Consider the following 55,925-nt stretch of genomic DNA (forward strand, 5'->3'; position numbering starts at 1 on the left):
GGGCTTCGAGCGGCGGCGCGATGTCGAACATCTTCACCTCGTTGCGGAGGTGAAATACCCAGCGGACCCGGTAGATGTCGCCCTTCTCGGCGGCATTCTCAGGCAGCTTCTCCTGATACTATTGGGCGGCGCTAATGGGAGGCCAGGCCGCTCCCATGCCTGAGCCGATCAGCAATAAGAACGCGACCAGATTGAATATTTAATTGCGCCGTGGTCGCGCGGTGTAACTCTGCCGTCTGACCGAGAGTCTGATTAATCGTAGCAAGCGCATTTGCTTGATCGCGCAGTGCCGCTTCCGCTCGCAGCGACGTTTCCATCGCATCACTAAGCTCGGTCCTTGCTGCCGCCAGCTCAGCGTCGAGCCTTTCGGCTTCGCTCCAAAGCGGACCAAAATTCTTGAGGGCGTCTTCTGCCGCTAAGTTGGCGGTTACCGCGTCCGCCAGTTGCGCTTCAGACGCTACGCCTATCCTGCCGGATGGCATCAACGCAGCGCTTTCGCCGGCCTACGATATCGTCCCCTTCTTCTATTACGGCGACGACTCCATGGCATTGCAATTCGGCAAGACCGTCGATCCCGCCGTCGTAAACCTGCGCCGCTTCGAGCGGCTGGCGGGCCTCGTGGGACTCGACAATGAACTGGTCGTCCGCGAGGTGAAGCAGACGGTGCGGGAAATCTTCGACGTCTGGCCGGGCCTCCTGCCCGAGCTTCCGACGCCTCCGGATTTCGCCAAGAAGCTGATCGAACGATGGGATCGACTGACGCTCGTGAAGGAGACCAGGCCAGCTATGGTGCAAGGTCACTCGATAGACGAGGACGACCAGTCCGCTGCTGCGAAAACGCCCCGCTGACGGGGCTTTGGCCCATGATGAAAGACGACCTGCCGCCGCTCAAGACCGTCCTGCTCATCATAGCTCATTCAAGGGGTGAAAGCGCGCCGCAACGGATCAAACCGCGATCCGTGGTTTGCACGTGCGCTCACGATTCAAACGGTTTGCATCCGCCGATACGCTTACGCGAGCCAGAATTCCTTCTGCTACCTGGTAACCAAGGGAGCCTTGCAATTACTGAGAACGAACCGACGCGCGAAGCTTTTTGATTGCATCGATCGGATCAAATCCGATGGCCTCTGCAAGATCCAGAAATTCAATGACATCAATGCGCCGCTGGCCACTTTCGACCGTGGCCACAAAAGATTGATAACGCCGCAATCGTTTTGCGAGCTGGGCTTGCGTCAAACCCGATTTCTTCCGTTGCTCAATAAGCAGCGCGATCAGGGCCTTTTGCCGAGGAGATCGGAGCGTTCGTGGCATTTTTTCTGCCCCAGAGAACAAGGGGCAGACAAATAATCGGATTTACAGATTATCTAAAAAGCAGATATTGTACGGGTTGGAAGTCCTCTCAGGTTCCGTCCCATAGGGATCGTTTCAGAAGAGGTTTTTTAGGCGGGATGACAAGCAGTTTTCTGTTCAAGAATTGATGTCTTCAATTGCTCGGCGTTAAACCTTCGTTTGTTTCAAAGTGGCATCTAGTGGCTCGAACATTCTATCGGGAGAGAAAGCCATTGAGCGACCAATCCGATCTTGAAAAGAAAACCATCGAGGCGCTGGGGCAATATCGCAAAGCCCTCGCCACGGTTGAAAGGCAGGAACAAACGGAAGCTACCGCGCAGCGAGCGCTCACGCGGATGCTCCCCGATCTTGAACGCGCAATCCTCGAAGACTGTTCACCATCGGTCAAAGACAATCTGGTTCAAACCGGCCTGGCAGCGGTCTCACTATCGAACGAAGCGTGGGACGCCCTGAACAAGGCCACCACGACATTGGAGGTAGCCCGCCAAGCCCTGGTCGCCCTGGAGCAGCAACTTGGGTATATTCCAGGCGTATCGACCGTTGCGGCAAATTCCAGATCCATCCGGCATAGCCCAAATAGTGGTTGACCGATTTCAGGCCCAGACACGCGGTTGGTTACTTGCTGCGTTCGTCGCCTCGCGTATCACCCCGCTGTTCGATATTGACGCCCTGCTCCGTGCCGCGACGCCGGCTATCGGCAAGCTCCGAAAGCTCCTTCTTCAACACATGCCGGCGGGTTTCGATCGCGGGCATGTCCTTGATGAATTGACGGATCTGTCGCGCGAGCGCGTCATCGCGCGCCGTCCCAGAGCGCTGCAGCTCAGCCGCGTAGTCGAGATATCGCTGCCGGATCGCGTCCTGACGTGACCGGATTCGGGCGTCCCAAGGTCGTTCGGTCGTCTTGCCGCCCCTCACCTCGCGGAGAACCTCCTCCCGCGCTAGCCGATCGACCTCGGGCGCAATCTTTCGCTTGCGCAAGGCCAGCACCGCCCCGCGGTCGGCTTTTCGAATTCGTCCCCGGGTTCGTCGCGGTGTTGCCTCCGCCGCGATCCCACGAAGCCGAAGCTCTCCGGCAAACTGCTCGCGCCAGGCCTGAAGGTCTGCCTTACGTGGGTTTAGACGCCGGCCGTCATGGCCCAAAGACTGAACGGTCAGATGGACGTGGGGGTGTTTGTCGTCGAGGTGCTGGACGAAGACGTAGTCGTGATTGTACCCGAAGGTTTCGATCGCAAACGCCCGCGCCGAATCCTTGACCGCAACCGCGTCAGTTCCCGCCGGCATAGACAGGATGATGTTGATCGAAAGCGATCCGTCGCGGCGGCGCTTGTCATCGAGACCAGCATCGTCCTCCCAGCGTTGCTGCAGGTCCTTCAATCCGACTCTCCCCGTCATCGCCGCGCCCTGCTCTGTTTCGGCGTCAAGTTCGCCGTTCCGGGTAATGTAGGCGAGGTGCGATTTGAGATGCGCCACGCCCTTGGTGCGGCCGGTGATCTTGACCATCACCTCCGGCACTCGGCTCACGATGCGTTCGAGCTTTGCACGCATCGCCGGCGTGAGACGCCGGGGAACGGCAGGATCGGGCGTGTCCCATTCCGCGCGCCGGGGACGCCGATTGGGTGTTTCCCAGACATATGAGATCGGCGGCAATTCGACGAGCGGGTCAGCCTGCTGCGGCGAGCGACGCCGGGTCATCGCCGCGTCTCCCAATAATCGGCGTTGCCAGCGAGTGCGCCAAGCAATTGCGCGAGTGCCAAGTCGATCGCGGTTCTGGCATCGCGGATTGCGGAGAGATCAGGCTCAACCACCCTGCCCTGCAGCACGCTGGTATTCGCGGCGCGCGCGATCTGGTTGATGTTACCGCCGATCCGGTTGAGCTCGCGGACGATGGCGCGAAGCGCGGCAAGTTCTTCGAGAGAATGCTGCACCGGCGATCCCAATCGCGAGCGTACGAGGGCTACAATCCAGCCGGTTCGCGTCATACCGCGCTGGCGTGCGGTGTCCGCGAGCTGCCGCATCTCGCTTTCCCGAAATCGTACGGTGATTTTCTCCGGCCTGCCCACCGGTAACGGCGCAATCCGCGCCGGCGATGCATTCAGCACATCAGCGATGAGGCGACGCAACAAGGCGGACTTGCCGCCTTCGGAAGCCGCAACCGCCGACAAGCGCGCGGCTACCTCGTCGGGAATTCGAAGCGAGATCAGAGCCATCCACTCCAATCCCAATCGCGATGTAATACATCGCTGGCGCGAAGCCTATCCTGCACTAGAAAAAGAAAAAACGTACCCCTCGGTGTTGGTTTAAACCAATACGCTTTGTGTTCAGGGCTCGCCACGGCGAAGCGATGATCGACTAGCCCTGCCCTCTCTGCCAAATTCTGCCCGCGGCGCCCCTTTGACGAGGTAACCATCGCGAGCACGGATCCGTCGGCAGCAAAGGAAACGAAGGCACTAACTATCGTCGGTGATGTAGACCGCGACTTTCCAGCAGCCTGCGGCCTCACTACAGCGCTATGGGGAGCGCGTTCGGCCTTCGGCTGCTGCGCTAACGCGCCATCCTTCGGATGGGAAAGTCGCTCCGTCGCCGCACGCCGGTAGTCTGTCTCTGCGGCTGCGAAGGTGTCGAACGAGTTCATCTCGACAGGATCTCCTCGATCGTGAGCGCCGACGCTGGAACTTCTTCTGCGTGCTCCGCACCATCTACCAACACCACAGCGTGACGGGAGCCTTGCGTCGCGAGCCGATCAACAACAAGCTGTCCGATCCGGTTCTGATACCGAACCCTGATTGCCAGTGATGCTGCCGACTTCGATTGTGAAACGAGGCGAGTTTTTGGCAGTTGATTATCGGGTGCTGCCTCTCGGCCTTTGGCACCGATGCCTGGCAGAATTGCTTCCGGCAGGAGATCGCATCTTTCGGATCGAGGCGGTCCAGCAGGCGATTGGTCCTGGGCAGTGGCGCGATCGGCCGCGGCGCGTACGTCTCGGGCCAGTTGCCGAGCTTGCGCGTCGGTGAAGCTGTCCTGCGTCACACATCGCCGTTCGATCTCGTCCGGATGCGTGCGCCAGGCCTGGTAGAGTTCATAAAGAGCGCGGATCGAACTTCCCTCAAGTCTCGCTCGGAGGAATCCTGGCATGCCTTGAACCGACGCGTAGCGCGACACCCAGTCTCTTGGCTTGCCTAGCTTGCGCGATATATCCGCCTGGGTATCGCCGGCGCCCAACCGATCTGCGATGAACGCCGCGATCTCAGGCGCGCGCAAATCATCGCGCTGGATGTTCTCGATCATCTGCGCGTATCGATCCGGCAAACCTACTTCTTGAACGAATGCGGGCATTTCACGCAGCCCCGCGCGCTGCGCAGCACGGTACCGGCGCGCACCCATGACGATTACGTATCGTCCAACCTCATTGGAACGGCGAAGCATGATGGGTTGCAGCACGCCATGTTCGCCAATCGATTGTGAAAGCTCCTCCAGTTCCTGTTCGCTGAAGTTGCGGCGTGGCTGATCGGGGTCTTCGTCAATGCAGTCGACCGCGACTAAGAGCGGTCGCCCACTTGCTGCGTTAGGGTTTGCAGCAGCGTCGACGAGTTCCTTAAAGCTGAGATCGAGCGTCACTCGTCGTCTCCTGATCAAGCCGATCTGCGATCTTGGCGAGAACCGCGCGGATTTCTCGACCCGCTTCTTGCGCCGATCGGCGTTTCAAGCTCCAGACCGGCACGCGCTCAGCCACGGCTTCGGCATAGCCGTCCCTTGCAACAATCTGGCCTGGGAACACGTACTTGCCCGCTTCGCGCAATAACTGCTCCAAATGCGTTCGCTGGCGAGGCGACTTGGTATTGAAGTTCGAAGGCAGCAGGCCGAGAAATGTTGTGTCCTGGCGACCGTATCGTCGTTGAACACCGATCACGGTCTGCATCAGGCCTTTGACGCCTTTTACGGAATAATCTTCCAGGTAAATTGGCGCCAGCACATGAGAGGCGGCGACCAGGCAGGCGACGCTGCGAAGGCCAAGCGACGGCGGAGTGTCGATCACGCAGATATCGAACCGTTCGGCGGCATCGGCGAGATTCTGCTGCAGCGTCATGACGGCAGCAGCATTGCCGCGATCGATATCCGTCAGGGAGCTGTCGGCCGGCGCCAGCGTAATGCCGTTGTTTTCGCCAGCGACAAGCCGAGTCGCGGGCTTGAAGAGATCGGCCGCCGAGGTCGACCCTGTATGCTGCTTGAGCGTATCTGTCGCGTTGCCCTGCGCATCAACATCGATCATCAGAACCCGGCGGCCAGCTTCCGCCATGAACCAGGCCAGATGCACTGCAAGCGTCGTCTTGCCGACGCCGCCCTTTTGATTGTTGATGACGATCGTGTTCATCGGATGAAGCTTGATGAAACTATCTGCGCCCGTTTCATCGATTTTCCTCCTCCAGCGCGCCGCGCCTACCGGCACGAACTTGATGACCGGCCTCCTCATCCCGGGTGTTGGTTTGAACCAACACCCGCAATGGACCAGCGCGTGCCCCACACTCCCGAAAACCGGGCATAAAATCTCCTGCCAGAAGAGTTCAGGTAGGCCGAGCCAAAAGAAAGAAGGCGCCAAGTCGAAACCAGTTCACATCACTTGACAGGCGACAGTGGTGTTGACGGAAGACAACCGAAACCGGAAGCGCAGCGCGCCCCCTGCCCTGTTGGTTTGAACCAACATGTTCTGGGGCTTGCGCCAGGCTGCGATGTCCGTAACGGCCGGAGCGACTAAACCGAGCCGAAGCCGCGAACGCGGGCAGAGCGCGAGCGCCGCGAGGCACCCGGCCGAAAGAATTTTGGCAGAGAAGGGCGAGCGCAAGGAATCCCAGCGGAGGCCCCGCTTGCGGGTGGATCCGGCAAGCGAAAAATCTTCTCCAGCGGTCGACCGAGCCGTCGGCGGCCATAGGTATCCAGCCATGCGACCGGAAGCGACAGCTCGAGCCGAGGAAGACCTGTGATCATCGCTTTCACCCGGCTCGCGTGAGTCGGCAACATCGCCTGGAATGCGCCAAACAACCTCGCTTCGCCCGCTCAAGCCGGAACCTGCCACAGCCCCCATCATCACATCGCTCAAGCCCGCCGCTTTTCGTGAAGCCGAGAATTGATCTGCGACATCAGGATCGGCCCAAGAGAAAATTCCCCGACCTCCGCTTTCCGGGTCAGCCCGCGCAAGTAGCCGCCAGCTGATCTGATCGCGGTGCCACGCTGCAGGATGCATGCGACGACGACCGCCGCTTGCGTTTCGCCCAGGACAGTTTGCGCCTCCTCCCAGGCGCTCGGACTGATCCCCAGCATTGATCTCACAACGGCCGCGGTGGCCAGGAAATCACGCCAGTTCGAAATCCCGCCCTTCGCATAATCGACGATGTCCGGGCATGCACTCAGGACCATTCCCAACGGATACGAACCTTCCGCGACTCGCGATGGTTGAAGTTTTAGCTCAGCTCCCCCCGCCCTGCCTTTCTGGAGGCTAGGTTCAAGATCAATAGGGGCATCTGTATTTGAATTCTGTATGTGGCGCTCAGATTGGGACTCATTGGCGCTCGGATTCTTGGATTTAATATGCGTTTCCAGAATATTGAGTACGTCGTCGGCAAGTTGCGACAGCTCGTCAGCGATCGGCTCGAGCTGCTCCCGCGTGGCCGTCCTCGGAATCTGGGCTAGCATTGCCCTGAAGGCGGTGTGGACTTCCTGCCAGTCGATCGGCCCCTGCCCTCCCCTGCGCGTCGGGACGCCTTCCTCGATGCCGGTGGCAATCATCTTGGCGATATCGCGCCGGCAAAGCGTGATGCGTTCACGCACGAGCTTGAGCGCGCGCGCCTCTGCTTCGATGTCGGCCGCCAGGTGCTCGAACTCTTCTGAACGCACGACGAGCGGCGACAGATCGAAGCCAAAGGCAAGCTCGATGTCGCCGGCGCGGCCTTTCCGCGCGTAGCGCTTGCCGTTTGGACTATCGCGCCGAATAATCAACCCGGCGTCGACCAGGACGGCGAGGTGCCGGCGTAATGTCGAAGCGGGCATGCCGTGCGCGCGCAACGTTAGCTTGTCGTTGGACGGAAAGACGATCAGGTCGTCCTCCCCAGTCAGGGCCGTCTCCGGATGGAAGGTCAAAAGCGCGTTCAACACGGATAGCGAGCGCTCGGACACCCCCAGGCGCGGCCGCGCCGTACAGATGGCGTGGAAAATATTCCATTTATGCACGACCTTTTCGGGCGGTCGCGCCGAGGCCCCGATTTGGCTTGCCACATGGGCAAGCGTCAGCGATCGCCGCCCAAAGGGCGTCGTTGGGGAGTGTGACTGCATGTCTTTGCCTCATGCGGGCAAAGAAAATCTGCTCGCCAAAACGGCGCCGTCGCTAAAGACACTTGACTGCGATTCGCGAAAGTGATTCTCTGTCAGTCGCCAAACATGACGAGAGAAGGCTTTCGGACGGAGACGTTTCGGGGGCCTTTTCTTTTTCCGCTATGCTCCTACGGTTAGAGGACGGAAACGCGGGTACGCATCGCGCCGCCTGACCATGAGAGGTCTGGACGGCGCCATATCCAAAGCGGCGAGACGCGCGATGTCATTCATCGGTACGTCCCTCGCGAAAAGCGCGGTAGAGTTCTGGCAGCCGCGAAATCACAAAGTCTCCAAACGCCGGCGCGGCCTTTTCATCGAGCGCGAGCGTGACGCGATCTGCGCGACGTTCAATCTTCACAATTTTCTTGCCGTCGTCATCGGTCCAAGTCGTCGGCCGTGGAGCTTTGGGCTTGCGAGGCGCGAGCGCGACGAATGCGATCGCGAACCGTTCATCGGAAGTAGCACGCACGAAGCGATCACTAGCCACACTGTCAGCCAATGCCTTTTGGTCGTGGCGACCCACCATCCGCTCTGCCAGCTCCATCCAGCGCCGGCGGCCGGTCTTCGGCGCTGGCCCGATCGCATCGACCAAGCTCCGTGGCAGGGCCCGCGCGACGGTGATGAGGCGCGAGAGTTCTGTCTTGTCGACGCTGAGCGCCGCCATGATGATCTCACGCTTGAATCCACGATCCTCGAGTGCGGCAGCGTAAGTTGCCCGCTCAATGAAGGACAGATCCTCACGCTCGCCATTCTCTTTGCCTTGTGCCACCACCAGGTCTTCGTCGCTGAGGTCACGGACTACCGCCCGCGCGGGATGGCCAAGCTCGGCAAGCGCACGGACGCGACGATGGCCATAGGCGATCTGAAACCGTCCTGGACCGGTCGGATGCGGCCGGAGAAGGACTGGAACCAATTGTCCATTGGCGCGGATGGATTCGACGAGAGCGGGGTGCTTCTCGTCGACGCCCGTCAAGCGATCCGGAACGATCGAGGCGTCAATCAATCCTGTATCGATTTCAACGACGGCTTGACCGGTGGTGAGTTGTTCGGTCAGGGCCTTGGCGGCATCGCGCTCCGCGGACAGCATCTCGAGCGAGCGGCTCATGGCGCCGACTGCACCGCGCGATCCCAGTGTTGGTTGGGAAGGTCTCCGATTGTCGCTGGACTCACCTGACGGCTGTTCGTTGACCGCGGTCAACTTGTCGTCCAAGAGGTCAGCAAGCAGGTTTTTGCGACCCATTAGGTCCTCCCCCATGCGGCTTGGATGAGGCTTTGAATTTCGCCATTGACGCTGTCCAGCGATTCCATTGCGCGGTCGTAGGTAGCGCGTGTGAACTGATCGCGGCTGACCTCATAGAGTGTTTGCTTCGTGATGCCGGCGTCGGAGATCGCCGTGCTCTTGAGCATCATATTGGTGACCATGCGATCGCCGAACAGCGAGCGCATGAAGCCGACCATTTGGGCCTGCGGTCCATCACCGGGCTCGTAGCGCGTGACCAGATATCGCATCCAATCGTAATTCATGTTGCCGCCTGCCTTGGCGACGACGGCGAGGAGGTCGGATGTCATGATGAGGAATTGGCACATCGACATGACGTCGAGCATTTGCGGATGCACCGGGATCAGGATCGCGGTTGCCGCGCAGAGAGCGGAGAGCGTGAGAAATCCAAGTTGGGGCGGACAGTCGATCACGACGACGTCGTAACGGTCCTGGACAGTGGCGAGGGCACGGGCAACGCGGGCGAAGAACAGCGGATCACCCGACTGGCGCATAGCTAACGCTTTCGGGGTCTCGTGTTCGAATTCCATCAGTTCGATATTGCCGGGGACGATGTCGAGCCCCGAAAAGTAAGTCTGTCGAATGATCTCGTCCAGCTCACGACGCTCGCTGTCATAGCGGATGGCGCCGTAGAGGGTTCCGTTTTCCTCGACGTCAAACTCTGGCTGATAGCCGTGCAGCGCCGAGAGCGAGGCCTGTGGATCGAGATCGACCGCAAGCACCCGATAGCCCTGCAGCGTGAGATGTTGAGCGAGATGCGCGGCGGTGGTGGTCTTGCCTGATCCACCCTTGAAATTAACGACGCCGATGACTTGCAACTGTTCGCCCGCGACGCGATGCGGTCGGTATCGTCGCACGCCCTTGCCGGATTCGTCGAGATAAGCCCGAAGGCTCTGAATGTCTTCGAATGTGTACGACCGTCGACCCGATGGACTGGTATCAGGTTGGGGGCCCCTTCCCTCCAGCGACAATTGGCGGAGATAGCCGTCATTGATGCCGACGAGTTTAGCGACTTCGCCGGATGTGAACCGGCGTAGGTTCTTACGGGCTTTTGGCGGGAACAGCTTCATGCGATGGGCATGAAGCTTCGCGGAGAGTTCGCGCGCATCGGCCGCGATCGTTTCGTGGATCGTTGGGGGCGCGGCCGAAGGGATTGGCGCCATCGCGTGTTGGTCGTTTAGGGCCACGGCTTTCTCGCGTAGTTACGAATTTCGGATGCAGGGCGTGCGCAAAGCGTGGCTAGTACGCCCGATTCTGGGCGATCGCGCAACAATTAAAGGGTTAACGAGTCCTTAACGGTCCACTGGGCCCTCTCGGAAAAGTTGACCGCGGTCAACTCCACGGAGATCCCACCGAGCGCCACCACCTGCTTGTTCATCCGCTGACATAGATTCCAGCCCACGCGCGAAGGCTGATCACCCCCACCAGGAGAAAGTTGACCGCGGTCAACTCTCCTCGAATGGCCCGAATCGCGTCCCTAATCGACGTCCAGTCTACCCCTTTTTACCCCGCCGCTAGACTAGCCGAATTTACGTTCGGCCTCGGGCCGTGGCTGTTCAGACGCCGAGCCGTGCAGCTTGACCGAGTCGTCGATCTGCTTCGTTGTAATAACTGGCGGCCTGTTGCACGGATCGATGCTGGGATTGCTGCATAGCCTCCGGCAAGGAAACTCCGCGTTGCGCCGCCTCCGTCAGGTACCCGGATCTCAAGCCGTGGGCGGAAAATTCCCGCGCATCGAGGCCCGCCATGGCGCAGCGCCGCTTCACAATCAGGTTGATCGACTGCGGCGTCAGCGCCCTCTCCTCCACCGCCTCCCAGCGATCGATGGCGCGGAAGATCGGCCCCCGGCTGATGTCCGCCCGCTCCAGCCATTCGCGCAGCGCCTCGACCGGCGGCCCGACCAGCAGCACCCTTCCCGCCTCATCCGCTTGGCCGGTCTTGGTGCGGCCGAGCTGAATGGCCACGCACGGCAACGTCTCGGATTTTGGGTCCTGCGGATTAAACGGGACCTGCGGTTCGTGGCTGAGCTGCTCGACCCGCAGCCGCGCCACCTCGCTGCGCCGGCGTCCGCCGGAGGCGAAGGCGAGCAGCAGGATGGCAAGATCGCGGGCATCGGCCAGCCGGTCGGACCGGCAGGTAGCGAGCAGACGGTCCAGGACGTCGCGGGTGAACGCCCGCTTGCTCTTGCGCTGCCGCGGGCGCGTGCTGGCGCGAACCGCGAGCCGTAGCGCGGCGCGCAGACTGGGCGAGGCAAACGGACCCTCCTGCCCTTTCCAGCGATGCAAGGTGCCCCAGCTTGCGAGGCGCCGCTTCACCGTCGACGGCGCATGCGGGCCGGCGCTCCGCAGCATCGCGGCATTCCGCAGCAGCGCCGCCACATCGGACGGCATGCCGTGCTGGGGATCGGTCTCGCGCTTCGCCGGGTCCCACAGATGGTGCGCGACGAATTTCAACGCGAGGCTTTCCGAGGCCGGCCAGGGCAACGCCGCGCCGGTCGCGGCCTGGGCCCAGGCTTCGAGGTAGGCAAGGTCCGACGCCAGCGCCCGCAGCGAATTCTCGCCCATGCCTTCCTGAGCGAGATGTTTGAGCGTCGCGACGTCGTCGTCGGTCAGCAGCTCGGCGAGCCGGTCGCGCCGCTCCATCGGCAGGATCGCCGAGAGCGTATCGAGCTGTAGCGCGCGCCGGGTTTCGGGATCGGAGACCAAGGCTCGGGAGGTGATGTCGTCCATCGGCTGCGCTCCGTCAAAAGCCGTAGGTTCGATCGGCCCAGCGCAGCAGCACGCGGGCGTCGGGGTCGGGCAGGCGCACGCGTTGCGCCTTCAGGCCTTGTGCGATCGCCAGGCCGACATCGGGGTCGACCCAATGGCCGTGGGTCATCAGGAAGAACCAGCCGAAGGGCAGGCCGACCTCGCGGTCCACGGCCTCGATCCGGTCCATCAGAAGATGGACCGAAGCCTCCGGCGTCATGAGCAGTCGCTCTTTCGGGAGCTTCAGCGGCCGGGGGATGAAGCCGACTTCGCGTTCGCCTTTGTGGGTGTAGTCGCGGGCATCGAGGGCCCAATGCGCGAAGACGCGCTGCGGCCTGGCGCTCGATTCCTCCCAGTCCTGAAAGAACCGCAGCTCGCGGGGCACAAAGTCGAAATAGTCCGTGACCGCCTCCAGGAAGGGCGTCTCACGTGTTCCGCCCGGCCCGGTCTCGCGAATGATTCGCCGCTCCAACTCGGGCCGTTTGGCCTCCCGCTTATCGCGCTCGATGCGGCCGCAGCGATCCAGAAAACTGCGGACGTGGACCACCGCGCCGCCGGCGCGGCCGAGCAGGCGATAGACCGGACCGGCGAGGCGATCCGAATCAGGGAGCTGATCGGTGCGAGGCCAGCTCGGATCGAGCAGTTCTTCTTCGCCAAACGGGCGGTGGTTGGGATTGACGATCGGGCCGGCGCGCCATTCGATTTCGCGACCGAGCGCGATCTGAACGTAATCGGCCACACCCGGCCCGGTCGGCGCCGACACGAACGCGCTCGTCCCCCGCCACTCCGTGATCTGCAGACCGGTCTCCTTCAGCCGCTTCCAGACCGCCGTCACATCGCCGTTTTCCCTGGCGAGTTCGGCCGTCATCCATGGCCGCAATTCGCCAAGCCGCGTGCCGTCGGGACGAAGCACCGATCGGGTATCGCGCCAGTAATCGTCATCGATCGGCGCGATGCCGAACGCAAAGCCCGGAAACGCCGCGGTGAGGGCCGGGACCAGGTCCGTATCGGCCGAGGCCGGATCGAGCGCGGCGAGGACGGTTTCGAGCGACGCGGCATCGGGGAGGCGGGCAGGGGCGGTCATCGGAGCGCGCCTTCAGTGGTGAGCAGGCCGTTCACAGTTCGATGTCCTGCGGTCGATCACGGATTCGTTCGATATCCATCGGGTCCTGCCGTAAAGGCGAAGCCAGCAGGAAATCTGCCAGCGTGCCTTTGCGGGCTGTTCTGCGCGCCCATTCCTCGGCTGAGAGGAGCACCGCGCTCGGTTGGCCGTGTCGGGTGATGACCTGCGGGTGGGCCTGCGCCCGGTCGACAACCTCTGAAAACCGTGCCTGCGCACCTGCCAAGGTCCAGATGTTCGAAGAGGGCTCTGAGCGTCTATTGTCCGTCATCGGGGCATCCTCCTATGAATACCGGCTGTCTCCTGGCCCATTCATACAAGCGCCGAGGACCACTTGCGGGATTACCGGGATTTCCGTATATTACGGAACGAAGGAGATTTGAACCATGAGTTCGACCGTCACCGCCGCCGAAGTCTCGAAGAACTTCGGCGCCTACCAGGATGCCGCCGTGCGCGAGCCGGTGGTCATCACCAAGAACGGCCGGCCCCGCACGGTGCTGATGGCCTACGAGGATTTCGTTCGGCTGTCGAAGCGGGACCGACGCGTCCAGCGCACGATTGATCTGAGCGAGGCGGAGATCGCCGCGGTCGAGGCTGCCGAGATGACACCTGATCCCGGCCATCTCAGCAGCGCACCCGACGCGAAACATGCTGCCGACTGAGATCAAGCTCGGCTGGATCTTTCGCTATTCCTATCTGTGGGATTGGCAGCACCGCGAAGGCCGCGAGGAGGGCGACAAGGACCGCCCGTGCCTGGTGCTGGCGATTGTCACAACAACGGAGGACGGCACGCCGGTGGTGCGCGTCCTGCCGATCACCCATACGCCGCCGGCCAATCCGGCCGACGCGATCGAAATTCCGGCCGCGGTCAAGAACCGCCTGCGGCTCGACCATGAGCGCTCCTGGATCGTGCTGACCGAAAGCAACCGCTTTACCTGGCCGGGCCCCGACTTGCGCAATATCGACACTGAGAGCGGCTACTACGGCGCGCTGACGCCCGGCCTGTTCGCCGAGGTCAAACGCCGCTTCGTGGCGATCGCCCGCGGTGAGGTTGCGACCAGCGCGCCGCACCGGAGCGTGCCGCGCAGCGAGTGACGGTCGTCGGCGGCGGCGAAAAGCGTCCGGAAGAGGGCAGGGGGCTGGCAACGGCTGCGTCCTCGCGTCGAGCGGAGCGCCGGCGGGCGTGATTTGCCGGGCTCGTAGCCGCCAGAATCGCTGATTTGCGCCGTGACGTCCAACGCTATCGATAAGGGAAGGTTATCGATAGTGATACACGTCGTGTGCCCGGCCTCGCTATGACGGAAGCCAACACCGTGATAGCTTCCGCTTCAGTGATTCCCGTTAAGGTTATCAAGACCTTGCATGTCAGCTACCAGATCCCCGATCCGCTGCCCTGGGCCCAGCTCGCCGGCCCACTCGCCGCTGCCGAAGATGCGCTCGCCCGCCTCGACGAGCGGTTGGCAAAAAGTCCGATCAGCGACGGTTTTGTCGCGCGCACCCATTTTACCGACGCCTGCGCCAGTCTGTGGCTGGAAGGCGAACTCGTCCATCTCGAAGATCTGGTTCTCCACGACGCCGGCATGGATATCCGCAGCCCCACCCACGAGCTGACCCGGGCCCACGCCGTGCTGCGGACCAGGCGTCGTATCGCCGCGGCCAAGCCGGACTGGGCGCTGTCGGTCAGCGGTCTTGCAAGCTTGCGCGGACGGGGAGGGCAGGGCGACCGGGAAGCGGGAAGCGACGACCGGAAGGAAGGGGCGCACGATGGCGGCGGCGCGAACGATGCCGAGGCCACGCTGGACGGCGAGAATCTTGATCAGCCGCTCGTCATGATCGAAACCGACCCGCGGCTCGCTGCCGCCTTCGCCGCGGTCGACGCCGCGATCGCGAAATCCGACCGAACGCTCGCCGGCGAGACCACTCGCCGGCCCGAGCGTGATCCGCTGGTCTACGATCTCGATTGGGATGAGGACGCCAGGATCGAGGACTGGCAGCGTATCGTCGATCGGACTCGCACGTTGCCGCCGGCGCTGGCGGCGGCGATCACAGCCGATGCCTGGGACCGGGTCGAACCGCTGCAGCACATGCCGTGGCTTGGCCGACTGCTCGCCAGCGCCGTGCTGCGTGCACGCGGCAAAACCCGTTGGCATCTCTCCTGCCTCCATGCCGGGCTGAAAACCATCCCGCGCGAACGCCGTCGATCGTCCGATCCGGCGTCGCGGCTCCTGACTCAATTCGAGGCGATGACCGCGGCCGCCGACGCCGGCCTCAAGGATCATGATCGCTGGCTTAACCAGCGCACCCTGCTCACGCGCAAGCTCGTCGGTCGCCGCACCACCTCCCGGCTGCCGGCGCTGCTCGACTACATGCTGGCCCGGCCCATTGCCTCCGCCGGCATGATCGCGGCGGAGCTGAAGATCACGCCGCGCGCCGCCCAGGACCTGGTGGCCGAACTCGGCTTGCGCGAGGCGACGGGGCGGGGACGCTATCGGGCATGGGGAATTCTCTGAAAAGCCGCGCCCTGGTTGGACCAACCTTGTCCGAAATTTGTATAGGTATTTCGGACATATCACTTGCAATCTGTCCGAAACAAGTATACAAGTTTCGGACATGAATAGCGCCCCACTCGATCTGAAGACAGCCATGCTCGAGCGCATCCGTGCGGACGCACCGCGTAAGGTCTGGACGCCCAGTGATTTCGTGGATCTCGCCACGCGGGACGCCATCGATAAGGCATTGCAGCGGCTGACGAAGGCCGAAACCCTCAGGCGAATCGATCGGGGGCTCTACGATCAGCCTGGCTTCAACAAGCTTACCCAAAAACCCAACCCGCCCGATCCGCGCTCGGTCATCGACGCCGTTGGACGACGCGACCAAACGCGGATGCTTGTCGACGGCATGACCGCGGCCAACGATCTGGGCCTGACTGACGCCGTCCCGGCCAAAATCGTGGTGCATACCGACGCCCGTCGCCGCGCGATCCGGCTGGGTAACGTAACGATCAGTTTTCGTCCGACCGCGGCCAGCAAGCTGTTCTGGGCCGGACGACCGGCGATGCGCCTCGTCCAGGCGCTTCACTGGCTGCGCGATCTCTTGGTTCGTGAAGGCGAGAGCGATCAGGTTAAACGCAAGCTCGCCAAGCTTTTCGAGGATCCCACAACGGGGCCGTCGCTTAGAGCCGATCTCACTGCCGGTATGTCAGCTCTTCCGACATGGATGCGGGTGTTTCTTAAGCCGCTCATCGAAGCGGATGCTGCCGTTGGTCGTCGGCACATCGACGATGATCGTGATGATGCTGATCATGTTGGCGCAGATCATGATCGACAAAGAAGGAGTGAAAACGATCAGAGTCACGCTGTCGTCGTACCTCCGAAGCCGAAACCGCTCTCCACCCAGAAGAAACCAATCGCCAATCGCGGCGCAACCCGGAGGGCGAAGGCATGAACCCGGCTTTCGATGAGGTTCTCGCGGCCGGGTCGGACACGATGTTGAGCGCCTTCGATACGACCGCGCTACGCCTTGGCACGGCATCTCAGAATATCGAGAAGGACTTCTGGGTCTGCTGGACGCTGGATGCCTTGTTCAATGGCCTGAAAGAGGGAGGACCCCGCCTCCTCTTCAAGGGCGGAACCTCCCTGTCCAAGGGATTCGGTCTGATCAACCGCTTCTCCGAAGACATCGATGTCACGGTGTTTCGGGACGACATCGGCGAGCCGGCTACGATTGAGGAGCTTAACGCGCTGAGCGGGAACAAGCGCCGCGCGCGCCTCGATGCGATCAAGGACGCCTGCCAAGCCTATATCAACGGCCCGCTGCGCGCTGAGTTGACCCTGATCCTACAAGACCGGCTCCGGGCCGCCGGCCACGATGCCGGCGCGGCGCGGGTGGAAGCCGACGACGCCGATCCCGACGGACAGACCCTGTTGATCTGGTATCCCGCAGCGACGCCGCGATCGGATTACGTGCGGGCGGCGATCAAGATCGAGTCGGGCGCCAAATCCGCGCTCGACCCGAACAGCGAAGTGCCGATCAAACCCTATGTCGACGATGATTTGCCGGCGCTCGACTTGACCGTGCCGGCCGTGCGCACGGTCGATCCCGAACGCACCTTCTGGGACAAGGTCGTCATCCTCCACGGGCTGCGGCGCTGGTTCGACAAGCGCGGCGAGCTGCGCGGGGGCGGCCAACGCGTGTCCCGTCATTACTATGACTTGCACCTGCTCGCCGGGGACCCGATCGGCGAAGCCGCCATCGCTGAGACGGCGCTCGGCGTGGACTGCGTCGCACATGCCCGGATGTTCTTCAATCGACCGGACTTCGATCTCGCGAGTGCTGCGCCCGGCTCGTTCACGCTCGCCCCGCATGATGCGATGATCGAGCAGTTGCGCGTCGACTACAGGGCCATGCAAGGCATGATCTTCGGTGACCCGCCGGATTTCGAGGCCGTGCTCGACAGCATCAGCTCGCTCGAGACGCGTCTAAACGAGAACGGCGCGAGCGAAAGCGGGGCGGCGCGATGAAGCAGTTGGAGGGAGCCAGCCTTCGCTGCGTCCATCTCGGCTCACGCAGAAACGGCCCCGCCTTTCGGCGGGGCCGTTGCCGTGGAGGCCCCTTAGTCCCGGTTCGGTCGGGACCAGATGAGCTGGAGGCCCTCCTGGCCTTCCACCTCGATCAGGGTGGCGTAGATCGGGGCCGGGAAGCTCGGGTCGTCCAGCTTGACCGAGAGATAGTCCCGCTCGGTGTCCTTGGCGGTCTTCTGCCAGGCCGCGCCCAGCTCGACATTGCCGGCGAAGATGCGGAAGTGCGGACCCTTTTCGGAGGGGGTCTCGACGCGGACCAGCTTGGCCTTGGCGTTGAGAGCGAGCGTGCGGACGGTGCCGGTGAAGCCGTTGCCGTTCGAAGTGAAGGTGCCGATGGTTGCCATTGTCGTGTCCTTTTCAGTTTTCCGGGCCGCGCCCACCGCAGCCTCGATGGCTGGCTACAGACCGGAGGCGATCGACCCGCACCCCGCAGGGGCCGGCACGCAGTAGAGGGCAGCCAAGCCACGACTTTCTTGATTTCCGCGAGGAATGGACGCGCAGCGGCCAGGGGAAGAAAGTCGTGGCCGGATGTTGCGGGGATAAGAGCGAGGCGGAGCAAAGCGACGACGGCCTTCGGTCAGACATGCCAAATCGAGGACGCCGTGGGCGAGCCGAGAGAAACGGTTAGTGGACATCAACGGCGACAATCGACGTCGTGACGACGGACAGAACCGCCGGCAGAGCGCACCCGGTTGGCAATGCGTGAAGATGCACATCGAAGCCCGAAGCAACAGGTGACCGCGCGGCTTTGCTGAGCACGGCTGCGATGGCCCGTCGGGCGCTATCATGCCAGTCGACCGGGGACAAATTGGGACCCGCGCAGAAAGCGCTGATCAGAGATCGCACATGCCTTCGCATTCGTTGGCGAGGAGATCGAGCTGGCCACGGTCAGCGTCTTCAAAGTCGGTGCCGTATCGGCGACATCGGGATCGAGTGGGCGGCTTCTGCATGGTCAGGGTCCGTCAAGGCGGGAGCTTCGAATGGCGTGATGCGCAGCGGGCATCACGCCGTCGGTCCTTGAACATACAATGCAAATGCATTACACTGGGACGCACGATCGGAGCCTTCGATGCCGAAAACCGCCGAAATCCTCGAAATTCCCGCCACGATCACCGAGCGGGGCCAAACTACGGTTCCTGCCGCCATCCGCAAGATGCTGGCACTGGGCAAACGGGACCGCGTGGTGTTTCGAGGGCTTGCCGACGGAACGGTCGTCCTGGCCAAGAAAGCGGCGGACGAGCAGGCTGACCCCGTCATCGGAAATTTTCTGCGCTTTCTCGAGAAGGACATGGCGGCGCACCCGGCGCGGGTTCGAGCGATTCCTTCGACTCTGCTCGCGCGCGGTGCAGCCCTCGTCAAGGGCGTTGAGGTCGATCTCGACGCAGCCTTGCCGGACGACGATGCGTGACGGACCAGACGATCGAAATCAATGGCTGGACCATCTACGCGCATCCGCTCTTCCTTGATCAGCTGGAGGCCCTAATCGCGGCCGTCGAGAAGGCGCGTGCCAAAGACCCGAAAGGCTATAAGACGAAGCGAGCGGCAAAACTGCTTGCCGCGGTCCTGAAAGTCGCCTTTGAGAACATCCCCGCCGATCCGGCCAGCGACGTATTCCGCCAAGGCGATACGCTCGGCGCCGACTACAAACACTGGTTTCGCGCGAAATTTTTGCAACAGTATCGGTTGTTCTTTCGCTATCAGCAGGCGGCCACGAGCAAGATTATCATCCTGGCTTGGGTGAATGACGACGACACGCTGCGCGCCTATGGCAGCACGACGGATGCTTACGCCGTGTTCCGGAAGATGCTGAACCGAGGAAACCCACCTGATACGTGGGACGCGCTGGTCGCCGCAGCGTCCGGCGCCGGGCCGAAATCGCGGTTGCGAGCATCGAGAGCGAAGCCGAAGGATTGACGCCTGTGCCGACCGATAGGGGAGTGGATTGCCGCTGTTTGCCGATTGGTGTGATTGCGAGCCCGCGCAAGACGGCCGCAAGCGCTTACTGAAATTTACCGAGCGGGTTGGGGGACGAGCGGCAATTGCTGGCCGTCTTCCCGATCTGCTGCGCTCTCACTACGACGAAATGGAACGCATAGCGGAGGATGTCGCCCTTCTCGGTTATGCGAGCGCCGCAGCATTGCTAGCCGAGCGTCTTCCCCGAACCACGCGGGCACGCTCCGGCGAGCTAGGGGAAATCTTCGCAACCGAGCTGGTTGAGGAGTCGTTGGGCTTCTCGGTCCCGGTTCGTCGCCTTCGCTATAAGGATGGCCGCGAGATGGCGCTCCGCGGCGACGACTTTATCGGCGTGCGATCGAGTGCTGAGGGACACCTCTTTCTTTTGAAAGGAGAAGCCAAGAGCCGGGCCAATCTCGCCGGCGCAACGATTATCGAGGCTCGAACGGCGCTGTCGCGTGATAGTGGCCGGCCGACGGCGACCTCCCTGCTCTTTATCGCCGACAGGTTGATGGAGGGTGATGGTCCGCTCGCGGCATTGGGCCGAATCATCCGAAATGAGGTCGCAAGCCGCGCAGTTCCCTCCGATCGCATCGACCATGCTCTCTTCACGATGTCCGGCAATGCCACGCCCCGAGCGCTTTTCGACGATCTGCGCGGTGCCGGCGTTGATCGCAGCCACACTGTAATCCACCTTCGGATCGACGATCATCAGGAGTTCATTCGGCTGTCCTACGAGGGAGCACTCGCCCTTGGAGACGGTTGACGAACTGGCAGCCTTCTTGACGCAGGCGACCGCTGACGGTGTCAGGGGTCGGCTGCAAGCTCGCGGCGAGGCGCGGTCCATCATTCGCCGCGACGGCGTCCTGCCTGACGATGCGCCGGCGTTCGGAGAAACGATTGACACCGATCTGTCCGAATATGCGCTCTCCGTGCTGCGCGCATCCATGGCGCTTCGGGAAGGCGGCGGCAACGATGAGATTTGGCGGCGCGGCTTCGCGCGGGCCGGAAACGCGTTCGAAGCACTGGTGCAAAATGGCTCCCACGAGGATGTCGGCCGGGGCTTCTATCGGATCGCAGGCGCCGCCGCGTATCATCTGGCAAGCTACTCCGCTCTCGCCTTCTCTCTGATCTCTCAACGGCCTGAGAACGCGAATCTATCGCCAGCGGAAGAAGCGTTGGCGCATCTTATTTTGCGGGATCTGGCCGGTCTAGGTCGCCGCGCGCGAGCGTGGCTGCTGAACCCAGCCCATGGTGATGCAAATATTAGCCAGGCGTTGCGCGCAGGAGAGATTGATTCGGACGACGCCGTCAGGTTGATCGCCACATCAACCATTTTTCGCGCCCTCGCGTTCTTCGAATTCGCTCTTCAGACCGGGGCCGCGGTCCTGATTGAGGAGTCTCGGTCCCTCCTGCGCCGCGCGATCTCCCTCGCCAGGAACGCCAATGCCGTGTCGCTGTGGTGGACCGCGCGCATAGCGTTCAATCTTGTCGATGACCTGTGGTCTAGCAGCTTGCATCAGGTGCTTCCCCTCGACGGGCCGGCGGGCGCGGGAAACTATCAGGATTTGCGCCAACTCTTCATCGGGGAACTCTTTGGACGTGACGTCGCCGAGGTGGAGCTTTGGCCGTCGCAGATCGAAGCAGCCCGACGAGCAACCGATGACCGACGATCTCGTCGTCGCGTTGCCGACCAGTGCTGGCAAGACACGAATCGCCGAGATCGCCGCATTGATGGCGCTCGCGGCGCGCAGGCGGGTCCTCATTGTAACGCCGCTTCGCGCATTATCCGCCCAGACGGAACGATCATTCCGTCGGACGTTCTCGAGCCTTGGGTTCTCGGTCTCGTCGCTCTATGGCGCGGCTGGAGCCGCTGGCGGCGACGAAGACGCACTCCGTACGCAGGATATTGTCATCGCCACACCGGAGAAGCTGGACTTCGCCTTGCGGAATGACCCGTCGATCATCGATGACGTCGGGCTCGTAGTCCTCGACGAAGGTCACCTGATCGGGCCAAGCGAACGCGAAATTCGGTACGAGAACCTCGTTCAAAGACTGCTCAGGCGTGCTGACAACGAAACCCGTCGCATCGTCTGTCTCTCGGCGATCTTGCCCGAAGGGGATCAGCTTAACGATTTGACCGCTTGGATTCGTAGTGATGCAGGTGGAACACCGATTCAGTCGCGCTGGCGACCAACGCGGCAACGCTTCGGCACCCTCATGTGGCAGGGTAACTCGGCCCGCCTGAGCTTCGATCTCGAAGCAGGCGGACCCTATATTCGTCATTTCGTCCCGGAGGAGGCAGCTCGCCGGCCACGGCGCACGCCGTTCCCGATACAAAGGAGCTGACGCTCGCGGCCGCATGGAAGTTTTCGGCTCAGGGTAAGCGAGCGCTCGTCTTCTGCACGCAACGTGATCACGTCGAGGGATACGCCGAGACCATCGTTGACCTGCACAGTCGCGGTTATCTGCCCTCGCTGCTTGACGACGCAGCCGCGGTCGCGCGTGCTTTGGCCGTGGGTCGCGAGTGGCTAGGCCCGGATCATCCCGCGGTTCGGTGCTTGCCGATCGGTGTCGCGATTCATCACGGTCGGTTACCAGGGCCGTTCCTTCGCGAGGTGGAGGGCTTGCTCGCCGCAGGCGTTCTGCGCGTGACAGTCGCGTCACCGACGTTGGCGCAAGGTCTCAACCTCAATGCCGCTGTGCTGCTGATTCCGACCCTCTACCGTGCTGGCGTTCCGTTGTCCGGCGAAGAATTCGCTAACGTGGCCGGGCGTGCAGGCCGTGCCTTTGTCGATCTGGAAGGCCTTGTGTTGCACGTGATGTTCCAAGCCGAGGGGTGGCGACAACGCGCTTGGCGAGACCTCGTCGGATCGGCGACGGCAAGGTCGCTTTCAAGCGGCATCATCACCATCGTCGCCGAGGTGCTCAACCGTCTGGCGCGCGCGAACGTCTTCCTGCGGGCCGACGCAATGGAGTATCTCGCGAATGCCCAGGAGGCCTGGTTTCCACAGGACCATGCCGCTGATGCCGAGCCGATCGAGAGTCTGATCGAAAAGCTCGATGCAACTGTCTTTGGTCTCATCGAAGCGCTGGACAGTGGCAGCGCGGAGCTTCCGCGGCTAATCGACGAAGCCCTGAACGGATCACTGTGGTCTCGCCAGATCGCCCGGCTAGGCGAACAGACCCGCTACAACCAACTGTGGATTCTCCAGGCTCGCGCGCGCCTAATCTGGAACAAATCGGACGCCGTGCAGCGCCGCGCCACCTTCGCGATGGGCATTGGACTGGAAGCGGGCCTCGCCATCGACGCGATCGCCCCTGAATTGACGGAACTTCTTGATCGGGCTGATGACGCAGCACAGACCGGCGCAATTGACGATTTGAGCGCCGCTCTCACCGGCATGGCGGCGCGCTTGTTCGGCATTCGGCCATTCGTGCCGGATGTCGATCTGCCGGCGAATTGGCGCGAGCTCCTCGCAGCCTGGCTTCGCGGCACCGATGTTGTCACGATCGGTCTGGACAACATGCGCGTCATCGAAGACGCGTTCGTTTATCGGCTTGTATGGGCAATCGAGGCGATCCGGATGCGGCGCCGTGCGAGCGGCGGAGAATCGGACTTTGTTGAAGGCAGCGCCGCGGCCGTTCTTGAGGCCGGCGTGCCGCAGGCCATGATGGCGAGTCTAGTCCGGGCCGGACTGCCCTCCCGAGTCGCCGCAATGGCCGCGATTCGTGAAACACAACCGGTTTTCGTCGGTGGGGCGGAAATGAACCGATGGTTGCGATCGAATGAGATTGCAGCGCTCTCGGATCAGCCCGATTGGCCGACCGCCGATACAGCGCATATCTGGAAGAAGTTCAGAAATGACGCACTCAGTGGTGCAACCTCGAAGTGGAAAACTCAGGACTGGACGATGCAAGGCGACGTGCCCAACTTTGTCGATGTGGGAATGCCGGGTCGCATCGAGATTGAAGAACATACGGGCGCAGTGTCGGTCACGACGCCGGACTACCGCTCCATCGTTGGGATCCGACAGCGCCTTCGGCAATTTCGACCAAGTCTGTGCCATGTTGAATTCGCGACCGACCGTCGCAGCTCGCGCATCATCCGGCTTGGGCGAGGTGAAGCGCAATGGCAAGACAACGAGGGGTAGACATCTGATGGGTATGCCTAGAACATCTGCCGTCGCTACGCCGGGGACAAACCGCATATGCCGGAGCCGGGCACGGAGCCGCCGGGCCGCAGCGCGCTGAACGCGCGATTGATCACCCGCGTGAGAAGAGACGTCGATGCAGAAACGGCCCCGCCTTTCGGCGGGGCCGTTGCCGTGGAGGCCCCTTAGTCCCGGTTCGGTCGGGACCAGATGAGCTGGAGGCCCTCCTGGCCTTCCACCTCGATCAGGGTGGCGTAGATCGGGGCCGGGAAGCTCGGGTCGTCCAGCTTGACCGAGAGATAGTCCCGCTCGGTGTCCTTGGCGGTCTTCTGCCAGGCCGCGCCCAGCTCGACATTGCCGGCGAAGATGCGGAAGTGCGGACCCTTTTCGGAGGGGGTCTCGACGCGGACCAGCTTGGCCTTGGCGTTGAGAGCGAGCGTGCGGACGGTGCCGGTGAAGCCGTTGCCGTTCGAAGTGAAGGTGCCGATGGTTGCCATTGTCGTGTCCTTTTCAGTTTTCCGGGCCGCGCCCACCGCAGCCTCGATGGCTGGCTACAGACCGGAGGCGATCGACCCGCACCCCGCAGGGGCCGGCACGCAGTAGAGGGCAGCCAAGCCACAACTTTCTTGATTTCCGCGAGGAATGGACGCGCAGCGGCCAGGGGAAGAAAGTCGTGGCCGGATGTTGCGGGGATAAGAGCGAGGCGGAGCAAAGCGACGACGGCCTTCGGTCAGACATGCCAAATCGAGGACGCCGTGGGCGAGACTGATGAAACGGCCGGGTGACACGACAGCGACCTTCGGGGCCAGGGCGACGGACGCGCATTTAACCAACAGCGGACACCTCACAACGTTTCAAGCCCCGCTGGTCGAGACCTCGACTGAAAATGAACGACCGCGCCGCTTCTCCATCAGGCGTCAGGGCGCGGCCTATCAAACGAGACTGCGGATGGGAGCGACGTTCGCTCGATAGAGCGACGACCCGTTAGCGCCGGAACGCGCCCCCGAAGGAAGTTTCGGTAAGGCCGCGTATCGGGTCACGACATTTACGGGAGGAGAACCCCGGCGAGAACCGCAAGGGCGAGGCCGGTTCACGGCACGCACGGGGATGGATGCCCCGCGCTGGCCGCGAGCGGCGCTGATCAGATTCTCGCGAATGTCGCCCCGCCGATACGATGCAGACAGGAAAGGGCAATACATTCGGCGATGTCAGCGAGGCGAGGTGATCGTAAACGACGGTCGGCCTTCAGCCGGTGTCTGCGAAGACCGCATAGTCTGGCATCGGATCGATGATGCCGTGCGCGGCCATAGGAGCGAGGGTTGTGGACTGGACGATCGCCACGCTGTCTGCTCATCATGCAGCCTCCCCGACCTCGAACGCCTTCGGTTGAAGGCCGTGCAGATAGGCAACAGCGCGTTGCGCATGCGCGGCCGCCGCGAAGATGAAGCGCTTCTCGTTTGACATGACCTCCATCCAGGACGCGAGGTAGCTCGCGTGATCCGGGCGCGGTTCGAGTTCGGGCACGATGCCGAGGTCCGCGCACAGGAAGCAACTCCCGAGTTCCGCGATCAGTTCCTCGCGCGCGCGCTCGCTACGGTCCTTGCCGTAGCGGCTGAGGTCGCGGTTGACACGGTGGGAAGGAGCGGTCCAGTGAACGGTTTCATGCGCTCGGACGGCGACATACGACTCCGCGTCGCGAAAACTTTCGAGCGGTGGCATCTGGATGTGATCGGAGGAGGGCGCATAAAACGCCATTATGCCGCCATGTCGGACGACAGCGCCGGTGTTAGCGAAGAACGCGTCGGCGTGCGCGTTGCGCTCGATCGGCGTCGAGACCGTCGCCGGCCGACCGTAATAGTGCTCAGGCAGGCCATCGATCTGATCGACGCAGAAGACGGTATAGGCCTTGAGGAACGGGACATCGCGCTCGACCTCATCGCCATTGCCGTCCGTCTCGGTCTTTGTGAACCGACTGGCGTAAACCACAACGCTGCCCGTCTCGCCTTTGCGGACGTGGCCGCCCAGTTCGGCCGCCTGTTTGAAGGTCATCCATGTCGGCGAGGTGAAGCCGCGCGCGACCGCCTCGGACCACAACAGGATGACGTTCACACCGCTATAGGGTTGGCCGTTGTAGCGGAGCGGCCGAGTGATGCGGCCAGCGGTATCGGCGACCGTCCAGGGCTGCGTCCATGGACGAACGCCGCGCTCGAGATCGGCGACAATGCGATCGGTGATGCGCGCGTAGATGTCCGCGCGAGATTTTTCCTCTTTTCGGCTCATGATCATGACCTCCGTTGGAGGCCGCGCCCATCGCGGCCCCGTCACGGGGTCCGCCCGCGCAGGACTGGGAGGTCCGCGCACCCGGATCGGTGCGGATCGCAGAACCAGGATTTTGTTGGGAGGGCCGCAACGCAGTGGAGGACGGCGGAGCCGTTGCGGGGACAAACCAGCCGAAGCAGGACCATCACCCGGGACGGGGCCGCGATGGGTGTCGGCTGGTCTTCTCTTTTCTATTGGTTTTCAGATTGCAGCGCCGCCGCCGCGCGTGACATGCGAAAAGGCCGGCCCGCGAGGACCGGCCTTTTCGTCGGGAGTGAAAAGGGCGGGGCCATGCCCCGCCCGAATGGCTAGCCGAAAGACTCCATCTGAAGTTTGGCGGCCTTGCGACCGACGGTCTCGCCGGCGTGCTCGATCTGCCGTTCGAACGGCTTCCAGGTTTCGCCAACGATCTGCTCGTAGGCGGTGACGGCGCCCTCGGCCGCCATGCGGAGCGCGTGGGCCTGGAGGGCCATGTCGGCCGCGAATTCTCGTTTGCGCTGCGCGGCGCTGTCAAAACCAACGGGACCGTCGAGATCTTCGTCGCGGCTGTCGTTGGCAAGCTTGGCGGTCGCGTCACGCGCTTCGGTCACTGCGCGGGAGTAGAACTGGCCGGCGCCGTGGGCCGATCCGACATAGGCGCCGACGATGCGCTGCAGGTGGATTTGCATGGCGCGCTCGCTCAAGCCGTCTTTCAGCGCTTGGGCGGTCTCAATGATGAGCCGTTCGTGGAGGTCACAGATGCCGTCGCTGTCGAGCGTAGCAAGGCCGAAGCTCTCGGAGATGCGGTTGGCCTGCGCGGCGTCGGGACAGGCGAGCCGGACCATCTCGAGCGTGGTGCCGCGGCGGAGCGGAACGACGGCAGCAGATGAGCGAGGAGAACGGGCGGTCTTTGACATGGTGAGGTCCTTTCTCGGTTTCGCCGGGAGAGGCGATCGGCCCGTGCCGGCGCCCCCTCGGGTGCGGTCGCCAAGAACCGGCGCAAGCGGACCGCTTCAAGGGGCGTGGACCGTCAAGGCGAGCATGGTCGGGGTGCGGACAAGCGGGGCCGCAGGCCCTGCGCAGGACGCGGCCTGGCCATGACGAGACGGCGGGCGACGATCGACTGCGACTTGCCCTTGAAGCGGGCCGTCGACGGTTCAGACCGCAGCAAACCCGAGGGGGCGCCGGCACGGGTTGACGCCAAAAGAATGAAGGCCGAGATGACCTGCATCCATGACCAGCCCGGTTTACTGGCGTTCGTCGTGCTCTTCCTCTACCTGCCGCGGCGCGCGAATTGCCCACCTGCACGCCATCTTCGCAGGCTCTGCTCTGGGAGCGCCGGTGGCAGTACGCGGAGAACGGATAGTCGGAGCTCAAGGGTCACTCGGAGAGCCTGGCTTGCGCTGCAGAAGCGCTGGCCGATGAGCCCGCGACATGATTAGCCGTCAATCGTCATGGTGCAGGCTGTTGGTTCCCGATCTCCGAGCGCAGGCTCGATCCCGTGGCGCCGCCGGAACGCCGCAAGCGCGCTCTCTTGCCGCGTGAGCTTGCGAGTCAACGCGTCGATCTCGGCGCGCCGCGTGAGGGCAAGCGCCGCTATATTTTCGCGGAAAGCCCGTTCGTCCGCGCGTGTCCATCTTGAGGTACCACCGCCGGACTGCCGGCGCTTGGTGCAGGACGTGATCGTCATGCGCTCGGCGCGAGCTTCGATCTGCCGTTCAATGATGCCGAGATGACGGCTTGTCTCGAGAAGTGCATTTTCCATGCGCAGGAGTAAGGCCGATTGAGGCGTGAGCGACATCAGAATGCCCTCCATGGCCAGTGGGGAAACGCTGTCCTGTCGGGCGCATACTCGTCGAGGAGCGGGGGACCTGCGCGATCGATGACGGAATGTCGTCGCCCGCGATCGCCCAGTCGATCGAGACCGAATCTGTCCCGGCGGATGTGCGCATCCCGTCCGTGAGGACGCCATGCAGCGCCTCGGCGACATGGCCCTGCAGGTGCGGTGATGAATTGAGCGTTCATGGATGCCTCCTGACTTTTGAGGGCGAAGAAAGGGATGTGTCAGGCGCACGCACCGATAAGCGGACCGCGCACTTCCAGGCGTCGGCGCCCGTGAAATGACGTCGTAGGCGTGGGTGCCAGACGACGAGGCGCGGAATGCCGCGGTCCTCGCCGGCTGTCGCGCGCCATCCGAAGGCGAGGGCGATGAGTTGCCAGGGCATATCGCACCTCACCGATTCCAGCCGATGAAGCTCGACGGACCGTCGTAGAGACGGTGGCGAGCCCCATCAATCACGAAGCCAAAGCGGCCGACGTGATATTCGTCGGACGGAACGAGGTAGCGGCGCTGCTCGGGGGCGGCTCGATCGCCGCCGAGCGTGGCGACGCATTCGGTCATGCCGGCGTGCTGATCGCACCGGATCGCCGAAATCACGATCCAGTCGGATGCGTGATCACGTTCAAAGGCGCGACGATCCTTCTCGTGAGATTCACCGGGCTTGAGGCGCTTTCCTTGGATCGCTTCCCAGGCGTCCGGGTGCCAATCGCGGATGGTCCGATCCGCGCAGCGCCGCTCATAGTCCGTGAACAGCTCCGGAAAGGCCTGCGCCACGGCCGCCCAGGCGCAATCTTCCTCATACCAGCCGCCGCGCGTGCGAAGGCCGGGATGGACCTTCGCGTTATGCTCAGCATCGAGATGGAAGCCGCCATGGCTTGCCGTCGAATAACAGATGACTCCGTCGGCATAGATGGCATGCTGGGAAGTGCCCCATGGAGTCGACGCGCGCGAGGAGACTTCGCGTCGCGCCAAGGCCGTGCGCTGGCGCTGGTGCTCGGCGTTTTCCGCAACACGCGCTCGGAAAGCGGTCTCGTCTTCGACATCACCGCCGTGACCGTAGAAGTCCGAGCGCTTCCATTCTTCCATCGGGCCGCGAAGACGCCAGGCCGACGCCAGGAAGAACCGGCCATCCGAGCCGGGCAACAAGGCAAACGCACGGTCGCCGACCTCGGCCACGAGCAGGCCTTCATGGGTGCGTGCGAACGTGCCCCCCGCCGGAGCACGAGTTCGGTTGTTCGTCGAAGTAGAATCGGCGAACGTGCTCATGCAGCCCTCCCATCGATCGCAGCCGCGGCGACCTCGTCCGTCGTGACGTCTTCCAGCACGGCACCGGGATAGCGGTGCGCCGCGAGCCATGCTTCCGCCGCGGTGCAGTCGGCGGCGAGATAGAGCAGCTCGGCCGCCTCGCCCTCGCGGTCGAGAACACGAACCGAGCCAGGCTTCGGAGGTTCGGTCACGATGAACTTGAGGGCGCAGTTGACCGAGAAGGTCTTGTAGACCCTGAGAACCACGACGCCGGCGCTGCCGAAATCGCCCTGATGCAGCGTGATGCCGGCGAGTAGAAAACAGCTCGGCATATCGCGAGACGGAGTTTTCTTGACCAGTCTCCCGCCGCTGTTGTTGTTTTCCCATGCGGCAAGCTTGCGCTTGAACCGTGCGGGTGGCCTCGGTGTGCCGTCTGAATAGCGAACGATCGAGCCGAGTGGAGCAGACACGTAGATGTGTTGTGCGGACATGATGTCCTCCTGTGGGGTTTGCGAACGAAAGCCGCCGACTCGGGGGAGCCGGCGGCGGGGATTGATCGGATGGAAGGTGAGGTGCGGGTCGCTATTCCGCCGCTTCAGCGTATCCGTCCGCCGGCGGCACGTCCTCGGCCTCGTTGGACTCGTTCAACGCGTCAGCTCCGGACTCCTCGTCGTCTTCGGCGCGGCCGTGTTTGTCGGCCCAAGCGGCGACCTTCTCGGGCGCGGGAGCGAACACCGCGGCCGGATGCACGAACCGGATTTCGGCGTAGTGCTGAACCAGCGCTTCGCGCGTGTCCTTGACCCGTTGGCGCGGAAGCACCGGCGTGTCCTTACACACTGCCTCGATCGCGGTGCGTGACAGGCACGACAGAAAGTCGTCCGTAGCCATGTTCGGCAAGAACGTATCTGCGCCGATAGCGTCACCCGCGATGTGCGCCGCGACGCCGCTGTCCGAGCGATTCTCCCGGCACGACAGCACGTCGATCAGGGTCGCACGCGCGACCTGTTGCAGGGTGTCGCGATCGAAGGCGAGTTTGCCGTCCTCCCCGATCAGTCGCGCGGCGTGTCGGCTAATCTGGGCATAGCCGTCGGCGTTACCGGAGGCGATGGAGACGTTCTGGCCGGCGAACGCCAGCACGAGCAACCCGAGGAGCGTGTCATCCTCGATCGGCGCCCGGGCGAGGGCTTCATGAAGGGCGTCGGTGCGCAGGTCACCAATCATCTCCATGCCCTTGCGCGTCACGTCGGGCCGCGCCTTCGCCGTGGTTTCGATGTCGTCGGCTGCGGCCTCTTCTGTCTCGCCGGCTTTGCCCTTCGCCTTCTTCACCTGCGGCATGCGATAAGCGACGGACTGAATCTGGCCGTCGCGATCGAGATACCAGCCGGTGCAGTCGGACTTCCCCGGCTTGCCCCAGACCCGCTCGGATTTGGCCGGCAGCTTGGGCTGGCCCCACTCGTTCACCTCGATCACCGTGCCGCGCTTCGGCAGATGATTGGTCATCCACTCGTTCTGCGCGCCGAGGAAGGCCTCCACGGCGGTCGTGTAGCGGCTGTCCTCATCGGCCGGCGCGAACAGGTCCTCTACCCATGTGATGCCATAGGCCGTGGCAAGCTCGTCATCGAAGCTCGCGTGGCGGGCATACATGCGCGTTTTGGTGAGCGCGCGGGCGACGTCGTTCCAGGAGACCTGCGGATCGGCCTTCCGCGGCTTGTATTTCTTCCAGACCTCACTCTGCTCGTCGATCGACGCCGCGGCGATGACGCGGAGCTGCGGCTCGCCGGGCATGTCGCCCTTCGCCATCTGGTCAAGCATCGCCGGGAGTACATTCGCGAGCAGCCTGAGCTTGCGGACCTGGCGCGCGGGCAAGGCGAGCGCCAGCGCGATCGACTCCTCGGTCCAGCCGAGCGCCACCAGACGCTCGATCGAGCGCCAGAGGTCGACGGGGTTGAGCGGCTCACGCGCGACGTTTTCGACGAGGGCGCGCATCGCGTCGTGATCTCCGTCGGGGTTCGCGACGAGAACACGGATTTCGGCAAGGTCAGCGGCGATCGCCTGCGCGACGCGACGATGCCCGAAGTGAATCACGTAGCCGTTGCCACCATCGCACTCCGGCAAAATGACGGGCGGCTGCACGATGCCGACGGCCTTGATCGATGCCAGCAGCAACGCATCGGCCTGCAGCGAAGATTTCGAGCGGCGCATCTGATCGGGATTCTCCTTCAGCGCGCGCGGATCGACCATCATCAGTTCCATGGGATGCTCTCCATTTTCAGGGGTTGTGGACCACCCGTTCGGGGTCCTCTCGTCTTCTTCTCGAAGACATCCCTTCGGCCCGCAGGGCGGGCGGAGCGGCGCAACTGCCGCCGAGCATCCCTGCCCGGCAGGCGCGAGCGGGGCGCGAAGCGCCTTGCGAGCGCGCCGCGGCCGGGATCGCGAGACGGTCGGTTGAGCGCCAGCGGCGGCGCTCCGGCTGCTCTGCGAGCAGGTTTCCTGCTCACGCAGCTCTTCGGTTTTCCCCTCCCTTCGTCTGCGCCGCTTCATCGCTGCTGGCCGCGAGATCCGCCTCAACATCCGCAAGCTGCGCGCGCTTGAGATTGAGCTCGGCGGCGAAGGCGTAGGCTTCGCCGACTCGGCCGCGATAGGAGGCAAGGCGCCGCTCGGCTTCGGCAAGACGCCGACGATGGTTCTCCTGCTCACCCCCGAAATTCGTCAGCGGGTGCTCGAGCCGAGCGACTGCGCCGAGCGGCGTCACGGTCATCGGGAGCTCGATCTCGAACTGGGCGCCGGTTCGCTGCAGCATGGTCACGTAGTGATAGCCATCTCGGCCGATACGCTCGCCCTCGAACGTGACGTCGAAGCCGCCGATCGAGGCGATCACCACGCCGTCTTCGTGTTGAAGCTGAACGAGGGTGAGGATCTCCTGCATCAAGGCGCGACCAGCGAGCTTGCGCTCGTCGAAGCGCGTCCCTTTGACGGCCATCGTGAAGGCGTCGCCACCAGTCGGAACGAGACGGGTGATATCCTCAGCAATATCGCCGATGCGGCGCGTCGAGATCTCGATCTCGCGCTCGGCGTCGCGAATTTGCCGCCGGATCGCATGCTGATCGTCGATATGCGCCGCGTGCAGGCGTTCGAGGCGGGCGATCTCGGCCTCAAGTCCCGCCTTCTGCATGAGGCGTGGATCGCCGGACGCGATCGCCTTGGCCATGGCAAACTGATTGGCCTGGCCTTCGCCCAGGTCCGCGAGGCGCCGCACGCTCGTATCGCCTGACAGCGCGGCGGCGATGAAACGGGCTTTGCGCTCATTGTTTTGCCACATGGTGGCATCGAGGCTGCCAAGCGTGGCATAGGCGAAGATTTCGACTTCGTCATGCTGGTTGCCCTGGCGCACAATACGGCCCTCGCGCTGCTCGATCTGCGAGGGGAGCCACGGCACGTCGAGATGGTGGAGCGCCTTGAGGCGAAGTTGAACGTTAACTCCGGTGCCCATCGTATCGCTCGATCCAAGAAGAATGCGGACCTTGCCGGCATTGAAATCATTAAAGAGACGCTGCTTGGCCTCGGACTTCCTGTGGTCCTGCATGTAGGCGATCTCGGAAGGCGGCACGCCGAGACGCACGAGTTCATCGCGAATCCAGCGGTACGCAGAAAAACCGCGGCTGGCCTCGACGCTGATGGTGCCGAGATCAGAGAAAATGAGCTGGCCGGCGCCGGTTTTGTCGAAGGCCCTGCCGTCCTTCCGCAGATAGGTCACATTGCTGGTCTCTTGCCAGATGCGAAAAGCATTGGCGATGAGGGCGTTGAGCTTGTTGCCCGCTTCGTTCACCTGTCCGGTAACGACGAGGCGCAGGTCGATCGCGGCGTGGCGGCCGTCGGTGATGACGGACAGGAGGATATCGTCGCCTGGTTCCGGCGCGCGGTCCCGCTCCTCGATGGCCTTGATGCGGTCGTCAAGCAGGCGTTGATAGGCCTTGAAGGCGGCTGTCGCCTCGGCCGTGATAATCTGCCGTTTGCCGCAGGCGATCGCGGGCACTTTGACGTAGTCCTTCAGATCGTCGGGCAACACGACATCCGCGAAGGAACGGAACATCGCGATCAGCTCGGGGACGTTGACGAACTGCGCGAAACGCGTGACGGGGCGGTATTTGCCGGAGGGCTGCAATTCAAGCTCGGTCGAGGTGTCGCCGAAGGTCGAGGCCCAGGCATCGAATTCGTGCAGGCCGCGCTCCGCAAGTGCGGCGTGATCCATCAGCCGCTGCACGGTGAACATTTCGCCAAGCGTATTGGTGATCGGGGTGCCCGAGGCCAGGACCAGTGCCCGCCCTGGATTCTTCACATCGAGGAAGCGGGACTTCACATAGAGGTCCCAGGCGCGCTGCGAGCCGTTCGGGTCGACGCCGCGCAAGCTGGTCATATTGGTGGCGAAGGACAGTTTTCTGAACTCCTGCGCCTCATCGACGATGATCTGGTCGATTCCGATTTCGGCGACCGTCAACAAATCGTCCTTGCGCGAGGCCAGCGATTCGAGACGTTCCTGATGACCCTCCTTCATCCGCTCGATGCGCTTGCGCGACAGGCGGTCCTGGCTGTCGACCTTGCCGAGGAGCTCTTCATAGGCCTCCAACTCGTCCTGGATCATCTGCGCCTCAAAGGCGGACGGGACGGGAATGAACTTGAAGGCGCTGTGGGTGATGACGATCGCGTCCCAGCTCGCCGTGGCGGCGCGGCTGAGGAAGCGATGGCGCTTCTCCTTCACGAAATTGGTTTCATCCGCCACGAGGATGCGGGCGTTCGGATACAGGGCGAGAAATTCCCGCGCCGCCTGCGCCAGGCAGTGGCCGGGTACGACGAGCATCGCCTTGTTGACGAGGCCGAGGCGGCGCTGCTCCATGACCGCAGCCGCGATGGACAGCGTCTTGCCGGCGCCGACGGCGTGGGCGACATAGGTGCTTCCCGAAGCGATGATCCGCCAGATCGCCCGCTTCTGGTGCCCATATAGAGAAAAGGCGCCAGAGGCGCCCGGGAGCTGCAGATGATCCCCGTTGAAATGTCGGGGCACGATGTTGTTGAAGGTGTCGTTATAGAGCCGGGCCAACCGATCGGTTCGGTCCGGATCGGACCAGATCCATGACTGAAACGCCGACTTGATCTTGGCGAGTTTGTCTTTCGCTGCCTCCGTCTCGACGGTGTTGAGCACGCGCCGCTCGCTGTCGCCGTCCTTGATGGTGTCGAAGATCTGCGGGATCGACGAGTTGAGCGCGTCTGACAGAAGAAGTCCGGCGTGGCGACGATGGGTGCCCCAGTCGGTGGTGCCGGCGGCGCTCCATTCGAGCTGGCGCGCATTCACGGTCCAGCAGGCGAGCTCGGACGTGTGGTGGATGGTGATGTCGGCATCCATCGTCTCCTTCACGAAGGCGATGATGTCGGCGGCCGGGATCCAGGGGGCACCAAGCCGCGCCGTGATGTCGGATGGACGAAGGTCGGCCGGCTGGACGCGCCCGAGCGCCTCGACGTTACGCGCATAGGCCGGGTCGAGGGCCGCGGCGGCTTCCGCTGTGGCGAGCTTCGAGCGGACCGCACCGGAGAGATAGCCGTCGGCGGTGTGCCACGCGCCGGTCGCGGGATCGCGGAAGATGGCGTCGCCGAGTTCACCGATCACGTCGTCGACGCCGCGGTGCAAAAGCTCCGCGATGTGATCGGGATCGACCGTGCCCCGCTCGTTCAGCACGACGGCGAGCGCGTCGGCGGCAGAGGCGATGACAGGCGCCGGTGGCGGCGCAATCACGCGCTCAGTGAAGATCGGCCCGGGTCTCGCCGTGTTCGTCTCGAGGTCATAGTCTTCGATCGAAGCGACGAGCCAGCAATCCGGGTCATCCGCGAACGGAGCCAGATTGGGCCGGCGGTGCGTCTCGCGCACTTCACCGGTCTCCTCGTCTTCCAGGGACGATACGACCGTGGTGTTGATCGGCCCGAAGTCGCGGACGAAAGAGCTCCAGGCGATGCGCAACCGGACCTGCGCCTGCTTCCACGGATGGTCGGTCTCCTGGCACTTCAAGATCTCGCGCACGGCGTCGCGGATCGGGATCAGCTTGCGAATGATCCGCGCGTGCTTGGCGAAGACGCCGTCGGCATTCCTGCCCTTCTTCACAGGAATGATGACGGTTGTGCCGTCGACCATCTGCATCAAGGCCATGTTCCTGCCGACGAAATAACTTCCTTCACGGATGCTGACGCCGGCGGCGGTTGCGACAACCGTCTGCGTCTCGTCAGCATCGAAGCCGGTTGTCTCCGGGTCGCCGTCGTAGATGGCATCCGGAAGATGGAGGATGGTGGCGGTAAGCGCGTCTTCGAGCACGACCGTCGGGCGCGGTACGCAAGTGTACGTCTCACCGTAGGGGCCAGACGCGAGTGCATGCTCACCGAGCACCATATTCGGATGTTCCGCGAAATGGCGGTTCACCCGGATAGCGCCCTCATGCTCCGTTGCGGGATGGATTTCGGCGTGATCGAGCCAGGCGTCGGCGCCGGGAGCATCGCCATCGCGGCGCTTTCGGAAGAAGAGGATATCGACGCCAACGTCGGTGCCGGCGTCGGCGCGGAAGCTGCCCTCGGGCAGCCGGACGGCACCGACAAGATCGGCCGTTCCGGCGATGTGCTCGCGCGCGGACGCGTCCGCTTTGTCCATCGTGCCATGCGATGTGACGAAAGCGGCGAGACCTCCGGGCTTCAGCCGGTCGATCGCCTTGACGATGAAATAATCGTGCAGCCGAAGGCCGAGGGACCGGAACACCCGGTCGCTGCGCACCGTGCGATCGGAAAACGGCGGATTGCCGATCGCGAGATCAAAGTGCTGGGGGAGTTCGGTTCGTGCGAAGTCCTGGTTGATGATGTTGGCGCGAGGATGCAGCAAGGCTGCGATGCGCGCGGTGACCGGATCGAGCTCGACGCCGGTGAGATAGCACGCCGCGCGTAGTTTCTCGGGCATCAGCGCCGAAAACAGGCCCGTGCCGATACCAGGCTCGAGCACACGTCCGCCACGAAAGCCGAGCCGCGTCACGCCGGCCCAGACCGCGCGCACAATGTATTCGGGCGTGAAATGGGCGTACTGGGTGCAGCGGGCGAGCGAGGCGTAGTCCCCCGCGCCGACCGCCGATTCCAGCCCCGCGCCGATCTCCTCCCAACCGTGGCGGAAATCATCGTCGCCCGGGCGCCTGAAAACGCCATTGGCGAGTTCGGATGCGCCGAAGCCGGTGAAGCGAATGAGCTGCGCCTGTTCGGCGGCGGTGGCGGGACGCTGATCGCCTTCGATCACGGCTGCAAGGCGGATGGCGGAGAGATTGTCGCGCGCCCGATCGCGCCAAGATCTGGCAAGGCCCCGCGTTCCAGCGAGGTAGAACGTCTCGCCCCTAGCTCGGCTGGTGGGTCGATCAGCGGACGGTTCTATACGCGCGACCGCCGGAGGGTGCGGCGCATCACCGTCGTCGCCGTCCGTTTCAAGGGTGGATGGAAAGGCCGTGACGCCAAGGTCGAGCCCCGAAGAGAGCGACGTGTTGCCGAAGAGATCAAGCGTAAACGGATCGTGTTGCGCCATGAAAGGCTCCTGTCGAACGGGCGCACGCGAACGTCCCGCCGGCAGCAGGCCCGGCAGGCGACGCGATTGCGTGAAGGTGAGGGGTGAAGGATCGGCTCTGAGCGGACGTCAGAGCCGGAACGTGCGGACGAGATGCTTATGCCTGGCCTGGCAGGCCAGCATTTCGGAATAAAAGCGCTTGCGCGCCTGCTTCAGCGCCGGATCATGGCGGTGTTGTTTTGCGATCCGCGATCGCGCAGCGCGCACGACGGCACGCCAAGGGGCGTGAACGTAAACTCCGAGGCGGGAGTAGGTCGCTTCCATGGACGGACCCCCTCTCGCTCACGCTGCGACCGGCTGTGGCAAATGACGCAGCTGCACGGGGAGCTTGGCGGATACTTCGTCGTCCGTGAGGTCGTCGAGCAGTTTCAGGACGGTGCCTCGATCACCGCCATAGACCAGAACGGTTCGCTTGCCGCGCATAGCGGCAGGCCAGCGCTCGCCTGCATAGCCGCGATAATCGTCATGCGTGCACGACCAGATGTGCTCAAGCCGTTCTTCGCGGGTCATGGCGCGCACCGGCCGCGTCTCGCGATCGACGATCGCGGCCTTCATGCGATCGGGCGAGCCGCGATCGGAAAGGTCGCAATAACCGTGAAACCACCGGGTGCAGCCATCGATTGAGAGCGCGAAGAAGACACTGGTGACGCTGCCGGTCATATATTCGCTGAGCGCGAACATGTCACCGCGCATGAACAGCGGCGGCAGGATGTCGAGCATATACTCGTAGTCGCACTCGGCGATCTCGAACCACTCGCCGGCGAACAGATCGCCCGCATCGCCGTCGGCCAAGGCGGGTGCGCCGCGATGACGGTTGAACATGTGGTGCATCTCGTGGCGCGACGCGACGCCTTCGAAAATCTTGCGGATTGCGGATGAGGTGTGCATGAGCGGCTCCTGGCCTGTTGCGGCTGAAGCGCGGGCGATCCGCCTGATCCCCTCATCACTTCAGTCCTTCGTCACACCTCTCGGGCGGCCGCCTCTCCGGTCCGACGGGTCAAGGGCCGCGGAACGCGGGCGAAGCTTCACCCTTGACGCGCCGGCCGGGCATGCGGCAGCGGGGTTTTTTGTCCTTTCTCCCATTCTCTCTTCCCTCCTTCACGCGCGGGACCGGACAAGACAGTGGTTGTGCGCTCACGCCGCCACCTTGACGCGCCGCCACCAAGCGATCCGCTCATCGCGCGTCGCATTGGCGAGCCGCAGCAGCAGATCGCCGTGACACGGTCGCGGCGCGCACCAGCAGACGAGATCGCGCCCCCGCAACTCGTCCAGTGCGCGCAAGAGCTGATGCTGATCCGCAAGCCAGCGCTCGTATTTTGCTATCACTGCTGAGCGATCGCCGTCGGGACCGATCCGGAACGGATTGCCCCACTTGCTGCCGCGCCCGATATAGACCGCGCCCGCGGGCACGCCTGCGTGATGCTTGTTGAGAACCCTGCACATCGACAGCGCCTTTCGATCTCCGTTGCGGTGGACGCTTCGCAGGACGGGTTCAACGAGGGTCACCGATCGCGTGTCGCGATGGGAAACGGCTTGCCCGTTGACTGGAGAGCCGCCGCGTCCAGCACGTCCGCGACCGATACGGAGATCGCCATGCGCGATTCGGCAGGGTTTGCAGATACGACAAGCGCGCTCGCTGCGCCGTCAGGCGGAGCGCGCATGAGCCTCGTCAGTCCGGGTCGCGGGAGCCGGCGAGTATTGCCTCCGCCTTGGCAATCGCCGGCTGCGCGCGCTCGAGCCGGAAGGCGCGGTCGAGTTGCTCGGTGTCGCTTTGGCTCGCGAGAACCTTGACGAGGCCGAGCAGCACCTCAAGGTGCAACGCGATGCGCTGCGGCGTCTCGACATAGTGAGCGGGAATCGGCTGTGCGGCTCCGGTGTAGGCGGCATTCTCGCCAGACCAGATGCCCGTCACATAGGTCTCGCCGGCGGACTCGTAGTCGCGTTTTTCGTCAGACCATTCGTCGTCGTCGACAGCGAGGCGACAAGCCTCTTCCATCGTCGCGGCCTCGTAGGTCTGCTGGCGATAGACCGGCAGGCGATAGGTCGTCTCAATCGTGAAAGAAGGCATGGTTGGCCCTTCCCTTTGGGTGTTGCAAACACCCTCGGGCGGCCGCATCTGCGGTCCGGCGGGTCAAGGGCCGCGGAACGCGGGCGCAGCTTCCCTTGACGCGCCGGGCGGGCATGCGGCACGGACCTATGCCTACCCTTGGCGTCCTCCTTCGCCCCCGCTGTTGCCCGCCTCACGCGGCGCAAAGGTCTTCGTTCCAATCGTCGGCGCGCGGCCGGGATCGTGCAAAACGGGATCCGGTTTCCTCCGCGATCGACCGAATTCGCCCGGCATACACCTCGCCCTGCCGATTGTTATCGGTCGCGGCCACCAGCAGCACGTTGGCGCGCCCAGCCAAGGCCCGGATTGCGTCCTCCGTCGCCGGAGCCCATCCGCCTCCCGTGCTGACGTAGAGCGTGTCATCACGCAGTTTTTCGAGCGCAGCTAGGCTCATGGCGTCGACCGCCGCTTCGGTCACGCAGACGCGTGCGCAATCGGAAGCACCGAGGCGAAACAGCTCCTTGGCGCCGCCGGTCGCAAAGCCGCGCCAGCTCGGGCCGCGCTCTTCCCAGCCGGTGACGGTGTCGCGGGAATCTGTGTGCGCCGCCCACATGCTGCCATGCGGACCCTCCCGAAGCCGGCCATGGGCAACAATACCGGCGATGATGCGATCGGGGATGTGCCGTTCGTCGGTCAGATAACGCCAGGTCGGGGAGCCGGGCCGAGGCACAAAGCGATGTCGCCAACGGACCGCGATCGAGCCAATCGCCTTCGGCTTGGCAGGACGTTGCCAGACCGGTGCGCTCGGGATGAAGCCGACGACATCAGCGACACGATCGCACGCGTCGGTGAAGCCGGCGGCACCGAGGTGCTCGGCGAGCGAAAACACGTCCCCTTTTGCGGTCGACAGCGGATCAAACCAGCCGCGGCCGTCATGGATGACAATCACGATCTTGCTGTCGCGTCGATATTTGATCGCGCGGCGGGTGCTTTCCTTGATGTCGACTTTCCAGCCTTCTTTTTCGAGCAGGGCCGCGCAGCCGACCTTTTCGCGCAACCCTTCGATTTCTCTTTTGTTCATCTTCCTTCACCGGACTCGCGCAGGCAAGTCCGCCCTCTCTTGCGTTGGTCTTTCTTGCTCCTAGCCTTGCGGAACGTTCCTGACCGGCCGCGAAGCCTGCCGAATGCAAGGGCGCGCTGACCAACGGTCAATTGCCGCATCTGGTGCGCGGCGAAGCCTCCCTTGCAGCCGGCAAGGCGCCAGCGGCAGCCGGTCACCCGGCTCAATGAGCCGGGGTCCACGGGTCGTATTCATGAAGGATGGCGTCCTGTTCGCCGTCGTATTCGCTGGAGACCATGACGCCGAATTCGTTCTCAGCTTGGAAAAGGATGACCGGCACCAGCAGCGTGCGGGCCAAGTCGAATGCATGGTGCTGAGCGAGCGTGAGATTGTGCGACATTGAAAGGCTCCCGTCTTGCGGCGGGGACCATCCCCGCTCGACAGGCGCCGAAGTGTTCGGGGGCGGCTGCGGTCACCTCGCAGGCGAAGCCGAAGAGGTCGCACGCTTGCGTAGCGAACCCCTTGCGGGTTGATCGTGGAAGGCCGCGCTTGAACCAAGGAAAGCCCATTCGAGAGCGGGGTGGTCCTTCTCCGGAAGTGGGTGTGCCGAACTGTACATCTCCCGCCGGTGAGTCCATGCCGGCGACATCGAAACCGAGAAACAATGTGATCCTTCTTCCTTGAATAAGCGAAGAATGCGGTACGATGGGCGCGAACTAGCTCAGATCAGGTTGACGGTACGCCGACGGCGCGGTGACCGTAGAGCTGACTTGATATTGCTCGACCCGATGGCTTGTGACCGACCAAGCAACGTGTGGAAGGAGCGACCAGAGTCGGGGCTTAATCCGATCGGCGCGGCAAGCGGTTGTCTTCGACCAGGTCGAAGAAGCGAGTGAATTCCCCTTGAAACGTCATCGCCACTGTTCCTGTCGGACCGTGCCGCTGCTTTGCGATGATGACTTCCGCCTGGCCGCGCGCGTCCCTCATCTCGGATTCCCAAGTGAGATGCTCGTCGGTGCCGGGCTTCGGCTCTTTGTTCTTGAGATAATACTCTTCGCGATAGACGAACAAGACGACGTCGGCGTCTTGTTCAATCGAGCCTGACTCGCGCAGATCGGAGAGTTGCGGGCGCTTTTCGTCGCGGTTTTCGACCCCGCGCGAGAGCTGGGACAGCGCAACGACCGGGACGTTGAGTTCCTTGGCCAGCGCTTTCAGACCCGTCGTGATCTCCGTGATTTCCTGAACGCGATTCTGCGTCGCGCGCTGCGATCTGCCCTGCATGAGCTGAATATAATCGACGACAATGAGGTGCAGGCCTCGCTGTCGTTTCAGACGGCGCGCGCGGGCCGCGACCTGGGCAATGGAGAGCGCGCCTGTCTGGTCGATGAAGAGGGGCAGCCGTCGCATTTTCTGGCGGCAGTCGAGGAGTCTGCCGAAATCGGTCTCGCCAATGTCGCCACGCCTGATGCTCGAGGAGGGGACTTCCGCCTGTTCGGAGAGCACGCGCGTGGCAAGCTGTTCCGACGACATTTCCAGTGAGAAGAAGGCGACGATGCCCCCGGCGACGGGCCGTGGCGAGCCGTCGACCTGTTCTGTCGCGTCGTAGGCGCTTGCGACGTTGAACGCTATATTCGTGGCAAGTGACGTCTTCCCCATGCCTGGTCTGCCGGCGATGATGATGAGGTCCGTTGGTTGAAGACCGCCCATTTTGGCATCAAGATCCTTGAGGCCAGTAGCAAGCCCCGAGAGCCTGCCATCGGACTGGTAAGCTTGCGCGGCCCTGTCAATGGCGTTGTCCAGCGCGGTCTCAAACGTCTCGAAGCCGCCGCCATAGCGTCCCGTTTCGGCGATTTCGTATAGAAGCTGTTCGGCATGCTGGATCTGATCTTGCGGAGCGCAATCGACGGCCGCGTCAAAGGCGTCATTGAGCATGTCCTCGGCGATCTTGATCAACTCGCGTCGTACCGCGAGGTCGTAGACGGTTCGGCCGTAATCGGCGGCGTTGATGACGGTCGTCGCTTCCGCAGCCAGGCGGGCGAGATACTGCGCAGCCGATAGTCCGGCAATATCGAGCGCTGCTGGAAGGAACGTCTTAAGGGTAATTGGATTGGCAATTTTGTTTGAGCGGATCAGCTCGCTAATCACCTCAAAGATGCCACCGTGCAGAGGCTCGAAGAAATGATTAGCCTTCAGGAAATCGGCAACGCGATGAAAGGCGTCGTTGTTGATCAGCATGGCGCCGAGCAGCGCTTGCTCAGCTTCGATGTTGTGCGGTGGCTCGCGATAGTGTGGAGCTTCCAACGGTTTCAGTTTGAATGCTGCTTCTGACACGTTTGTCCGTCCGCCGAGCCAATGTTGAAGTGCAGGACCTACTAACAACAAAGGACCATGCAGGGGATGGGCGGCGAATCGCCCACCCGTGGAGAAGTGTAGCGCCAACGCAGGTAAAACCAATCGATTCGCCAGATCAGGGCAGCCTTCGCGGCTATTGGGTCAAGCAACCGCTCGCGTCAGGGATGGCCGCCCGCGAGGGGGAAGACCCGCATGCGGGGCTTCAGCGCAGCCGCCAGCCCGGCCCCCGAGGGGGGACGCCCAATTGCTCTCTCGACGAACCCGCAAACACAGATAATGGGGGCATGCGCAACAACGGTGAGCGGCACATCCTGTGGGCCAAATTGATGCAGGCGCCGGAGATCGGCCAATGACCCAGACCCACGCATAGCTTACGGCAATAACCCCTGACGAATCGCAAGCGCAACGGCGTGGGGAAGGGACAATGCGGCAAGATTTCGCCGCGCGTTGTCGAGATGGAACTTCACACCCCGCGGTGTGACGTCGAGAAGTGATGCAATGTCTTGCATCGTTTTACCCTGAGATATCCATGCAAGGCACTGCCGTTCCCGCTGCGTCAGCGCGGTGCCCGTCTGATCGTTCAACGAGGCTCGTCCCATCCTGGCGCTCACATGCGCATGGTAGGTAAGGCCGATCATTTGCAAGAGATCCTGGGAGGTCTCAACAAAACGGTCGAGTCCAAGGCTCCGGTCATCTACCGCCAGCGTAAACGCTGCGGATTGTCCGTTGCCGCCGGGAATCCGAACCGTCAAACCTGTCCTGATCTTGAAACTGAGCGCATCGTCAAACAGACGGCGTTCTCGGGCGGATTTCGCAGATCGCGCAGCTCGTCCGTCCCATTGAAACACCCGGCATGGGGTGAGGGGCTTCTGCAGAACAGGATCGATCTCATCGTATTGTTCATCGAAGTAGTGATCGGTCCAACTTTTCGGATAGGACGAGATCAGATTGGGGGCATCCGAACGGCGCCCGAAATAAGCAAACCACCGGAATCCCAATGCATGCGCGGTCCGCTCCGCCACGCGACGGAAATCATCTTCGGTGCGCGCCGTGTGAAGACAATCGACAAATTCATGGCAGGCCCTTTGGACATCTTTCATGGCGCCTCTCAATCAAGTTTATATCTATTCTAACGCGACAGGACGCGACTACGTCGAAACTCGCGCCCTGCGTGTGCGCCGTCTACGGCGACCTTACGGCGGCTTTGGGGCAGGCCGGTGTTCCCCACACCCCTGTCGAAACTGACAGCTTCAAGCGGTGACCGCTCCTGATTTCGTGGATCTCGAACCTGTGATTCGCAGCTGGAGATCAAGAATGAATGTCATCGCACTCACGCGTCCTGCGCTTTTGAGGAATTCCGCACTGGCGCTCGGGATGCACGGTCTGCGACGGCGCGTCTTTCAAGACCGGTTGGAATGGGAAGTTTCGGTGTCGGATGGACTTGAGGTCGATCAATACGACGTGCTGTCGCCGACCTATCTGTTGGGTATTGATAGGCGGGACGTTGTCGGTTGTGTCCGCCTGCTGCCGACCACCGGGCGCAATATGCTGGCGGATACGTTTCCGGTCTTGTTGGACGGCCGGGCTGCGCCAACAAACCCCAGAATTTGGGAAAGCTCACGTTTCTGCGTCGATACACAGAATGTGGCGGCCACAGCCGAGAATGGCTTGAGGGAAGCAACGTTCCTGCTGTTTGCGGCGATGATTGAATGGGGTCAGCAAAACGACCTTCAGGCGATCGCGACCGTCACTGATCTGCGAATGGAGCGTATCCTGCGCCGGGCCGGGTGGAGTCTCGATCGCCTCGGCGAGCCTCGCCAGATCGGAGCCACCAAAGCCGTCGCCGGTCTGTTGCCGGTAACCGATGATGCTCTCGCAGCAATCCGGACGGCAGGCAATATTTCCAAACCAGTCATCGAAACTCCGGCGTCTTTCGCTTTCGCTGCCTAAGCGCAAGCGTCGATTTTATTCCTGATCGGAGGCTGAAGTGGATCCCGCCGCATTCGCTACCCTTGTTGAACGATGTGCATCGCCTGCCATGGCCGCGCCTTTGACCGCGATCGTACAACAAGCGAGTTCGTTCGAACCCTTTTTGATCACCCTTGGCGAGCGCAAGCCGATCCGCCTTCAGGCTACCGACCGAAATGAGGCGATCCAGCTTGCGACGGAAGCGGCGGCGACGGGCAAGCCCGTTCGAATTGGCCTTGGTCAACTCGATCGCGAAGAGATGAAGCTGGCAGGTCTCACGATAGCCACGACGTTCGACGCTTGCCAACATGTGGCAGGCCTCGGCCGATTGTTTCAGGTCCGATTTCAAACGGCGATTGAGGACAGAGGCGGTTCTCACAAAGCGGCATTCGACGCTATCAAGAGCTTTGCGATGAAGGACAAGCCCACCATGCCCCAGGTAGGGTCACGCGCGCCCTCGCAACCTCCTGCCGACGAACCCGCTGCGAACTTATCCTCCAGTACCGATCTCGCCAGGGAGCGCCCAAGCTGGGACGTCTATCGCGCAGGTCTCGGCATGTCAGCCTTTGTGTATGGGCGGTGACTCGTTTGCTCAATCTCCAACCACACGTTCGAGCCGGCCTGGTCCGGCCGCAACACTCCTAGGAACTCTTCACATGCCCTCTCGTCTCAAGAAATCCGCCGCACTTCTTTGCATCGGTCTCGTTGTCAGCATCGGACTGGCCGAACCGGCGCTGGCGCAGACCGCGAATATCGAAGGCGTGCTGCAGAACATCGTTACCATGTTGACCGGCAACGTCGCGCGGCTGCTGGCGACACTGGCGGTCATCATCGTCGGCATCGCCTGGATGTTTGGTTATCTCGATCTGCGCAAGGCCGCCTACGTCGTGCTTGGCGTCGCCATTACGTTCGGCGCCTCCGAGGTAGTCTCGACCTTGACCGGGGGTCGATGAAGATGGTGGTCACCCATGACTGAGCCCATGCGTCTCACCGAGGACACTTTATTCCTCGCCTGCACGCGTCCGGCCATGATCGCCGGCGTCACGATGGAGGCGATGGCGCTGAACGTGATGTTCTCCTGCATCCTGTTCCTGGTGGCCGGGAGCATTTTGTACGGCCTGGTCGCGCTTCCGATCCACGGCCTCTGTCGGATTATCTGCCGGCACGATCCCAACATGTTCCGGATTTTGCTCGCCTGGATCGAGACCCGGGGCCGCACGCGCAACGCCCTGTTCTGGGGCGGATCGTCCTGCACGCCGCTGAAGCTGGTTCGGCGTTATCGAGCGAGGGATTTTGGTTATGCGTAACGCAGCGGCGAAAGCTCGCGAGATCGAGTCCGATATCTATTTGCCGTTCGCCCGGCACGTGACCGATACAGTGATTAGCCTCTCGACCCGCGCCTTGATCACGGTGATCCGGATCGACGGCATCTCATTTGAGACGGCTGAGGCGGTCGATCTGAATGATCTTCATGCCAAACTCAACCTCACGCTACGCAATATCGCCGACGACCGGCTGGCGCTATGGTCTTATCTGGTTCGTCGCCAGACATCGGATTACCCGAGCGGCACCTTCAGCTCGACATTTTCGGCCGCGCTGGATGCGCAATATCGCGAGCGGCTTCGGAGCGAAGCGCTGTTTCGCAACGACCTCTACCTCACGCTGGTATGGCATCCCGGCCGCGCGACGACGGACGCGGCGGCAGCGTTCTTCAAGCGGCTCGGTCGTGCCAGCCGGCGTTCCGTCGAGGTTGACAGCGAAGCCTTGAAACGGCTCGACGATGCCAAGCGCGACGTGGTAGCGGCACTCGAGCGTTACGATGCTCGTGTCGTCGGCTTGGTCGATCGCGACGGCATCGTGTTTTCAGAACCAATGGAACTGCTCCACGCCGTCACCTCCGGCGAGTGGATGCCAATGCCATTGCCGCAAGGACCGATCGGGCCGGCGCTCTACTCGAATCGCATCATCTTCGGCCGAGAAGCCCTCGAAATACGCAGCGCTGGCGGATCACGCTTCGCGGGCATGTTCGGGATCAAGGAATATCCGGCGTCCACCCGGCCGGGTCTGCTGAACGCACTACTCTCAGCTCCCTTTGAACTCATCCTTACACAATCTTTTGCCTTTCTGTCGAAGGCCGACGCCAAGACGGTTCTGACGCGCAAGCAGAACCAGCTCGTCTCGGCTCAGGATCCTGCGGCCTCGCAGATCGACGAACTCTCGGACGCGCTTGACGATCTCGAATCCAATCGATTTGCCCTCGGTGATCATCACCTCTCGCTGCTCCTGTCAGCTGATACGGCTTCGCAGTTGCAGGGGCACATGAGCGTGGCGCGTCGCGCGCTGGCGGACGCGGGCGCCGTGGTCGCGCGCGAAGATCTTGGGCTTGAGGCAGCCTATTGGGCGCAGCTTCCTGGACTATTCAAATACCGGGCCCGCGCCGGCGCGATCAGCTCCCGCAATTTCGCAGCATTCTCCCCGTTCCACACCTATCCCGTCGGAAAGCCAGACGGCAATCATTGGGGACCGGCGGTTGCGATGCTCAAGACCGCTTCCGGTTCGCCGTTCTACTTTTCATTTCATCACGGCGACCTCGGCAATACCTTCATCTGCGGCCCGTCGGGATCAGGTAAAACCGTTGTTCAGAATTTCCTGCTGTCGCAGGCCGAGCGGCTCGGCGCAACTTATGTGTTCTTCGACAAAGACCGCGGCGCCGAGATTTTCATCCGTGCTGCCGGCGGCACTTATCTGACGCTCCGCAACGGCGTCCCAACCGGCTGTGCGCCGCTCAAGGCGCTGGAGCTTACTCCGGCGAACCTCTCCTTTCTGGGCGAACTGGTCCGAAAGCTGGTCACACCCGACAACCGCCCGCTGACCGTCGCCGAGGAGGAGCGGATCGATTCCGGGTTGCGCGCGCTTAACCAGCTCCGGCAGGAGGAGCGTTCGTTCGGCGCATTGCGCGCCTTTCTCGGTCAACAGGATCGCGAGGGGATTGGTGCCCGGCTCGAGCGATGGTGCCGCGGCGCTCCCTACGGCTGGGTGCTCGATGGCGACCAGGACGCCATCGGCCTCGACGCCCGTTCCATCGGCTTCGACATGACCGATCTGCTCGATCACCCGACCGTCCGGACACCGCTGATGATGTACTTGTTCCACAGGGTCGAACGTCTGATCGACGGCCGGCGCTTGATCATCGACATCGACGAATTCTGGAAGGCGCTGGGAGACGAGGCGTTTCGAGATCTCGCCAACAACAAGCTCAAAACCATCCGGAAACAGAACGGTGTCATGGTGTTCGGTACCCAATCCCCCCGGGATGCGCTGGCCTCCCCAATCGCACACACCATTGTCGAACAATGCCCTACCCAGATTTTCCTGCCGAATGCGCGGGGAACGCGATCCGACTATGTCGACGGCTTCCACCTCACGGACACCGAGTTCCGCCTGATCAGGGAAGAACTCGCGCCCGAAAGCCGCCGCTTCCTCGTCAAACAGGGTCACAACTCGGTGGTGGCGGAACTGGATCTCGGCGGATTCGACGACGCGCTCGCCGTGTTGTCGGGACGGACGGAAACAGTCGAACTGCTCGATCGCATTCGGCAGGAGGTCGGCGACGATCCGGCCCAATGGCTGCCGGTATTTCACGCAGAGCGGGGGAAAGTTCGATGATGCATCAGCGCATGTCGGTGATGTTCGCGTCCGTGTCAGTCGTGAGTCTCCTGATGGCATCACCTGCAGGAGCTGAGATTGTGTTCGATCCTAACGTCTTTGCGCGGCAATTTGAGCAACTGACGGAACTGAAGAAGCAAGTCGATACGCTGACATCGCAGCTCAAGGTGGCGCAGGATCAGTTGAACCAGGCCAAGCAGCTCTATGACAGCTTCAACAAGCTGACCAATACCAACGACATTGGCGCACTATTGAACACACCGCAGTTTCGTAAAGTTCTGCCGCAACAGTTTTCCGATATCGAAAAGCTGGTGGCGGGGCAGGGCAGCGGCAACTTCGCAAACTCAATCAATCAGTATCTCTCGCAAAACCGCGCATATGCGGGCAACAGCGGCAATTCATATTACCAGAGCGAGCTCGACCGGATTGCCCGGCAGACCGGCGCCAAGCACTCCATGGGCCAGGCAGTCTACGACACCGCTTCGCAGCGTATCGATGCACTCGAAGAACTGAGAACTCGCATCAGCTCGGCGACCGACGTCAAGGAGATCTTGGATCTGTCGGCGCGACTGCAGGCCGAACAGGCGCTCCTGCAGAATGACGTGCTGCGGATGCAGGGTCTGGCGATGATCCAGCAGGCTCGCGTGGACATGGATGGACAGCGGGAGCGGGAGAAACAGCGACAACTGGTCGATGAGATCAAGGCAGCCCTACAATGAGAAAGACGACTTTTATTCTACTGTTGCTCGCCGCGACAATCAGCCTCACGGGCTGCAACGAGGCCGACACCAGTCATCCACCGAAAACAGTCGGTTGGTTTTTCGAACATCGCGACGAGCTTGCGGTGGCTCTCAAGGCGTGCCGCGACAACCCGGGAGAACTCGCAAAGACGCCAAATTGCGTCAACGCCAATGAAGCCCGCAACAAGGTCACCGTCCAAGAAATGAAAGACGCCCTGAAATAAGGATCGCCGCGATGGCCGTTAACGTCTTCGACAGCTTCTTGAAAGAGTTCGAGCAACCGATCACGGCATTCGTGTCGACCTCGGTATCGAATCTCGCTTCCTACATCGATGGTCCGCTGCGCGCCGCCGTGATGCTCTACGTCATCCTTTACGGTTTCGCGGTGATGCGGGGCGCGATTTCTGAGCCAATCATGGAGTTTGCCTGGCGCGCAATGCGGATCGTGGTTGTGGTGCTGTTAGCGACGAACTCGAGCACGTTCCAACAGTACGTAACGGGATTGTTCTTCGACTCTTTGCCGAAGGAGATCGGCAATGCTTTGGCGGGGTCTGGACTGAATACCAGTTCCGGCGCTCCGTTCGATCAGCTTCTGTCCAAAGGGATTGACGTTGCTAACAAGATCTACGACCAGGCCGGCCTGACCAACATCGCACCCGCACTGATTGCTGCCATTCTCCTGGTCTTTGTGGCCGTCGGTTCGTTCCTGCAATTCGCCATTCTGCTCTACGCCAAAGTGGGTCTCGGGGTCGTGATCGCGCTCGGCCCGGTATTCATTGCGCTGGGACTATTTGAGGCGACCCGCCCGTTTACAGAGGCCTGGCTCCGACAGGTCGCGAACTTCGTGATCCTATTGGTGCTGGTGGTCGCCCTCGTCGGGCTGATGTTAACCACCGTCAGCGGCTTCATCGACAGGTTTGCGGCAAACGCCGGAACAGCCGGCGAGATGGTGGTGGCTGCGGTCGCTATCAGTGCGGTGCTCGGTCTCTCCGGTTACATCGCGCTTCAACTGCCGGTCATCGCTGGCGGTCTCGCCGGGGGTGGCGCGTCACTCGCAAGCCGGCTGGTGACGAGCCCGCTAATCGCCAATACCACGGCCGCAGCCGGCGGCGCCTATGCCGGCGCGCGCGGGGCGGCCAGTCGCGGTCTCGCGGCCATGCGGGCCAGCCGTCAGGGCGGCAGCATGCGGCGCACTCGATCGCAGGGGGCACCGGCCGCCTAGACGACCAAACGACATCGCCGGCATCAGGCCGACCAGGGAAATCAGGGGCATAAGAAGAATGTGGTACCGACTCTCAATTGTGTGCGTGATCGGGATGCAGCTTGGAGGCTGCGCGATCTGGTCCAAGGCACCACCCTCCTGTGACGGTCTGGCCCGGCGGCCGCTCAATCGTTCGTTATGGGACTGGGAAACCGGCACGCCTTTGGCCGCGCCTGAGCCGCCTATCACGCCATCCGCACCGATAATGCGCAAAGGCGACAGCAGCCCACCAGCCCCAGCGACCCACTTGGCCCTGAGCTTCGCACCAGGCGACGGGACCGACATAGCCTCGTCCTACCGCCCGTGCGGCAAGGAGACATGAGATGGTTCGTCAGGATGATCTGAAAACCTATTTCGAGAACGCACGGCGATGGGAGCAGGATCTGTTGTTGTCCGCCCATCGCTCGCGGCGAGTAGCCTGGGTGATCGCAGCGGGTGCTTGTGCCTTGGCGGTCGCCTCTGTCGGCGCGGTCGCAGCCCTTGCACCGCTTAAAACCGTCGAGCCGTTCGTGATCCGGGTCGATAATGCCACCGGCATCGTCGAGACGGTCTCCGCGCTCACATCCACATCGTCTCGATACGACGAGGCGGTCACCAAGTATTTCCTCGGGCGTTATGTTCGGGCACGAGAGGGCTATAGCTACCCGGAGGCCGAAACCAACTTTCGCACGATATCGCTACTGTCGGGGCAGGGCGAACAGGCCCGTTTCGCGGCCTGGTATCGCGGCTCCAATCCCGAAAGCCCGCAGGTCGTGCAAGGCCGTTTCGGCATCGCCACGGTGCGCATCAAGGCGATATCGCTTCTGGCCGACAACGTCGCATCCGTGCGTTTCATGAAGGAGAGCCGTAAGGGCGAGGAAACCCGCGTCACCCATTGGGTCTCGACCCTGACGTTTTCCTATGCCAACGCGCCGATGTCCTCCGCCGACCGGCTCATCAATCCGCTCGGCTTTCTGGTTTCGGAATATCGCGCCGATCCGGAGGTCGTGCCATGAAACGTCTTGCTCTTTTGATGATATTGGTGCTTGGCATTGCGAGTCCTGTTATGGCCTTGCAACAACCGTCTCCAGGGCAACGCGATGCGCGCGTTCGAACGGTAACCTACGACCCGGCCAACGTAGTCCGCCTCAACGGCGTGATTCGCGCCTCGACCCAGGTCGTGTTCGCGGATGATGAGGAGGTGGCGCATGTCGCGATCGGCGACGCGGTCGCATGGGAAGTCGCGCCTGCGGGTTCGATCCTGTTCCTCAAGCCGCGCGAAAAGCATCCGCCGACCAATCTGCAGGTTGTGACCACCCGCCCCGACGGCCGCAAGCGCTCGTACCAGTTCGAGCTGTCGATCGCCGAAACCACGCTGGCGGACAGCTATTTCGTGGTTCGCTTCGCCTATCCCGGTGACGAGATTGAGCGCCGGCGCACCGACGCCGCAGCCCGCGGCGCCGAGCGCGAAGGCGCCCTGATCGAGCAAACGTTTGATCTGCACCATGCCTATGGGGCGCGCAACTGGCGGTTTTCGGCGCAGGGCTCGATCGATCTCGAGCCGGAAACCGTGTTCGATGACGGCAAAGAGACCACATTCCGCTTTGCGGGCAACCGCGAAATTCCGGCGATCTACCTGATCAACTCGGACGGTTCTGAGAGTCTGGTGCCGAAGGATGTCCGCGGCGAACTCGTGGTGGTCCATGCCACGGCGAAGCAGTTTCGGTTGCGCAAAGGCAACGACGTACTTTGCATCTTCAACGAGGCCTTTGACGCGGTCGGTGTCAATCCAGGCACCAACACCACCAGCCCGTCGATCGAGCGGCGGGCGAGGAAGTCACCTCCATCCCCAAAGTCACGATAGGCGGCGCGATATGACCGAGATTCAAAATGAGGCGCTGCCCGATGACCGTGGCATTACTCCCGTGGGAGGAGGGGATAACGGTCGAACGGCGATGCTCAAGCGCGGCTTCGGCGCGCTGGCGCTTACCGCGTTCGCGTTTCTGATCATCTGGGGGACCTGGAAAGGCGACAAGCCGGTCACCGATTCCGCCCGTAAGCTCATGATCCGGCAGGCTGCGGCGTTCGAACCCGTCAAGGAGGCGCCGGCGGCGCCGATTACCACGGCGTCCATCCCGGTCGCTCCGGTCGCGGCCGTGTCAGCGGCATCCGCACCCGCTCCAGACCAGATGCTCGAAAGCGCGCGGCGCGCGCCAGTATTGGCCTATAACCGGCCGGTGTCGGCTGCACATCCCCCTCGTGACGGCGTGACCGGAAGCATCAGTACCGATCCCTACAGTTTTGGGCGAGGCGAGCCGCGCAATGACCTTGCCGACAAGCTCAAGCCTACGCCAATCGAAGGGGTACGCGCGGCGCGGCTTCCCAATCGCAACCTGCTGGTCACACAGGGAACGTCGATCCCGTGTGTGCTGGAGACGGCGATGTCGTCGGACGTGGCGGGCTTCGTCTCCTGCGTCGTCATGCGAGACGTGATGTCGGATTCCGGCAACGTCGTGCTGATGGAAAAGGGCACCCAAGTGGTCGGCGAATATCGTGGCAATGTGAAGCGCGGCTCAAAACGCATGTTCGTGTTGTGGACGCGGGCCAAAACGCCGACCGGGGTGATTGCGGCTCTAGCCTCGCCCGCAACGGACGCGCTGGGCCGCGCCGGTTTTGATGGTGACCTCGACACCCATTTCTGGGAGCGATTCGGTTCTGCAATGCTGCTGTCGATCGTCAGCGACGCTTCTTCGATCGGGCGTCAACAACTGCAAGACGGCTCAATCCAGGTCAACAACACAACGGGCGCCACCAACACCGCCGCCGCCATCGCCGTTGAGCAGTCCATCAACATCCCGCCGACGCTGAACAAAAACCAGGGCGAATTGGTCAATATCTTTGTCGCGCGCGACGTGGATTTCTCCTCGGTCTATCAATTGCGGCGGATCGAGAGCCGTACGCAGATTTTGGACCGCACCGTCCCCGGGGTCATCGTGGCCCCGGCTGTGGTGACAAAATGAGCGAGGTCACATCGATCGAACGCGATGGCGGTCGGCTCGTGCTGGCGCGCTACCTGGAGCCGCTGGCCCCATATTTGGCGGACAAAACCCTGACCGAAATCGTCGTCAACCGTCCTGGCGAGATTTTCGTGGAAGGACCCGGCGGCTGGAGCCGGCACGAAGCGGCATCACTCACCCATGCTTACCTTCTGCATCTCGCAACCGCTGCCGCCGGCCACACCCGTCAGGACATCGGACCGGAACATCCGGTGGTCTCGACCAGCTTGATCGGCGAGGAGCGCTGCCAGATCGTGGTGCCGCCGGCTGTCCCGGCCGGCATGGTCAGTCTGACGATCCGCAAGCCGTCGGTGCTGACAATGACACTGGACGCCTTCGAGCGGGCAAAACTGTTCGATGAGGTCCGCGTCGCCAATGACGAACTCACCGCCGACGAACATCGGCTTCTGGCCCTGAAAGAAGCCGGTGCCTGGCGCGAGTTTCTACAGCTTGCCGTCTCAACTCGCCGCAACATCATCATTTCCGGGGCGACTGGTTCGGGAAAGACCACGCTGTCGAAGGCGTTGATCGCGGCGATCCCGGCGCACGAGCGACTCATCACCATTGAGGATACCGCCGAGCTTGTCATCCCGCATCAAAACTGTGTACGGCTGCTCTACGCCAAGGACGGGCAGGGTCTTGCCAAGATCGGACCGCGCGAACTGCTCGGATCCTGCCTGCGGATGCGGCCCGACCGCATCCTGCTGCAGGAGCTGCGCGACGGCACGGCCTTCTTCTATCTGCGGAATGTGAACTCCGGTCATCCAGGATCGATCACCACGGTTCATGCCGACAGCGCCCGGCTCGCCTTCGAACAACTCACTCTATTGGTGAAGGAAAGTGCGGAGGGGCGCGATCTGCATCGCGACGATATCCGTTCGCTGCTGCTGCTTCTGGTCGACGTCGTGGTCCAGATGCAAAAGCGCGAAGGCCGCTACCGCATCACGGAAATCTATTATGACCCCGTTCGCAAACGCGACCACGCCCACTAGGTTCGCGCTCGGTACTGCGCTTGCGCTCGGTGCCAGTGCGCTCTTTCTGCTGGTCGCCTCCAACGTTCTGCTGCTCGGGTTGCGGCTGCATGACGGCGGATTCCACTGGTTGGAGATCGCCACGGGCTGGCCGCGTTACGGCGCCGACCCGCGATTCGACCGCTGGCTGACGTTGGCAACGCTCGCCGGCGTCGTTGTGGTGTTCGGAATGCTCGGCGCTATCCTCCGTCAACGTCCGCTCCCTCTTCATGGCAGCGCGCGCTTTGCCTCAGAGCGGGAGATCAAGGCCGCGGGCTTGCGTTCCGCTGAAGGCATCCTGCTCGGACGCAAGGACGGTGCGCTGCTGTGTTTCGGAGGCTCCGAACACGTCCTGGTTTACGCACCGACCCGCGCTGGCAAGGGGGTCGGCTATGTCATTCCCAATTTGCTGAACTGGCCAGATTCCGTCGTTGTTCTCGACGTCAAGAAGGAGAATTGGGATCGCTCCGCTGGATTTCGGGCGGCCCATGGTCAGGAGGTCCATCTGTTCGATCCGCTTGAGGAGAACGGTCGCACCGCGCGCTACAATCCGCTAAGCTATGTGCGCAGCGATCCAGCGGATCTCTATGACGATCTGCAGCGCATCGCTGTGATGTTGTTTCCAGCGGAGAGCCGCGGCGATCCGTTCTGGTTCGAGGCCGCTCGCTCGGCCTTCGTCGCGATCGGCGGCTATGTCGCGGAAACGCCTGGCTTACCCTTGACGATCGGCGAGATCCTGCACCAGCTGTCCGCGTCCAGCGACCTCAAGTCCCATTTTGAGAAACTCATCACCGCTCGCAAGTCGGGCCCGTCACCACTGTCGCGACATTGTATCACGGCGCTGAACGATTTCCTCGCGGCCTCCGAAAACACCATGAACTCGGTGCGCAAGACCGTCACAGCGCGCCTTGGTCTCTGGCTCAACCCCCGGATCGATGCCGCAACTTCGACCAACGATTTCGATTTGCGGCAGCTGCGGCAACGGCCGATGTCGATCTATCTCGGCGTAACGCCTGACAATCTCGACCGTATGGCGCCGCTTCTGAACCTGTTTTTTCAGCAAGTGGTCGATCTCAATACCCGCGAACTGCCGGAACAGAATCCGAAACTCAATCGCAAGGTTCTGCTGCTGCTCGACGAATTTCCGGCGCTGGGCAATGTCAATGTGCTGGCGAAATCGGTGGCGTTCATCGCCGGATACGGCATCCGCCTCCTCACCGTGGTCCAGAGTCCGTCGCAGCTGCGCGCCATCTATGGGATCGACGCCGCCCGCAACTTCATGACCAATCACGCCGTCGAGGTTGTGTTCGCGCCAAAGGAACAGGACGTTGCAAATGAACTTTCGGAGCGGATCGGTTACGACACCGTGAAAGCGCGCAGCCGCAGCGGACCGAAAGGGCTTGCGATGCGCTCAACCAGCGAGACGGTCTCCGAGCATCGTCGCGCCCTCATGCTGCCGCAGGAACTGAAGCTTCTCCCGAAATCCAAGGCCTTCATTCTTGGCACTGGCGTTCCGCCCATCATTGCCGACAAGATCGTATATTACGAAGACAAGGCGTTCCTCACACGTCTGCTACCGGCACCTGTCCCGGAGCTGCCCAGGAGCCGTTCGAATGCACTGCTTGACGCCGAGATCAAGGAGCTCCGCTCCGAAGTCGCCGAGCTCCGCGCGGTATTTCGGTCTCGCCCAATGACCGACGAGGAAGTGGCGGACCCCTCCACAATTCCCGCAAATGCCAGTTTCGATTTCGGCGATGTGGATGTGGATCTTGAAGGGCTGTCCGAGGACGACATGAAAGCCTGGACCTTGAATTACATCGACGCTCAGGCCCTCCCACTGGCGCGACGGCCAAGCCGGAAGCAGAATGGACGGCAACATGAACGGCACGCTTGACGGCGGCGAGGACTTTAGCCTCAAACGGCAGGATCGCGCCGGTCGCGATCCCAATGCAGACAAATCAGGCGAGGGTCGGGCGACGACGTCGGACAAATCACCCTCCGCGATGGTCGGTGGCGATGCGCTGCCCGATCGTATCCGGCGCAAATATTATGTGGTGACCAATGAGCCCGGAAAAGATCGGCCAGCCGGCGAGGCGCGGCTTTATGCCGACGAGCGCGGCGAGTATCTCGCTTTCAAGGTCACCGACGACCGCCTGGTCACGCGTCTGGCGGCGGCCGAAGTGATCCGCGACATGGTCAGCGTGGCGCAACATCGGCAATGGGATTCTCT

General features: G+C 62.6%; 56 protein-coding genes and 1 pseudogene (1 of these 57 running past the window's edge). 26 read left to right on the forward strand and 31 right to left on the reverse strand.

What is annotated here, in order from left to right; all coding sequences use genetic code 11:
* Positions 1-131: 131 nt before the first annotated feature.
* Complete coding sequence (locus ACTUWL_RS35300; RefSeq protein ID WP_035651205.1) at positions 132-482, reverse strand: hypothetical protein; 351 nt, start codon at positions 480-482, stop codon at positions 132-134.
* A 61-nt stretch (positions 483-543) separates the two neighbouring features.
* On the opposite strand from ACTUWL_RS35300, the gene ACTUWL_RS35305 reads away from it, so the two are divergent.
* Positions 544-849, forward strand: coding sequence for a hypothetical protein (locus ACTUWL_RS35305; RefSeq protein WP_035651208.1), 306 nt, complete (start codon positions 544-546; stop codon positions 847-849).
* A 213-nt stretch (positions 850-1,062) separates the two neighbouring features.
* Here the strand turns inward: ACTUWL_RS35305 and ACTUWL_RS35310 are convergent, their stop codons facing one another.
* On the reverse strand, positions 1,063-1,311 hold the full coding sequence (locus tag ACTUWL_RS35310) for a helix-turn-helix domain-containing protein (protein WP_035651211.1): 249 nt from the start codon (positions 1,309-1,311) through the stop codon (positions 1,063-1,065).
* 251 nt (positions 1,312-1,562) lie between these two features.
* Here ACTUWL_RS35310 and ACTUWL_RS35315 point away from each other — a divergent pair, with 251 nt between their 5' ends.
* Positions 1,563-1,937 carry a hypothetical protein gene (locus ACTUWL_RS35315; RefSeq protein WP_106940464.1) on the forward strand — a complete coding sequence of 125 codons (375 nt, stop codon included), beginning with the start codon at positions 1,563-1,565 and terminating at the stop codon, positions 1,935-1,937.
* A 28-nt stretch (positions 1,938-1,965) separates the two neighbouring features.
* On the opposite strand, the gene ACTUWL_RS35320 is transcribed toward ACTUWL_RS35315, so the two are convergent.
* The 10 genes from ACTUWL_RS35320 to ACTUWL_RS35365 form a co-directional block, all read right to left on the reverse strand.
* Positions 1,966-3,042: a relaxase/mobilization nuclease domain-containing protein gene (locus ACTUWL_RS35320; RefSeq protein WP_021078744.1), complete on the reverse strand. Its 1,077-nt coding sequence runs from the start codon at positions 3,040-3,042 to the stop codon at positions 1,966-1,968.
* A complete protein-coding gene (locus ACTUWL_RS35325) occupies positions 3,039-3,557 on the reverse strand; it encodes a plasmid mobilization protein (protein WP_035651214.1) in 519 nt (172 codons plus the stop codon). The genes ACTUWL_RS35320 and ACTUWL_RS35325 overlap by 4 nt, the downstream gene beginning before the upstream one ends.
* 421 nt (positions 3,558-3,978) lie before the next feature.
* Positions 3,979-4,965 (reverse strand): ParB/RepB/Spo0J family partition protein, encoded by a 987-nt coding sequence (locus tag ACTUWL_RS35330; protein ID WP_021078746.1) that lies wholly within the window; start codon positions 4,963-4,965, stop codon positions 3,979-3,981.
* A complete protein-coding gene (locus ACTUWL_RS35335; protein ID WP_299113165.1) occupies positions 4,943-5,818 on the reverse strand; it encodes a ParA family protein in 876 nt (291 codons plus the stop codon). The genes ACTUWL_RS35330 and ACTUWL_RS35335 overlap by 23 nt, the downstream gene beginning before the upstream one ends.
* Before the next feature lie 620 nt (positions 5,819-6,438).
* Positions 6,439-7,671, reverse strand: a complete 1,233-nt coding sequence (repC, locus tag ACTUWL_RS35340) for a plasmid replication protein RepC (RefSeq protein ID WP_021078748.1) — start codon at positions 7,669-7,671, stop codon at positions 6,439-6,441.
* Positions 7,672-7,933: 262 nt separating this feature from the next.
* The gene (repB, locus tag ACTUWL_RS35345; protein WP_021078749.1) at positions 7,934-8,950 is read right to left on the reverse strand and encodes a plasmid partitioning protein RepB; all 1,017 of its coding nucleotides are present in this window, start codon (positions 8,948-8,950) and stop codon (positions 7,934-7,936) included.
* A complete protein-coding gene (gene repA, locus ACTUWL_RS35350) occupies positions 8,950-10,152 on the reverse strand; it encodes a plasmid partitioning protein RepA (protein WP_024584214.1) in 1,203 nt (400 codons plus the stop codon). Before repA ends, repB begins: the two co-directional genes overlap by 1 nt.
* Positions 10,153-10,545: 393 nt before the next feature.
* On the reverse strand, positions 10,546-11,718 hold the full coding sequence (locus ACTUWL_RS35355) for a site-specific integrase (RefSeq protein WP_021078751.1): 1,173 nt from the start codon (positions 11,716-11,718) through the stop codon (positions 10,546-10,548).
* A gap of 13 nt (positions 11,719-11,731) precedes the next feature.
* Positions 11,732-12,820 (reverse strand): hypothetical protein, encoded by a 1,089-nt coding sequence (locus ACTUWL_RS35360; protein WP_021078752.1) that lies wholly within the window; start codon positions 12,818-12,820, stop codon positions 11,732-11,734.
* A gap of 31 nt (positions 12,821-12,851) precedes the next feature.
* Entirely contained in the window at positions 12,852-13,127 is a 276-nt protein-coding gene (locus tag ACTUWL_RS35365; RefSeq protein WP_021078753.1) for a type II toxin-antitoxin system Phd/YefM family antitoxin, read from the reverse strand.
* A gap of 115 nt (positions 13,128-13,242) precedes the next feature.
* Between ACTUWL_RS35365 and ACTUWL_RS35370 the strand changes: the two genes are divergently transcribed.
* The 5 genes from ACTUWL_RS35370 (at position 13,243) to ACTUWL_RS35390 (ending at position 17,376) form a co-directional block, all read left to right on the forward strand.
* The gene (locus ACTUWL_RS35370) at positions 13,243-13,518 is read left to right on the forward strand and encodes a type II toxin-antitoxin system Phd/YefM family antitoxin (protein WP_011505052.1); all 276 of its coding nucleotides are present in this window, start codon (positions 13,243-13,245) and stop codon (positions 13,516-13,518) included.
* Positions 13,505-13,951 (forward strand): acyl-CoA dehydrogenase, encoded by a 447-nt coding sequence (locus tag ACTUWL_RS35375; RefSeq protein WP_021078754.1) that lies wholly within the window; start codon positions 13,505-13,507, stop codon positions 13,949-13,951. Before ACTUWL_RS35370 ends, ACTUWL_RS35375 begins: the two co-directional genes overlap by 14 nt.
* 200 nt (positions 13,952-14,151) lie before the next feature.
* Positions 14,152-15,366 (forward strand): RHE_PE00001 family protein, encoded by a 1,215-nt coding sequence (locus ACTUWL_RS35380; protein WP_021078755.1) that lies wholly within the window; start codon positions 14,152-14,154, stop codon positions 15,364-15,366.
* 133 nt (positions 15,367-15,499) lie between these two features.
* Positions 15,500-16,300 (forward strand): DUF6088 family protein, encoded by an 801-nt coding sequence (locus tag ACTUWL_RS35385; RefSeq protein WP_299113192.1) that lies wholly within the window; start codon positions 15,500-15,502, stop codon positions 16,298-16,300.
* Positions 16,297-17,376 (forward strand): nucleotidyl transferase AbiEii/AbiGii toxin family protein, encoded by a 1,080-nt coding sequence (locus ACTUWL_RS35390; RefSeq protein WP_021078757.1) that lies wholly within the window; start codon positions 16,297-16,299, stop codon positions 17,374-17,376. Before ACTUWL_RS35385 ends, ACTUWL_RS35390 begins: the two co-directional genes overlap by 4 nt.
* A gap of 92 nt (positions 17,377-17,468) precedes the next feature.
* Here the strand turns inward: ACTUWL_RS35390 and ACTUWL_RS35395 are convergent, their stop codons facing one another.
* Complete coding sequence (locus tag ACTUWL_RS35395) at positions 17,469-17,780, reverse strand: DUF736 domain-containing protein (protein WP_021078644.1); 312 nt, start codon at positions 17,778-17,780, stop codon at positions 17,469-17,471.
* 725 nt (positions 17,781-18,505) lie between these two features.
* Between ACTUWL_RS35395 and ACTUWL_RS35400 the strand changes: the two genes are divergently transcribed.
* The 3 genes from ACTUWL_RS35400 to ACTUWL_RS35410 are packed head-to-tail and all read left to right on the forward strand — an operon-like array spanning position 18,506 to position 20,155.
* On the forward strand, positions 18,506-18,844 hold the full coding sequence (locus ACTUWL_RS35400) for a type II toxin-antitoxin system PrlF family antitoxin (RefSeq protein WP_021082473.1): 339 nt from the start codon (positions 18,506-18,508) through the stop codon (positions 18,842-18,844).
* On the forward strand, positions 18,841-19,350 hold the full coding sequence (locus ACTUWL_RS35405) for a type II toxin-antitoxin system YhaV family toxin (protein WP_021082474.1): 510 nt from the start codon (positions 18,841-18,843) through the stop codon (positions 19,348-19,350). Before ACTUWL_RS35400 ends, ACTUWL_RS35405 begins: the two co-directional genes overlap by 4 nt.
* 28 nt (positions 19,351-19,378) lie before the next feature.
* Entirely contained in the window at positions 19,379-20,155 is a 777-nt protein-coding gene (locus tag ACTUWL_RS35410; RefSeq protein WP_035653661.1) for a Hachiman antiphage defense system protein HamA, read from the forward strand.
* Between the two features lie 562 nt (positions 20,156-20,717).
* Here ACTUWL_RS35410 and ACTUWL_RS35415 read toward each other — a convergent pair.
* On the reverse strand, positions 20,718-21,095 hold the full coding sequence (locus tag ACTUWL_RS35415; protein ID WP_280712542.1) for a hypothetical protein: 378 nt from the start codon (positions 21,093-21,095) through the stop codon (positions 20,718-20,720).
* Here ACTUWL_RS35415 and ACTUWL_RS35420 point away from each other — a divergent pair.
* Entirely contained in the window at positions 21,052-21,738 is a 687-nt protein-coding gene (locus ACTUWL_RS35420) for a DEAD/DEAH box helicase (protein WP_280712541.1), read from the forward strand. The two genes, ACTUWL_RS35415 and ACTUWL_RS35420, sit on opposite strands and share 44 nt — an antisense overlap.
* A gap of 278 nt (positions 21,739-22,016) precedes the next feature.
* On the forward strand, positions 22,017-23,543 hold the full coding sequence (locus ACTUWL_RS35425; protein ID WP_021082477.1) for a hypothetical protein: 1,527 nt from the start codon (positions 22,017-22,019) through the stop codon (positions 23,541-23,543).
* 185 nt (positions 23,544-23,728) lie between these two features.
* On the opposite strand, the gene ACTUWL_RS35430 is transcribed toward ACTUWL_RS35425, so the two are convergent.
* From ACTUWL_RS35430 to ACTUWL_RS35510, 17 genes and pseudogenes are all read right to left on the reverse strand, one after another.
* The gene (locus ACTUWL_RS35430) at positions 23,729-24,040 is read right to left on the reverse strand and encodes a DUF736 domain-containing protein (protein ID WP_021078644.1); all 312 of its coding nucleotides are present in this window, start codon (positions 24,038-24,040) and stop codon (positions 23,729-23,731) included.
* A gap of 606 nt (positions 24,041-24,646) precedes the next feature.
* Positions 24,647-24,875, reverse strand: a pseudogene (locus ACTUWL_RS35435) (hypothetical protein); the annotation flags it as partial.
* A gap of 21 nt (positions 24,876-24,896) precedes the next feature.
* Positions 24,897-25,823, reverse strand: a complete 927-nt coding sequence (locus tag ACTUWL_RS35440) for an ArdC family protein (RefSeq protein ID WP_021078645.1) — start codon at positions 25,821-25,823, stop codon at positions 24,897-24,899.
* 347 nt (positions 25,824-26,170) lie between these two features.
* The gene (locus ACTUWL_RS35445; protein ID WP_021078646.1) at positions 26,171-26,758 is read right to left on the reverse strand and encodes a hypothetical protein; all 588 of its coding nucleotides are present in this window, start codon (positions 26,756-26,758) and stop codon (positions 26,171-26,173) included.
* A gap of 521 nt (positions 26,759-27,279) precedes the next feature.
* A complete protein-coding gene (locus tag ACTUWL_RS35450) occupies positions 27,280-27,642 on the reverse strand; it encodes a hypothetical protein (RefSeq protein WP_021078647.1) in 363 nt (120 codons plus the stop codon).
* 432 nt (positions 27,643-28,074) lie between these two features.
* Positions 28,075-28,947, reverse strand: coding sequence for a DUF7007 domain-containing protein (locus ACTUWL_RS35455; protein WP_021078648.1), 873 nt, complete (start codon positions 28,945-28,947; stop codon positions 28,075-28,077).
* On the reverse strand, positions 28,944-29,417 hold the full coding sequence (locus ACTUWL_RS35460; protein WP_021078649.1) for a hypothetical protein: 474 nt from the start codon (positions 29,415-29,417) through the stop codon (positions 28,944-28,946). The genes ACTUWL_RS35455 and ACTUWL_RS35460 overlap by 4 nt, the downstream gene beginning before the upstream one ends.
* A gap of 91 nt (positions 29,418-29,508) precedes the next feature.
* The gene (locus ACTUWL_RS35465) at positions 29,509-31,179 is read right to left on the reverse strand and encodes a ParB N-terminal domain-containing protein (RefSeq protein WP_021078650.1); all 1,671 of its coding nucleotides are present in this window, start codon (positions 31,177-31,179) and stop codon (positions 29,509-29,511) included.
* Between the two features lie 241 nt (positions 31,180-31,420).
* Positions 31,421-36,517 (reverse strand): helicase-related protein, encoded by a 5,097-nt coding sequence (locus tag ACTUWL_RS35470; protein WP_021078651.1) that lies wholly within the window; start codon positions 36,515-36,517, stop codon positions 31,421-31,423.
* Positions 36,518-36,625: 108 nt separating this feature from the next.
* On the reverse strand, positions 36,626-36,820 hold the full coding sequence (locus ACTUWL_RS35475) for a hypothetical protein (RefSeq protein ID WP_021078652.1): 195 nt from the start codon (positions 36,818-36,820) through the stop codon (positions 36,626-36,628).
* An 18-nt stretch (positions 36,821-36,838) separates the two neighbouring features.
* Complete coding sequence (locus ACTUWL_RS35480) at positions 36,839-37,444, reverse strand: DUF1419 domain-containing protein (protein ID WP_021078653.1); 606 nt, start codon at positions 37,442-37,444, stop codon at positions 36,839-36,841.
* Positions 37,445-37,690: 246 nt separating this feature from the next.
* Entirely contained in the window at positions 37,691-37,999 is a 309-nt protein-coding gene (locus tag ACTUWL_RS35485; protein ID WP_021078654.1) for a DUF4326 domain-containing protein, read from the reverse strand.
* 226 nt (positions 38,000-38,225) lie between these two features.
* The gene (locus ACTUWL_RS35490) at positions 38,226-38,624 is read right to left on the reverse strand and encodes a hypothetical protein (protein ID WP_021078655.1); all 399 of its coding nucleotides are present in this window, start codon (positions 38,622-38,624) and stop codon (positions 38,226-38,228) included.
* A gap of 172 nt (positions 38,625-38,796) precedes the next feature.
* A complete protein-coding gene (locus tag ACTUWL_RS35495) occupies positions 38,797-39,684 on the reverse strand; it encodes a DUF3991 and toprim domain-containing protein (protein ID WP_021078656.1) in 888 nt (295 codons plus the stop codon).
* Between the two features lie 202 nt (positions 39,685-39,886).
* Positions 39,887-40,063: a hypothetical protein gene (locus ACTUWL_RS35500; RefSeq protein WP_021078657.1), complete on the reverse strand. Its 177-nt coding sequence runs from the start codon at positions 40,061-40,063 to the stop codon at positions 39,887-39,889.
* A gap of 440 nt (positions 40,064-40,503) precedes the next feature.
* Positions 40,504-41,994, reverse strand: a complete 1,491-nt coding sequence (locus ACTUWL_RS35505; protein WP_021078658.1) for a replicative DNA helicase — start codon at positions 41,992-41,994, stop codon at positions 40,504-40,506.
* Positions 41,995-42,386: 392 nt separating this feature from the next.
* Positions 42,387-43,115, reverse strand: coding sequence for an autoinducer binding domain-containing protein (locus ACTUWL_RS35510; protein WP_021078659.1), 729 nt, complete (start codon positions 43,113-43,115; stop codon positions 42,387-42,389).
* 214 nt (positions 43,116-43,329) lie between these two features.
* Between ACTUWL_RS35510 and ACTUWL_RS35515 the strand changes: the two genes are divergently transcribed.
* The 14 genes from ACTUWL_RS35515 to ACTUWL_RS35580 form a co-directional block, all read left to right on the forward strand.
* Positions 43,330-43,965: an acyl-homoserine-lactone synthase gene (locus ACTUWL_RS35515; protein ID WP_021078660.1), complete on the forward strand. Its 636-nt coding sequence runs from the start codon at positions 43,330-43,332 to the stop codon at positions 43,963-43,965.
* A gap of 37 nt (positions 43,966-44,002) precedes the next feature.
* Positions 44,003-44,566: a type IV secretion protein gene (locus tag ACTUWL_RS35520; protein ID WP_035651158.1), complete on the forward strand. Its 564-nt coding sequence runs from the start codon at positions 44,003-44,005 to the stop codon at positions 44,564-44,566.
* Positions 44,567-44,639: 73 nt separating this feature from the next.
* Entirely contained in the window at positions 44,640-44,936 is a 297-nt protein-coding gene (locus ACTUWL_RS35525) for a TrbC/VirB2 family protein (RefSeq protein ID WP_021078661.1), read from the forward strand.
* Between the two features lie 15 nt (positions 44,937-44,951).
* Positions 44,952-45,290 (forward strand): type IV secretion system protein VirB3, encoded by a 339-nt coding sequence (locus ACTUWL_RS35530; protein ID WP_021078662.1) that lies wholly within the window; start codon positions 44,952-44,954, stop codon positions 45,288-45,290.
* A complete protein-coding gene (locus tag ACTUWL_RS35535) occupies positions 45,283-47,649 on the forward strand; it encodes a VirB4 family type IV secretion/conjugal transfer ATPase (RefSeq protein ID WP_021078663.1) in 2,367 nt (788 codons plus the stop codon). Before ACTUWL_RS35530 ends, ACTUWL_RS35535 begins: the two co-directional genes overlap by 8 nt.
* Complete coding sequence (gene virB5 / locus ACTUWL_RS35540) at positions 47,646-48,368, forward strand: P-type DNA transfer protein VirB5 (RefSeq protein WP_021078664.1); 723 nt, start codon at positions 47,646-47,648, stop codon at positions 48,366-48,368. Before ACTUWL_RS35535 ends, virB5 begins: the two co-directional genes overlap by 4 nt.
* Positions 48,365-48,613: an EexN family lipoprotein gene (locus tag ACTUWL_RS35545; RefSeq protein ID WP_021078665.1), complete on the forward strand. Its 249-nt coding sequence runs from the start codon at positions 48,365-48,367 to the stop codon at positions 48,611-48,613. The genes virB5 and ACTUWL_RS35545 overlap by 4 nt, the downstream gene beginning before the upstream one ends.
* Before the next feature lie 11 nt (positions 48,614-48,624).
* Entirely contained in the window at positions 48,625-49,611 is a 987-nt protein-coding gene (locus ACTUWL_RS35550) for a type IV secretion system protein (RefSeq protein ID WP_021078666.1), read from the forward strand.
* Between the two features lie 362 nt (positions 49,612-49,973).
* Positions 49,974-50,645: a virB8 family protein gene (locus ACTUWL_RS35555; RefSeq protein ID WP_021078667.1), complete on the forward strand. Its 672-nt coding sequence runs from the start codon at positions 49,974-49,976 to the stop codon at positions 50,643-50,645.
* Entirely contained in the window at positions 50,642-51,493 is an 852-nt protein-coding gene (virB9, locus tag ACTUWL_RS35560) for a P-type conjugative transfer protein VirB9 (RefSeq protein WP_021078668.1), read from the forward strand. The genes ACTUWL_RS35555 and virB9 overlap by 4 nt, the downstream gene beginning before the upstream one ends.
* 10 nt (positions 51,494-51,503) lie before the next feature.
* Complete coding sequence (virB10, locus tag ACTUWL_RS35565) at positions 51,504-52,649, forward strand: type IV secretion system protein VirB10 (RefSeq protein ID WP_021078669.1); 1,146 nt, start codon at positions 51,504-51,506, stop codon at positions 52,647-52,649.
* Positions 52,646-53,677, forward strand: coding sequence for a P-type DNA transfer ATPase VirB11 (gene virB11, locus ACTUWL_RS35570; RefSeq protein WP_021078670.1), 1,032 nt, complete (start codon positions 52,646-52,648; stop codon positions 53,675-53,677). The genes virB10 and virB11 overlap by 4 nt, the downstream gene beginning before the upstream one ends.
* The gene (locus ACTUWL_RS35575) at positions 53,643-55,589 is read left to right on the forward strand and encodes a type IV secretory system conjugative DNA transfer family protein (RefSeq protein WP_021078671.1); all 1,947 of its coding nucleotides are present in this window, start codon (positions 53,643-53,645) and stop codon (positions 55,587-55,589) included. The genes virB11 and ACTUWL_RS35575 overlap by 35 nt, the downstream gene beginning before the upstream one ends.
* Positions 55,561-55,925: the 5' end (the start) of an LPD7 domain-containing protein gene (locus tag ACTUWL_RS35580; RefSeq protein WP_021078672.1), read on the forward strand. 817 nt of this gene lie beyond the right edge of the window; only the first 365 of its 1,182 coding nucleotides appear in the window; its start codon is at positions 55,561-55,563; the stop codon falls past the right edge of the window. The genes ACTUWL_RS35575 and ACTUWL_RS35580 overlap by 29 nt, the downstream gene beginning before the upstream one ends.

This window comes from Bradyrhizobium sp. WCU1 (assembly GCF_053474805.1).

Bases quoted from the DNA above. Each gene is read 5' to 3' on its own strand.
- ACTUWL_RS35370 (WP_011505052.1), top strand. From the start codon at position 13,243: ATGAGTTCGACCGTCACCGCCGCCGAAGTCTCGAAGAACTTCGGCGCC.
- ACTUWL_RS35430 (WP_021078644.1), bottom strand. From the start codon at position 24,040: ATGGCAACCATCGGCACCTTCACTTCGAACGGCAACGGCTTCACCGGC.
- ACTUWL_RS35500 (WP_021078657.1), bottom strand. From the start codon at position 40,063: ATGTCGCACAATCTCACGCTCGCTCAGCACCATGCATTCGACTTGGCC.
- ACTUWL_RS35555 (WP_021078667.1), top strand. From the start codon at position 49,974: ATGGTTCGTCAGGATGATCTGAAAACCTATTTCGAGAACGCACGGCGA.
- ACTUWL_RS35335 (WP_299113165.1), bottom strand. From the start codon at position 5,818: ATGAGGAGGCCGGTCATCAAGTTCGTGCCGGTAGGCGCGGCGCGCTGG.
- ACTUWL_RS35375 (WP_021078754.1), top strand. From the start codon at position 13,505: ATGCTGCCGACTGAGATCAAGCTCGGCTGGATCTTTCGCTATTCCTAT.
- ACTUWL_RS35360 (WP_021078752.1), bottom strand. From the start codon at position 12,820: ATGACCGCCCCTGCCCGCCTCCCCGATGCCGCGTCGCTCGAAACCGTC.
- repB (WP_021078749.1), bottom strand. From the start codon at position 8,950: ATGGGTCGCAAAAACCTGCTTGCTGACCTCTTGGACGACAAGTTGACC.
- virB5 (WP_021078664.1), top strand. From the start codon at position 47,646: ATGATGCATCAGCGCATGTCGGTGATGTTCGCGTCCGTGTCAGTCGTG.
- ACTUWL_RS35460 (WP_021078649.1), bottom strand. From the start codon at position 29,417: ATGTCCGCACAACACATCTACGTGTCTGCTCCACTCGGCTCGATCGTT.
- ACTUWL_RS35395 (WP_021078644.1), bottom strand. From the start codon at position 17,780: ATGGCAACCATCGGCACCTTCACTTCGAACGGCAACGGCTTCACCGGC.
- ACTUWL_RS35365 (WP_021078753.1), bottom strand. From the start codon at position 13,127: ATGACGGACAATAGACGCTCAGAGCCCTCTTCGAACATCTGGACCTTG.
- ACTUWL_RS35510 (WP_021078659.1), bottom strand. From the start codon at position 43,115: ATGAAAGATGTCCAAAGGGCCTGCCATGAATTTGTCGATTGTCTTCAC.
- ACTUWL_RS35490 (WP_021078655.1), bottom strand. From the start codon at position 38,624: ATGCCTTCTTTCACGATTGAGACGACCTATCGCCTGCCGGTCTATCGC.
- ACTUWL_RS35400 (WP_021082473.1), top strand. From the start codon at position 18,506: ATGCCGAAAACCGCCGAAATCCTCGAAATTCCCGCCACGATCACCGAG.
- ACTUWL_RS35325 (WP_035651214.1), bottom strand. From the start codon at position 3,557: ATGGCTCTGATCTCGCTTCGAATTCCCGACGAGGTAGCCGCGCGCTTG.
- ACTUWL_RS35445 (WP_021078646.1), bottom strand. From the start codon at position 26,758: ATGTCAAAGACCGCCCGTTCTCCTCGCTCATCTGCTGCCGTCGTTCCG.
- ACTUWL_RS35575 (WP_021078671.1), top strand. From the start codon at position 53,643: ATGACCCCGTTCGCAAACGCGACCACGCCCACTAGGTTCGCGCTCGGT.
- ACTUWL_RS35305 (WP_035651208.1), top strand. From the start codon at position 544: ATGGCATTGCAATTCGGCAAGACCGTCGATCCCGCCGTCGTAAACCTG.
- ACTUWL_RS35545 (WP_021078665.1), top strand. From the start codon at position 48,365: ATGAGAAAGACGACTTTTATTCTACTGTTGCTCGCCGCGACAATCAGC.
- ACTUWL_RS35515 (WP_021078660.1), top strand. From the start codon at position 43,330: ATGAATGTCATCGCACTCACGCGTCCTGCGCTTTTGAGGAATTCCGCA.
- ACTUWL_RS35475 (WP_021078652.1), bottom strand. From the start codon at position 36,820: ATGGAAGCGACCTACTCCCGCCTCGGAGTTTACGTTCACGCCCCTTGG.
- ACTUWL_RS35525 (WP_021078661.1), top strand. From the start codon at position 44,640: ATGCCCTCTCGTCTCAAGAAATCCGCCGCACTTCTTTGCATCGGTCTC.
- ACTUWL_RS35300 (WP_035651205.1), bottom strand. From the start codon at position 482: ATGCCATCCGGCAGGATAGGCGTAGCGTCTGAAGCGCAACTGGCGGAC.
- ACTUWL_RS35530 (WP_021078662.1), top strand. From the start codon at position 44,952: ATGACTGAGCCCATGCGTCTCACCGAGGACACTTTATTCCTCGCCTGC.
- ACTUWL_RS35310 (WP_035651211.1), bottom strand. From the start codon at position 1,311: ATGCCACGAACGCTCCGATCTCCTCGGCAAAAGGCCCTGATCGCGCTG.
- ACTUWL_RS35485 (WP_021078654.1), bottom strand. From the start codon at position 37,999: ATGTGCAGGGTTCTCAACAAGCATCACGCAGGCGTGCCCGCGGGCGCG.
- virB9 (WP_021078668.1), top strand. From the start codon at position 50,642: ATGAAACGTCTTGCTCTTTTGATGATATTGGTGCTTGGCATTGCGAGT.
- ACTUWL_RS35495 (WP_021078656.1), bottom strand. From the start codon at position 39,684: ATGAACAAAAGAGAAATCGAAGGGTTGCGCGAAAAGGTCGGCTGCGCG.
- ACTUWL_RS35320 (WP_021078744.1), bottom strand. From the start codon at position 3,042: ATGACCCGGCGTCGCTCGCCGCAGCAGGCTGACCCGCTCGTCGAATTG.
- ACTUWL_RS35450 (WP_021078647.1), bottom strand. From the start codon at position 27,642: ATGTCGCTCACGCCTCAATCGGCCTTACTCCTGCGCATGGAAAATGCA.
- ACTUWL_RS35385 (WP_299113192.1), top strand. From the start codon at position 15,500: ATGCTCGAGCGCATCCGTGCGGACGCACCGCGTAAGGTCTGGACGCCC.
- ACTUWL_RS35470 (WP_021078651.1), bottom strand. From the start codon at position 36,517: ATGGCGCAACACGATCCGTTTACGCTTGATCTCTTCGGCAACACGTCG.
- ACTUWL_RS35550 (WP_021078666.1), top strand. From the start codon at position 48,625: ATGGCCGTTAACGTCTTCGACAGCTTCTTGAAAGAGTTCGAGCAACCG.
- ACTUWL_RS35440 (WP_021078645.1), bottom strand. From the start codon at position 25,823: ATGAGCCGAAAAGAGGAAAAATCTCGCGCGGACATCTACGCGCGCATC.
- ACTUWL_RS35380 (WP_021078755.1), top strand. From the start codon at position 14,152: ATGACGGAAGCCAACACCGTGATAGCTTCCGCTTCAGTGATTCCCGTT.
- repA (WP_024584214.1), bottom strand. From the start codon at position 10,152: ATGGCGCCAATCCCTTCGGCCGCGCCCCCAACGATCCACGAAACGATC.
- repC (WP_021078748.1), bottom strand. From the start codon at position 7,671: ATGCAGTCACACTCCCCAACGACGCCCTTTGGGCGGCGATCGCTGACG.
- ACTUWL_RS35535 (WP_021078663.1), top strand. From the start codon at position 45,283: ATGCGTAACGCAGCGGCGAAAGCTCGCGAGATCGAGTCCGATATCTAT.
- ACTUWL_RS35355 (WP_021078751.1), bottom strand. From the start codon at position 11,718: ATGGACGACATCACCTCCCGAGCCTTGGTCTCCGATCCCGAAACCCGG.
- ACTUWL_RS35465 (WP_021078650.1), bottom strand. From the start codon at position 31,179: ATGGAACTGATGATGGTCGATCCGCGCGCGCTGAAGGAGAATCCCGAT.
- ACTUWL_RS35455 (WP_021078648.1), bottom strand. From the start codon at position 28,947: ATGAGCACGTTCGCCGATTCTACTTCGACGAACAACCGAACTCGTGCT.
- virB10 (WP_021078669.1), top strand. From the start codon at position 51,504: ATGACCGAGATTCAAAATGAGGCGCTGCCCGATGACCGTGGCATTACT.
- virB11 (WP_021078670.1), top strand. From the start codon at position 52,646: ATGAGCGAGGTCACATCGATCGAACGCGATGGCGGTCGGCTCGTGCTG.
- ACTUWL_RS35480 (WP_021078653.1), bottom strand. From the start codon at position 37,444: ATGCACACCTCATCCGCAATCCGCAAGATTTTCGAAGGCGTCGCGTCG.
- ACTUWL_RS35390 (WP_021078757.1), top strand. From the start codon at position 16,297: ATGAACCCGGCTTTCGATGAGGTTCTCGCGGCCGGGTCGGACACGATG.
- ACTUWL_RS35420 (WP_280712541.1), top strand. From the start codon at position 21,052: ATGACCGACGATCTCGTCGTCGCGTTGCCGACCAGTGCTGGCAAGACA.